The 53014-nt window shown below is 47.9% G+C and carries 45 protein-coding genes, 7 tRNA genes and 1 pseudogene; 35 read left to right on the top strand and 18 right to left on the bottom strand.

Features of this window, described 5'->3' with window-relative positions; genetic code table 11:
- Positions 1 to 281: 281 nt before the first annotated feature.
- From SOW26_RS07970 to SOW26_RS07945, 6 genes are all read left to right on the top strand, one after another.
- Entirely contained in the window at positions 282 to 911 is a 630-nt protein-coding gene (locus tag SOW26_RS07970; RefSeq protein ID WP_418896398.1) for an ATP-binding cassette domain-containing protein, read from the top strand.
- Positions 908 to 1678: an ABC transporter permease subunit gene (locus SOW26_RS07965; RefSeq protein ID WP_276958602.1), complete on the top strand. Its 771-nt coding sequence runs from the start codon at positions 908 to 910 to the stop codon at positions 1676 to 1678. The genes SOW26_RS07970 and SOW26_RS07965 overlap by 4 nt, the downstream gene beginning before the upstream one ends.
- Before the next feature lie 119 nt (positions 1679 to 1797).
- Positions 1798 to 2427 carry an ECF transporter S component gene (locus SOW26_RS07960; RefSeq protein ID WP_276958601.1) on the top strand — a complete coding sequence of 210 codons (630 nt, stop codon included), beginning with the start codon at positions 1798 to 1800 and terminating at the stop codon, positions 2425 to 2427.
- Between the two features lie 212 nt (positions 2428 to 2639).
- Positions 2640 to 2710, top strand: a tRNA-Trp gene (locus SOW26_RS07955).
- A 224-nt stretch (positions 2711 to 2934) separates the two neighbouring features.
- Positions 2935 to 4788: an asparagine synthase (glutamine-hydrolyzing) gene (asnB, locus tag SOW26_RS07950; RefSeq protein WP_320652198.1), complete on the top strand. Its 1854-nt coding sequence runs from the start codon at positions 2935 to 2937 to the stop codon at positions 4786 to 4788.
- Between the two features lie 77 nt (positions 4789 to 4865).
- Positions 4866 to 5015 (top strand): hypothetical protein, encoded by a 150-nt coding sequence (locus SOW26_RS07945; protein WP_320652197.1) that lies wholly within the window; start codon positions 4866 to 4868, stop codon positions 5013 to 5015.
- A 104-nt stretch (positions 5016 to 5119) separates the two neighbouring features.
- On the opposite strand, the gene SOW26_RS07940 is transcribed toward SOW26_RS07945, so the two are convergent.
- Together SOW26_RS07940 and SOW26_RS07935 are read right to left on the bottom strand one after the other, a co-directional pair.
- Positions 5120 to 5476 carry a hypothetical protein gene (locus tag SOW26_RS07940; protein ID WP_320652196.1) on the bottom strand — a complete coding sequence of 119 codons (357 nt, stop codon included), beginning with the start codon at positions 5474 to 5476 and terminating at the stop codon, positions 5120 to 5122.
- 14 nt (positions 5477 to 5490) lie between these two features.
- The gene (locus tag SOW26_RS07935; protein ID WP_320652195.1) at positions 5491 to 6066 is read right to left on the bottom strand and encodes a TetR/AcrR family transcriptional regulator C-terminal domain-containing protein; all 576 of its coding nucleotides are present in this window, start codon (positions 6064 to 6066) and stop codon (positions 5491 to 5493) included.
- A 191-nt stretch (positions 6067 to 6257) separates the two neighbouring features.
- On the opposite strand from SOW26_RS07935, the gene SOW26_RS07930 reads away from it, so the two are divergent.
- From SOW26_RS07930 to SOW26_RS07895, 8 genes are all read left to right on the top strand, one after another.
- Complete coding sequence (locus tag SOW26_RS07930; RefSeq protein ID WP_320652194.1) at positions 6258 to 8318, top strand: efflux RND transporter permease subunit; 2061 nt, start codon at positions 6258 to 6260, stop codon at positions 8316 to 8318.
- A 5-nt stretch (positions 8319 to 8323) separates the two neighbouring features.
- Positions 8324 to 10288 (top strand): hypothetical protein, encoded by a 1965-nt coding sequence (locus tag SOW26_RS07925; protein WP_320652193.1) that lies wholly within the window; start codon positions 8324 to 8326, stop codon positions 10286 to 10288.
- Positions 10289 to 10497: 209 nt separating this feature from the next.
- Positions 10498 to 11409, top strand: a complete 912-nt coding sequence (locus SOW26_RS07920; RefSeq protein WP_320652192.1) for a DMT family transporter — start codon at positions 10498 to 10500, stop codon at positions 11407 to 11409.
- Positions 11399 to 11851 carry a GNAT family N-acetyltransferase gene (locus tag SOW26_RS07915; RefSeq protein WP_154476113.1) on the top strand — a complete coding sequence of 151 codons (453 nt, stop codon included), beginning with the start codon at positions 11399 to 11401 and terminating at the stop codon, positions 11849 to 11851. Before SOW26_RS07920 ends, SOW26_RS07915 begins: the two co-directional genes overlap by 11 nt.
- Positions 11848 to 12300, top strand: coding sequence for a D-aminoacyl-tRNA deacylase (dtd, locus tag SOW26_RS07910; protein WP_276958561.1), 453 nt, complete (start codon positions 11848 to 11850; stop codon positions 12298 to 12300). Before SOW26_RS07915 ends, dtd begins: the two co-directional genes overlap by 4 nt.
- Positions 12301 to 12790: 490 nt before the next feature.
- Positions 12791 to 13321 (top strand): MarR family winged helix-turn-helix transcriptional regulator, encoded by a 531-nt coding sequence (locus SOW26_RS07905; protein WP_276958562.1) that lies wholly within the window; start codon positions 12791 to 12793, stop codon positions 13319 to 13321.
- Between the two features lie 18 nt (positions 13322 to 13339).
- Positions 13340 to 15595, top strand: coding sequence for an ABC transporter ATP-binding protein (locus SOW26_RS07900; protein ID WP_320652191.1), 2256 nt, complete (start codon positions 13340 to 13342; stop codon positions 15593 to 15595).
- Entirely contained in the window at positions 15596 to 17428 is a 1833-nt protein-coding gene (locus tag SOW26_RS07895; protein ID WP_154476107.1) for an ABC transporter ATP-binding protein, read from the top strand.
- Between the two features lie 222 nt (positions 17429 to 17650).
- Here the strand turns inward: SOW26_RS07895 and SOW26_RS07890 are convergent, their stop codons facing one another.
- On the bottom strand, positions 17651 to 18880 hold the full coding sequence (locus tag SOW26_RS07890; protein WP_320652190.1) for an argininosuccinate synthase: 1230 nt from the start codon (positions 18878 to 18880) through the stop codon (positions 17651 to 17653).
- Positions 18881 to 19058: 178 nt separating this feature from the next.
- Between SOW26_RS07890 and SOW26_RS07885 the strand changes: the two genes are divergently transcribed.
- From SOW26_RS07885 to hemW, 8 genes are all read left to right on the top strand, one after another.
- Positions 19059 to 19682 carry a helix-hairpin-helix domain-containing protein gene (locus SOW26_RS07885; protein WP_276960140.1) on the top strand — a complete coding sequence of 208 codons (624 nt, stop codon included), beginning with the start codon at positions 19059 to 19061 and terminating at the stop codon, positions 19680 to 19682.
- An 88-nt stretch (positions 19683 to 19770) separates the two neighbouring features.
- The gene (locus SOW26_RS07880) at positions 19771 to 20454 is read left to right on the top strand and encodes a response regulator transcription factor (protein WP_154476101.1); all 684 of its coding nucleotides are present in this window, start codon (positions 19771 to 19773) and stop codon (positions 20452 to 20454) included.
- Positions 20455 to 20500: 46 nt separating this feature from the next.
- Positions 20501 to 21901 carry a sensor histidine kinase gene (locus SOW26_RS07875; RefSeq protein WP_320652189.1) on the top strand — a complete coding sequence of 467 codons (1401 nt, stop codon included), beginning with the start codon at positions 20501 to 20503 and terminating at the stop codon, positions 21899 to 21901.
- Entirely contained in the window at positions 21898 to 22815 is a 918-nt protein-coding gene (locus SOW26_RS07870; RefSeq protein ID WP_320652188.1) for a GerMN domain-containing protein, read from the top strand. Before SOW26_RS07875 ends, SOW26_RS07870 begins: the two co-directional genes overlap by 4 nt.
- On the top strand, positions 22812 to 25223 hold the full coding sequence (locus tag SOW26_RS07865) for a DNA internalization-related competence protein ComEC/Rec2 (protein ID WP_320652187.1): 2412 nt from the start codon (positions 22812 to 22814) through the stop codon (positions 25221 to 25223). The genes SOW26_RS07870 and SOW26_RS07865 overlap by 4 nt, the downstream gene beginning before the upstream one ends.
- A 63-nt stretch (positions 25224 to 25286) precedes the next feature.
- Positions 25287 to 26267, top strand: coding sequence for a DNA polymerase III subunit delta (gene holA / locus SOW26_RS07860; RefSeq protein WP_276960143.1), 981 nt, complete (start codon positions 25287 to 25289; stop codon positions 26265 to 26267).
- A 53-nt stretch (positions 26268 to 26320) separates the two neighbouring features.
- Positions 26321 to 28135 carry a translation elongation factor 4 gene (gene lepA, locus SOW26_RS07855; RefSeq protein ID WP_320652186.1) on the top strand — a complete coding sequence of 605 codons (1815 nt, stop codon included), beginning with the start codon at positions 26321 to 26323 and terminating at the stop codon, positions 28133 to 28135.
- 29 nt (positions 28136 to 28164) lie between these two features.
- On the top strand, positions 28165 to 29259 hold the full coding sequence (gene hemW, locus SOW26_RS07850) for a radical SAM family heme chaperone HemW (RefSeq protein WP_276960145.1): 1095 nt from the start codon (positions 28165 to 28167) through the stop codon (positions 29257 to 29259).
- Positions 29260 to 29268: 9 nt separating this feature from the next.
- Here hemW and SOW26_RS07845 read toward each other — a convergent pair whose 3' ends face one another.
- The 5 genes from SOW26_RS07845 to SOW26_RS07825 all read right to left on the bottom strand — a co-directional run bounded on the left by SOW26_RS07845 (position 29269) and on the right by SOW26_RS07825 (position 33054).
- The gene (locus SOW26_RS07845) at positions 29269 to 29823 is read right to left on the bottom strand and encodes a chromate transporter (RefSeq protein WP_154476093.1); all 555 of its coding nucleotides are present in this window, start codon (positions 29821 to 29823) and stop codon (positions 29269 to 29271) included.
- Complete coding sequence (locus SOW26_RS07840; RefSeq protein WP_276960146.1) at positions 29820 to 30368, bottom strand: chromate transporter; 549 nt, start codon at positions 30366 to 30368, stop codon at positions 29820 to 29822. Before SOW26_RS07840 ends, SOW26_RS07845 begins: the two co-directional genes overlap by 4 nt.
- A 64-nt stretch (positions 30369 to 30432) precedes the next feature.
- On the bottom strand, positions 30433 to 30978 hold the full coding sequence (locus SOW26_RS07835) for a DUF4364 family protein (protein WP_154476089.1): 546 nt from the start codon (positions 30976 to 30978) through the stop codon (positions 30433 to 30435).
- Complete coding sequence (gene mnmL / locus SOW26_RS07830) at positions 30971 to 31906, bottom strand: tRNA modification radical SAM protein MnmL/YtqA (RefSeq protein ID WP_276960147.1); 936 nt, start codon at positions 31904 to 31906, stop codon at positions 30971 to 30973. Before mnmL ends, SOW26_RS07835 begins: the two co-directional genes overlap by 8 nt.
- Positions 31903 to 33054 (bottom strand): NAD(P)-dependent malic enzyme, encoded by a 1152-nt coding sequence (locus SOW26_RS07825; RefSeq protein ID WP_276960148.1) that lies wholly within the window; start codon positions 33052 to 33054, stop codon positions 31903 to 31905. Before SOW26_RS07825 ends, mnmL begins: the two co-directional genes overlap by 4 nt.
- A 212-nt stretch (positions 33055 to 33266) precedes the next feature.
- On the opposite strand from SOW26_RS07825, the gene rho reads away from it, so the two are divergent.
- The 9 genes from rho to SOW26_RS07780 all read left to right on the top strand — a co-directional run bounded on the left by rho (position 33267) and on the right by SOW26_RS07780 (position 43016).
- Positions 33267 to 34616 carry a transcription termination factor Rho gene (rho, locus tag SOW26_RS07820; protein WP_154476083.1) on the top strand — a complete coding sequence of 450 codons (1350 nt, stop codon included), beginning with the start codon at positions 33267 to 33269 and terminating at the stop codon, positions 34614 to 34616.
- An 89-nt stretch (positions 34617 to 34705) separates the two neighbouring features.
- Positions 34706 to 34909, top strand: coding sequence for a 50S ribosomal protein L31 (gene rpmE / locus SOW26_RS07815; protein ID WP_154476081.1), 204 nt, complete (start codon positions 34706 to 34708; stop codon positions 34907 to 34909).
- Positions 34910 to 34988: 79 nt separating this feature from the next.
- The gene (locus SOW26_RS07810) at positions 34989 to 35912 is read left to right on the top strand and encodes a DUF1385 domain-containing protein (RefSeq protein WP_154476079.1); all 924 of its coding nucleotides are present in this window, start codon (positions 34989 to 34991) and stop codon (positions 35910 to 35912) included.
- Complete coding sequence (prmC, locus tag SOW26_RS07805) at positions 35875 to 36726, top strand: peptide chain release factor N(5)-glutamine methyltransferase (protein WP_320652185.1); 852 nt, start codon at positions 35875 to 35877, stop codon at positions 36724 to 36726. The genes SOW26_RS07810 and prmC overlap by 38 nt, the downstream gene beginning before the upstream one ends.
- Before the next feature lie 19 nt (positions 36727 to 36745).
- The gene (gene prfA, locus SOW26_RS07800; protein WP_154476075.1) at positions 36746 to 37816 is read left to right on the top strand and encodes a peptide chain release factor 1; all 1071 of its coding nucleotides are present in this window, start codon (positions 36746 to 36748) and stop codon (positions 37814 to 37816) included.
- 108 nt (positions 37817 to 37924) lie between these two features.
- Positions 37925 to 39850, top strand: a complete 1926-nt coding sequence (locus SOW26_RS07795; protein ID WP_320652184.1) for a bifunctional metallophosphatase/5'-nucleotidase — start codon at positions 37925 to 37927, stop codon at positions 39848 to 39850.
- A complete protein-coding gene (locus SOW26_RS07790; protein ID WP_320652183.1) occupies positions 39850 to 40791 on the top strand; it encodes a DUF2156 domain-containing protein in 942 nt (313 codons plus the stop codon). The genes SOW26_RS07795 and SOW26_RS07790 overlap by 1 nt, the downstream gene beginning before the upstream one ends.
- Position 40792: 1 nt before the next feature.
- Positions 40793 to 41986 (top strand): pyridoxal phosphate-dependent aminotransferase, encoded by a 1194-nt coding sequence (locus SOW26_RS07785; RefSeq protein ID WP_276960152.1) that lies wholly within the window; start codon positions 40793 to 40795, stop codon positions 41984 to 41986.
- 184 nt (positions 41987 to 42170) lie between these two features.
- Positions 42171 to 43016 (top strand): DUF368 domain-containing protein, encoded by an 846-nt coding sequence (locus SOW26_RS07780; protein WP_276960153.1) that lies wholly within the window; start codon positions 42171 to 42173, stop codon positions 43014 to 43016.
- 110 nt (positions 43017 to 43126) lie between these two features.
- Here the strand turns inward: SOW26_RS07780 and SOW26_RS07775 are convergent, their stop codons facing one another.
- Positions 43127 to 44461 carry a peptide MFS transporter gene (locus SOW26_RS07775; protein WP_154476065.1) on the bottom strand — a complete coding sequence of 445 codons (1335 nt, stop codon included), beginning with the start codon at positions 44459 to 44461 and terminating at the stop codon, positions 43127 to 43129.
- Positions 44462 to 44703: 242 nt separating this feature from the next.
- Here SOW26_RS07775 and SOW26_RS07770 point away from each other — a divergent pair, with 242 nt between their 5' ends.
- The 4 genes and pseudogenes from SOW26_RS07770 to SOW26_RS07755 all read left to right on the top strand — a co-directional run bounded on the left by SOW26_RS07770 (position 44704) and on the right by SOW26_RS07755 (position 49458).
- Positions 44704 to 45789 (top strand): M24 family metallopeptidase, encoded by a 1086-nt coding sequence (locus tag SOW26_RS07770; protein ID WP_154476063.1) that lies wholly within the window; start codon positions 44704 to 44706, stop codon positions 45787 to 45789.
- A 33-nt stretch (positions 45790 to 45822) separates the two neighbouring features.
- Positions 45823 to 46710 (top strand): proline iminopeptidase, encoded by an 888-nt coding sequence (pepI, locus tag SOW26_RS07765; protein ID WP_276960154.1) that lies wholly within the window; start codon positions 45823 to 45825, stop codon positions 46708 to 46710.
- A gap of 369 nt (positions 46711 to 47079) precedes the next feature.
- Positions 47080 to 47166, top strand: a pseudogene (locus SOW26_RS07760) (transposase); the annotation flags it as partial.
- Between the two features lie 186 nt (positions 47167 to 47352).
- Positions 47353 to 49458, top strand: a complete 2106-nt coding sequence (locus SOW26_RS07755) for a transglutaminase domain-containing protein (protein ID WP_320652182.1) — start codon at positions 47353 to 47355, stop codon at positions 49456 to 49458.
- 88 nt (positions 49459 to 49546) lie between these two features.
- Here the strand turns inward: SOW26_RS07755 and SOW26_RS07750 are convergent.
- From SOW26_RS07750 to SOW26_RS07710, 9 genes are all read right to left on the bottom strand, one after another.
- Positions 49547 to 49632: transfer RNA gene (locus SOW26_RS07750), tRNA-Leu, on the bottom strand.
- A 27-nt stretch (positions 49633 to 49659) separates the two neighbouring features.
- A tRNA-Val gene (locus SOW26_RS07745) sits at positions 49660 to 49732 on the bottom strand.
- Positions 49733 to 49777: 45 nt separating this feature from the next.
- A tRNA-Asp gene (locus SOW26_RS07740) sits at positions 49778 to 49851 on the bottom strand.
- A gap of 6 nt (positions 49852 to 49857) precedes the next feature.
- A tRNA-Ile gene (locus SOW26_RS07735) sits at positions 49858 to 49931 on the bottom strand.
- A gap of 33 nt (positions 49932 to 49964) precedes the next feature.
- Positions 49965 to 50037 (bottom strand) — tRNA-Thr (locus SOW26_RS07730).
- Positions 50038 to 50048: 11 nt separating this feature from the next.
- Positions 50049 to 50120: transfer RNA gene (locus SOW26_RS07725), tRNA-Glu, on the bottom strand.
- A gap of 191 nt (positions 50121 to 50311) precedes the next feature.
- On the bottom strand, positions 50312 to 50908 hold the full coding sequence (locus tag SOW26_RS07720) for a TatD family nuclease-associated radical SAM protein (RefSeq protein ID WP_154476057.1): 597 nt from the start codon (positions 50906 to 50908) through the stop codon (positions 50312 to 50314).
- A 42-nt stretch (positions 50909 to 50950) separates the two neighbouring features.
- Positions 50951 to 51481 carry a TIGR04002 family protein gene (locus SOW26_RS07715; RefSeq protein ID WP_154478793.1) on the bottom strand — a complete coding sequence of 177 codons (531 nt, stop codon included), beginning with the start codon at positions 51479 to 51481 and terminating at the stop codon, positions 50951 to 50953.
- Positions 51482 to 51655: 174 nt separating this feature from the next.
- Positions 51656 to 52519, bottom strand: a complete 864-nt coding sequence (locus SOW26_RS07710; protein WP_320652181.1) for a pyridoxamine kinase — start codon at positions 52517 to 52519, stop codon at positions 51656 to 51658.
- Positions 52520 to 53014: the final 495 nt, after the last annotated feature.

Genomic DNA, 53014 nt, shown 5'->3' with positions numbered 1-53014 from the left:
TTGAGAGTTTCCTCGACGCTGCTGCGCACCAAATCTTTGAGATTGTTCTTTATCAGATCTTCATTGAGTTGTATAATATTATCAGACATAGCTATTGCCTCCTTGGTAGATTTTGTGTGGTAACTTAATTTTACCGACGGCAATAGACTATGTCTATTTTTATATGAAATTGAATTTGCGAAACTTATTATACGTTATCTGGAGAAAAGGTTGTTTACGGACAGACAGGAACAAACCGCTATATCGGTTATCTTCCCGATGTACCGGAGTTTTATCCGTTTATGACCGCCCGGGAATACCTTTTGTTCTGCGGTGAAATCACCGGGCTGAAAAAAACAGAGAAGGAGAAACGCTGTAAAGATCTGCTGGAGCTGGTGGGACTTGGCAGTGAAACACACCGCATAAAAGGGTTTTCAAGGGGAATGAAGCAGCGGCTGGGAATTGCACAGGCGTTGTTGAATCATCCGGCGCTGCTGATCTGTGATGAGCCTACTTCCGCCCTTGATCCTGTAGGCAGGAAAGAAATACTGGAGATTCTTCTTGCTGTAAGAAAGCGGACAACGGTTTTGTTTTCTACCCATATTTTATCGGACGTGGAGCGCATATGCACAGATGTAGCCTTTCTTCATAACGGATCCGTAAGTATTCAGGGGAAGCTTGCCGATGTTAAGGCAAAATACCGCAGGGAAGAGTATTCCTTAGAAATAAAAGAAGAAACAGATATAAATCTTTTGCAACAGTCTTTTCCCAATGTACGGAAAATCAGCAGCACCCGGTTATCTTTTTGCGAAAGGGATTACGCCGTGTTTGATATACTGCGCTTTATAGCAGAGAAACGTATCCTCCTTTTGAAATGGGAACGGATGGAACCAACCCTTGAATCTTTGTTTGTGGAGGTGATCGAAAAATGAAAGCGCTTCTGGCCTTTATAAAAAAAGAGTTAAAGGAACAGCTTCGTTCCGGCAGGCTGATCATTCTTGGCATCTTGTTTGTTCTGTTCGGCATTATGAATCCTGCCGTTGCAAAATTAACACCGTGGCTGCTTGAGATGTCGTCGGATTCTCTTGCGGAAATCGGTATGGCTGTTACAACTGTAACCGTAAGTGCTATGGATTCCTGGGGGCAGTTTTTTAGGAATATGCCAATAGCTCTTATTTCCTTTGTTCTTCTGGAAAGCAGTATCTTCACCAGAGAATACCAAACGGGTACGCTGGTGCTGTCTCTGACAAAAGGACTGGAACGCTACAAGGTGGTTGTTTCCAAAACGATCATGCTTGGTGCTCTTTGGACAGTCTGCTATTGGATCTGCTTTGGAATCACGTATGGATACAATGCATATTTCTGGGATAATTCCGTGGTGCGAAACATGATGCTTTCCGTGGTGTGCTGGTGGGAGTTCGGGATGTGGATCATTTCACTGATGATCGTATTTTCTACTGTTCTGGACGCCAACACAGGTGTGCTTGCTGCCACAGGCAGTATCGTCTTCGGATCATATTTGCTGGGGCTGCTACCTGGCGTAAAAAAATATTTGCCGATGCTGCTGATGGACGGAAATTCGTTGATCTATGGTACGACGGAAACAGAAACATACATCATACCGCTGATCATCACCGCGGCAATGAGTGTGATCTGCATTGCTGTCAGCATTCCCTTATTTAACAAAAAGCCGCTGTAATGTTCTTCAATTTTCTTCTTTTTCCATTCAAAATCTTTCTATCCTTTCCGGAAAGTGATATAATAAACCGACATTTGTATTGTATCTCAGAAGATGAGAATGATAACAAGGAGGAAAAAATGAAGAGAGAAAAGAAAGACACACGTTGGATGGCCGGTGTTGCACTTTTGGCGGCGATCATTATCTTGCTGGCGAATACGCCTCTGGGGATGATCCAGCTGCCTGTGATCAAGGCGACAACCGTACACATTCCGGTAATTTTGGGCGGTATTTTATTTGGGCCTCTGGCAGGAGGAATCCTGGGCGGGGTATTTGGGCTTTGCTCCCTGATCAGCAATACCATGGCACCTACTCTGGTATCCTTTGCGTTTTCCCCGTTTCTTAGTACCACGGGGCTGCCGGGAGCATGTAAGGCGATCTGGGTTTCCGTGGGCTGTCGGTGCCTGATCGGGATCGCGGCAGGATGGCTTTGGGTCTTGCTGTCCAGAACGAAGATCAGACAGGAGATCGCACTTCCGGTAATTGGGTTTGCAGGATCTATGGTCAATACCATTCTGGTAATGGGCAGCATTTACCTGCTGTTTGCCAAAGAGTATGCCAGTGTGCGGGAAGTAGGGATGAATGCGGTCTGGGGATTGATCCTGGGGACGATTGTCTCAGCAGGCATTCCGGAAGCGGCAGCGGCAGCGGTGCTGGTGCTGGCCATTGGAAAAGTTTTGCTGAAGGTGCGCAGAAACGTTTCAAAATAAGAGAAAGAATAAAGGATCGGGAAAAAGAGCCGATAGATATCATAAAAAAGAACCGTATTTTAAAAAGAGATCCGTCAGATGACAGTTAGACAGGATCAGGAAGATACAGTATTTGAAAGCAGAAAGCACAGGCCATAACAGACAGGCTTGGAGCAGAAGAATACTTGACAAGAAGTTGGCTGTGTGATATAAGTAATAGGTACGCAAGCCGTAGGGGATTGGTCAAGTGGTATGATAGGGGTCTCCAAAACCTTTGGCGGGGGTTCAATTCCCTCATCCCCTGTTTTGGAAAGATGCTGGAAATGCTGTGATGCATGACCAGTATTTTTTATTTCAGGAGAATCCTGCGAGGCAGGATTTTTTCTTAAACGATATGCTTATTCTGGAACAGAGCGTCCTGTTTCTTCTTTTAGAGGAAACAGAGGCGAAAAGACAGACGGCGAGAGCCGTCGAAAAATCCGTCCTGAGGACCGTCGGCAGGGCTCATAGGAGAATAAAGGAGAGAATATGTGCGGATTTGTTGGTTTTTTTGATGAGAGAGAAAAAAAAGAAGAAATTTTACAGAATATGATGGATCGTATTGTGCACAGAGGACCCGATATGGGAGGCATGTATCACGATGCAAAAGCGGCTTTGGGGTTTCGCAGACTGAGTATTCTGGATCTGTCGGAGGCCGGCTGCCAGCCCCTCTACAGTGAAGACGGGACAAAGGTGCTGGTATTTAACGGAGAAATTTACAATTACCTGGAGCTGCGGGAAGAGCTGAAGCAAAAAGGCTATCATTTTAAAAGCAATACGGACAGCGAAGTGCTGATCCACGGATACGTAGAGTACGGAGAAGAGATCGTACATAAGTTAAGAGGGATGTTTGCTTTTTGTATCTGGGACAAAGAAGAACAAAAGGCTTTTGGCGCCCGGGACATCTTCGGGATCAAGCCATACTATTTGTACGAATATACGGAGGCGCAAAAGCCCTGCCTCATGATCGCATCTGAGATCAAAAGCTTTTTGGAACATCCCGGATTTGAAAAAGAAGTCAATGAAAAGGCGCTGAAACCCTATCTGACATTTCAGTATTCCTCCCAGCCGGAGGAGACTTTTTTCAAAGGGGTAAAGCGGCTTCGTCCGGGACACTTTTTTACCTACAAGGACGGCGTGCTGTCTGTGGGGCAGTACTGGGAGGCTGATTTCAGAGACGAAAACAGAAGCCTGGAAGAAAATGTAAAAAGGATCCAGGAGGTAGTGGAGGATTCTGTCAAAGCGCACAGGCATTCGGATGTTCCGCTGGGATCCTTTCTTTCGGGAGGGATCGACTCCAGCTACATTACGGCGTGTCTCATGCCGGACAAGACGTTTTCCGTAGGGTTTGAGCAGGAAAGCTTTGATGAGACCACCATGGCAGAGGATCTGTCAAATATTCTGGGAATTGAAAACATCAAGCGGACCATCACCGGAGATGACTGTATGGGCAAGCTGGAGGAGATCCAGTATCATATGGATGAGCCCCAGTCCAATCCCTCCACACTGCCGCTGTATTTTCTGGCGAAGCTGGTAAAGGACAATGGCGTGACGGTAGTTCTTTCCGGAGAAGGGGCAGATGAGATCTTCGGTGGATATGAATGGTATGATATGGACCAGGGGCAGAGGCTCCTGAAAAAGTTCCCGGCCTTTTTGGTGCGGGGAGCCGCCAGGATGGCAAAGCACCTTCCTAATTTCAAGGGGAAGACGACTCTCCTTCGCGCAGGACTTCCGGTAGAAGAGACTTTCATCGGAGAAGCGCTGATCTTTGAAGAAAAAGAGGCAGAGCAGATTTTGACGGATGCATACCGGGGAGGGACTCCGGTAAAGGAGATCACCGATAAGGTCTATGCACTGGTGAAAGGAAAAGATGATGTCACCAAAAAACAGTTCCTGGATCTGAAACTGTTTATGGAAGGAGATATTCTGCAAAAGGCGGATAAGATGAGTATGGCGCACTCTCTGGAGCTTCGGGTTCCTTTCCTGGATAAAGAAGTGATGAAGGTGGCAGAGGGAATCGGAAGTGATCAGAAGATCGCTCATGGAACGACGAAGTTTGTGCTGCGGGAGGCTTCCAAGGGGAAGATTCCAAAAGAGTGGTATCAGAGAACCAAGAAGGGATTCCCGGTGCCCATCCGCATCTGGTTCACAGAGGAAAAGCACTACCACTACGCCAGAGAATACTTTGCTTCTGATTTTGCAGGGAAGTTTTTTAAACGGGAAGAAATCCTTCGCATTTTGGATGAACATTACAAAGGAAATGCCAATCATGCCAGAAAGATCTACACCGTGCTGGTGTTCCTGGTGTGGTACAAGCGTTACTTTATAGAAGAGAGCGCATAAGAATAGAAAAGAATACATAAAAGCGCGAAGAAGACAGAGGATAGTTACGGTACCCAAAGAACGGAAAGAAGCAGAAGATGGTACACGGCATCGGCTGGAGAGAGCGGAGAGAAACCGACTGGAAGATGATGCATCGTATACAGGGAATGGCGGACTGTCTGATAGAAAACAAAAGAAAGAAATCTGTAAAGAAAAGGGATCCTATCTGTATGGAGATACAGGTGTGATCCCTTTTCTGTGTGTTGCAGAGGCAGATGGCGCCGGCTGGCGAGATCCGAACCGGGCATAAAACAGGGTCGGGCACAGCAGGCTTTGAGCCTTTCTTTGTAAATTACCGGACGGTTTCCTGGCCATAATCCTCCCAGGCTGTCTGAAATTTTTCAAACTGCCGGGTCAGAAGTTCCAGATCGGAAGGAGACAGGCGCGCCAGGAGCTCCTCCATATCCCTTCGGATCTTGTCCGGATTGTACGGGACTTCCAGGGCAAACTCACACATGGCTCTTAGCTTGAGAAAATAATAGGCGGCCTCCGGATGCTCCTGGCTGTCCAGATTCATGTGGAACATGAAATGGCAGTCGCTGGCTTCCTGATCCGTACAGGGAGAGCAGATCCATTTCCCCAGGTAATAGTAGGACGGTCCGATCTGGTATAAAAATCCCGGATGAGATAAAAGTTTTTCAAGCAACATCTGATATACCCTCCTTATAACAGTGCTTCGGCACGCTTTAAAGCCGCCTGGATAGAGTCCTCATTGGTCAGTACGAGAAACTGGATCAGCCGCCCGGGAGACTCCTTCATACCATTTTCAAACCAGGTAAGGATCGCGCTTACAATGGCATCGGCGTAGTAGCAGGCTAAAAATTCCTTGTATTCTTCCGGGACAGAAAGATCCTGAGAATGCTGTCGGATAAAGGAATAAAAAAGATGGGCCACATCCTTGTGCAGCAGGAGTCTCAGATGGTCGCGCCCCATGCTTTGCAGAAGCCCCCGGCAGATCTGCGCATTATCGGACAGAAACTGCAGGACAAAGGTCAGCGCCCCCTTCGGATCGTCATGCAGCGTATAGTCCTTGATGGTTCGGATGGCTTCTTCTTTGAAGATCCATTCGATCAGATCATAGACATCCCGGAAATGGTAGTAAAAAGTCTTGCGGTTGATTCCGCAGGTATCGGAAATATCACTGATGGTAATGCGCTCCAGAGGCTTTGTACGAAGCAGGCTTTTCAGTGATTCAGCGATCAGCTTTTTCGTCTGCAGGGAAGAAACATTTTGCTTCATAGGCGGAAAATCCTCTCTCAAATGAAATATATCCCTATTTTAAAGGGGAAAAGGGGAAATTACAAGAAAAGCCCTGATTTTTTTGCCACAAAATGACGGGTTTGTCCAAAAATAGGACAAATCCGGGAAATTGTCCATTGAAAAAGCAGGGGAGGACTTCTAGGATAGAGCAGTAATGGAGGGAGGCAGCAATGAAAAGATATACGAATGTAATTATGAAATACAGGAAAACAGTGATCGCCGTTTTTGTGATCTGTACGGCGATTTCCGTTTTCCTATCCGGGAAGGTAGGGGTGAATTATAAATTTGCAGATTACCTTCCGGACGATGCACCGTCTACAAAGTCGCTGGATGTGATGGAGTCAGAGTATACACAGGCAGTTCCCAATATGCGTGTGATGATCAGGGATGTTTCAGTGGCCAAAGCATTGTCCTACAAGGAAAAAATAGAACAGGTAGACGGAGTGGAGGCAGTGGAGTGGCTGGATGATGCAGTGGATATAGAACAACCCATGGAGGTACTGGATCAGGATACGGTTCAGGAATGGTACAAGGATGAAAACGCATTGTTTCAGGTCACGGTGGATGAATCCAAAGGACTCGGTGCAGTACAGGGGATCCGTAAGGTGATCGGGGACAAGAATTACATGGAAGGAGAAGCGGTAACAGATGCACTGGCTCCGGTACAGACCTCGAAGGAGATCGCAAAGATCATGCTTTATGCAGTTCCGCTGATTTTTGTTATTTTGCTGATCACGACGACCTCCTGGTATGAGCCGGTGCTGTTTCTGGTTACGCTGGGAATGGCGATTTTGATCAACCGGGGAACCAATCTGATGTTTGGAACCATTTCTTTCGTGACCAATGCGGCAGGAAGTATCCTGCAGCTGGCAGTGTCCATGGATTATGCCGTATTTCTTCTGCATCGTTTCGGAGAAAACAGGGAGAACGGAGAAGATGTGGAATCGGCCATGAAGCATGCAGTCCGGCAGTCGGCAGGCTCCATTTTATCCAGCGGGCTGACTACGGTGACCGGTTTTGCAGCCCTCATCTTCATGCGGTTTAAGATCGGACCGGACATGGGATGGGTGATGGCAAAGGCGATCGTCATCAGCCTGGCCAGTGTGCTGGTTTTGCTTCCGGCACTGGCAACCAATACATACAAACTGATCGACAAGACACATCACAAGCCACTGATCCCTCCTCTGGATCGGTTTTCCAAAAAGGTGCAGAATCTGGGAAAGGTGGCTGCGATCCTGTTTTTGATCCTGGTTATCCCGTGTTTTCTGATGCAGGGGAGAAACACATTTGTATTCGGCTCCGCAAAAATCTACAGCACCAACAAGACACAGATGGGAAGAGATATCCAGGCCATTGAAAAAGAATATGGGACATCTAACGTAGTGGCAGTTTTGGTGCCGAAAGGAGATGTAAAAAAAGAAAAGGAGCTTAGTCAGACATTTCATCAAATGCCGAAGGTGACCAGTGTCATTTCCTATGTGGATACGGTGGGAGAATCCATTCCGACAGAGTTTGTGCCAAAAGAGCAGGCGGCGAAGCTGTATTCCTCAAAATACAGCAGATTCATCCTTCATCTGGACACAGAAGAGGGGGAGGCAGACTGGGAGCAAACGGTGGGAAGCGTGCGAAAGGCGGCTGAATCCTATTATGGAAAGGATGTGGAGTATGCAGGCAGCCTCGTAAGTACGGAAGATCTAAAAAGCACCATCACACAGGACAATGAAAAGGTAACGGCTATGGCAGTCGTGTTTGTGTTTGTGATCTTGCTGGTAAATTTTAAATCTGCCAGCATCCCGGTGCTTCTGACGCTGGTGATCGAGGCGGCGTTTTGGATCAATATGAGTATCCCTTACTTAACCGGAAGACCTCAGTACTACATTGCGTATCTGATCGTCAGCTCGGTGCAGCTGGGAGCCACCATTGATTATGGGATTCTGTTTACAGACCGTTACTGCGAAAACAGAAAAACTATGAGGCAAACAGAAGCGGCAAGAAAGGTAATCCAGACCGGCACGGTTTCTGTTATGACTTCCGGACTGATCCTGACTTTCGTAGGGCTGATCCTGGGAAACTTTTCTTCCAATCAGGTACTGAGCCAGCTTGGGATCCTGATCGGCCGGGGAGCAGCCATCTCCATGGTACTGGTGATCCTCGTGCTTCCGCAGTTACTGATCACATGCGATAAGTTTATTCAGAAAACATCATTCGACAAACAATTTGTAAAGGAGTAAGAACTATGAAACAGGTATGGAAAAAAACGATGGCCGTTTTCGTATCGGCAGGATTGCTGCTGGGAAATGGAGCGTCCGTTCTGGCGCAGGAGAAACCTGTAGACAAGGAAGAAAATGTGTACGCCAACCTGAAAGCAGACGGGAGTGTATCGGGAGTCTATGTGGTCAACGGCTATCAGTTGGACCAAAAAGAGACCATCACAGATTATGGAGAGTATGAAGCTGTAAAAAACCTGTCTTCTGATACGAAGATAGAACAGAAGGAAGACAGAATAACTGTGGAGGGAGAAAAAGGGAAATTTTATTACCAGGGGAACTTAAAAGAAAAAGAACTTCCCTGGGAGGTAAGCATCCAGTATGTTTTGGAAGGAAAGGAGGTTTCCGCCAAAGAGATCGCAGGAAAGTCGGGAGAGACAGAAATCCATATCCAGACCAAAGCGGTGGAAACATACAGTGATTTTACAGAAAATTATCTGCTTCAGATCACGGCCACATTGTCGGGAAAGCATTTTAGTGATGTGCAGGCAGAAGGAGCCATGCAGGCAAATGTTTCGGGAGAGAAACAGCTGACCTACACAGTGATCCCGGGGCAGGATGCGGATATAGAGATCCGGGGAAAAGCTACGGATTTTGAGATGGACAGTATCGTTTTGAAAGCGGTTCCTCTGTCTTTTGACGTGAAAGAAGAGCAGATGGATACCGGTGTTTTAAAAGAAAAAGAGAATGCATTTTTAAACGGGGTGGAGCAGTTGAATGCCGGAAGCCATCAGCTGGCAGCGGGGATTTCCGGACTGACCGGGGGAGGAACGGCATTGTCCCGGGGACTGGAACAGCTGGGAGACGGAGCAGATATCCTGGACGTAGGAGCGGCTGCGCTGGCAAAGGGAAGCAGTGACCTGAAAGAAGGGGCAAAAAACTGGCAGTCCGGGTTGGCGCAGGTGGCAGGAAATTCACAGCAGATGCAAAAAGCATCGGCGCAGATCGCAGCCGGACTGACAAAACTGGAGCAACAGCTGAATGGTCAGGGAGGAGAAGAACTGCAACTGACAGAAGCAATAGGGGCAGTGGGACAGCTGACGGAACAGTTTGGAACGCTGGTGCAGGCGTCGGCACAACTGGGGCAGGGGATTTCCAATGCATACAACACCGGTCTGGAACTGGAAGGCGCAAGGACAGCACAGGACGGGCTGGCTGGCCAGTCCATCGCGGCAAATGAAGCGGCTGTAGCGCAGCTGGCACAACTGGAGGATTCCCCGGAAAAGACGGCGGCGATCCAGGCCCTGACCAACAGCAGTGCAGTCCTGGGAGGCTATCAGACCCTGGGAGCAGGATACGGGCAACTGGTGGCAGGACTGGGGCAGCTAAGTGCAGGGTATCAGGGAGAAAACGGGATTCAGAAAGGTCTGGAGCAAACACAGCAGGCCCTGCAGACCATGAATCAGAAGATACAGACGTTAGGATCGACGCAGGAGAAGCTTGCAGCGCTTCGCCAGGGCGTGCATCAACTGTACGCAGCCTACTGTGAAGGCAATCAGGAGACGCCGTCTTTCCATCAGGCAGTGATACAGTATACCGACGGAACGGACGCCCTTTACCAGAGCTATTCTCATCAGCTGTATCCGGGGATAGAGTCGGTTGCCGGAGGCATGGAGACGCTGGATCAGGGCGCCGGAAGTCTGAAGGCAGCCACATGGGCTTTGCGGGATGGCAGCCGGACACTTTTAAACGGACTTGGAAGTGCAGAAAGCGGAGCGACCGCTTTGCAGGAGGGAACCGCCGCCCTGCAGGGGGAAAGCAACAGCGCTTTAGCGGAAGCAAAATCAAAACTGGAGGAGATAAAGAACAAACTGACAGGAGAGGGATTTACGCCCCGGTCCTTTGTTTCAGAAAAGAACACCCATGTGAAAGCGGTGCAGTTTGTGGCAAAGACGGAAGCGATCGGAAAGACAAAAGAAAAAGACGGAAAATAAAAAGACGGAAAATAGTCGAAAGGTAAACGGATCAGGGAAAACCAAAGGGCGCAAAAAACAAAAAAAGCAGGAAACTGAAAGATTAGATCCGGATTGACCGGATAAGAAAAGTACAGGAAGAAAAACAAATTTTATAAGAGAGATGATTCTCCCGACGGATTGTGATATAATGCAAATGTTTATGTTACAACAGGTTGGGAGAATTGTTTATGAAAATGAAAAATGCAGTGCTGTTATTGCTGACATCATTTATATGGGGAACGGCTTTTGTGGCTCAGAGTCTTGGCATGGACTATATGGGTCCCTTTGTGTTTAACGGGCTTCGCAACATCATAGCAGGAGTGGCCCTGCTTCCTGTCATCTGGCTGCTTCCCCGGATTCTGAAGGAAGAAAAGAAAAAGGCGTCTGAAAAATCTGGAAAGGATCTGGTGCTGGGAGGACTGCTTTGCGGGCTGTGCCTGTTTGCGGGAAGCAGTCTGCAGCAGGTGGGGATTCAGTATACAACGGTAGGAAAGGCGGGGTTTATTGTAACCTTTTATATTGTACTGGTACCTCTTTTTGGGATTTTTCTTGGGAAAAAGATGGGCTGGAAGATCTGGATGTCTGTGGGGATTGCACTGGCAGGCCTGTATTTCCTGTGCCTGACAGAGACTCTCACCATTGGCTTTGGAGAGTTTCTGACGTTTCTTAGCGCCGTTGTATTTTCTTTCCACATCCTTGTGGTGGATCATTTTGCACCAAAGGTGGACGGCACCAAACTGGCCTGCGTCCAGTTCTTTTTCTGCGGACTGATCTGTGTCATCCCTTCTGTTTTGTTTGAGTCCTTTCAGCTTTCCCTGTTAAAGGAGGGACTGATTCCGCTGCTGTATGCGGCGATCCTGTCCAGCGGAGTGGGCTTTACGCTACAGATCGTAGGACAAAAGGACATGAATCCGGCAATCGCATCTTTGATCCTGAGTCTGGAAGCCACCTTTTCCGTACTGGCAGGCTGGGTGATCCTGGGAGAGCGACTGACAGCCAGGGAGAAGCTGGGGTGCCTGCTGATGTTTGGAGCCATCCTGCTGGTTCAGTTGCCGGAACCCAAAAAAGTATTGAGACAGGAGGAACAATATGATTCGTGAAGTGCAGGAAAAAGATTATGAGATATACATGGAACTGACGAAGGAGTTTTATGAGTCGGACGCAGTCCTGCATCCGATACCGGAAAGCCACCGAAAGGCTGCCTGGGAAGAAGTGATGCGGTCGAAGGATTATGTACAGGCGTATATTCTGGAAGAAAAGGAAGAGCCGGTAGGATATGGTCTGGTAAGCAAGACCTTTTCCCAGGAAGCAGGCGGGATGGTCATCTGGGTAGAAGAACTGTATATCCGCAGCGCCTACAGAGGTCTGGGATTGGGGAAACAGTTTTTTTCTTTCGTGGAAAGAGAATTTTCCTCCATGGTTTCCAGGCTGCGGCTGGAAGTAGAGCCGGAGAATCAGCGGGCGAAGGAACTCTATGAGAAGATCGGGTATGAGATTTTGGACTATGTTCAGATGGTGAAAGAAAGGAATGCAGAAAGATGAAATTTGTGATACAAAGAGTGGCGGAAAGTTCGGTGGCAGTGGACGGCAAGGTGATCGGCCAGATCGGAAAAGGCTATATGGTTCTGGTGGGAGTAAGCAATGAGGATACCAGAGAGATCGCAGACAAGATGATCAAAAAAATGGTGGGACTACGGATTTTTGAAGATGAAGAAGGAAAGACAAATCTTTCTTTGGAACAGGTGGGCGGAGAGCTTTTGCTGATCTCCCAGTTCACACTGTATGCCAATTGCAAAAAAGGGAACCGGCCCAGCTTTATTGAGGCGGGTGCTCCGCAAATGGCGGAAGAAATGTACGAGTATATCATAGAACAGTGCAAAACCATGGTTCCTGTGGTGGAAAGAGGGCAGTTTGGGGCAGACATGAAGGTCAGCCTGGTAAATGACGGTCCCTTTACCATCGTTCTGGAATCCGATACATTGTTCGGATAGCAGGATATTTGAAGAAGCACCGGGGGGTGTAAAGAAGAGTGCGTACCCGGAGACGGGCAGGCAGGAAAACGATGACTTTGAGAAGGGAAAAGACAGTAAAAAATCAGAGCAGAAGCAAAGAAAGATGGATGGGAAGGTCCATCTTTTTTGTTGCATGGAAAAATTCTGTGAAATCAAAGAGGTCCTGCCAGAACCGTACTGCCTTGATATGGAATCTACTTCTGAAGAGATATCCGGAAAAAAACGGCCCGGAACAATCGACCGAAACAAGCGGCATAAATTTCTCTTGACTTTCAGGTAGATTAGGAATATCATATCCGTTAGCTATCTAATTGTTAGACGACTAATTATATGGATGGACGACGGGAATTTTTGGCGTCAACTGCCAACAGAAAACCGGGGCGGCTGATAACAGGCGAAGCCGGACGAAAGAAAAAGATGAAAAGAATAGAGAAAAGATGTAAGGCCAAAATGGAAAGGAGAAAAGGCGGTGCGAGAAGAAAGAGATTCGATATTTATGTTGTTTCATCAGATCCACAACCTGGCAAAATATTACGGAATGCAGGAATTGAAATCTGTCCGGTTAAATCCGGGACAGGCGGGGATCCTGTGTGTATTGCAGAAAGAAGAAGGAATTTCCCAAAAGGATCTTTCCAAAAGGCTGGGAATCACGGCGCCGTCGGTAACAGTAGCCTTGAAGAAGCTGGAAACGGCAGGCTACATCACGAAGGAGGGAGATGGAGAAGACTTAAGGATCACCAGGATCCTCCTCAGTGAAAAAGGGAGAGAGCAGGCGAAGCTTTTGAAAAACGCAAACAAAAAGATAGAAGACGCTATTTGCAAAGGGATCCTGCCGCAGGACAAGGAGCTGCTGCAAAATATGCTGATCCGGATCCGCAGAAATCTGATGGAAACAAAAGAGTTTCAGGGGATGAGTGTGGAATCGGTCATGTATCACGTACAGGGAGACGCCGGCTGCCGGGGGTGTGGACCGGCAGAGGGCAGGAGCCATCAAAAATAGAACACAGGAGATGATAAAGTGAGTAAATTATTAAGATTTTTAAGACCCTATGCGGCGGCGGTGCTGGGGATCCTGGCGGCTTTGACCATACAGGCGATGACAGAGCTGGCGCTTCCTACCTATACATCGGATATTGTTAATGTAGGGATCCAGCAAAGCGGAGTAGAAGAGGAAGTACCGTATTATCTGACAGAGGAGGCCTATCAGAAGTTGCTGCTGTTTACAGAGGCAGACCAGAGGCAGCTGGTGGAAACCTCCTACAAAAAAAGCACCCGTTCTTTTTCTTATGACAAGGAAGTGATGGAGCTAAAGGCTTCTGTCAAAAACAGCGATACTAAAAAACAACAGCTGAAAAAAGCCATGGAGGTACCGATGCTCCTGTCTCTGGCTGCCGAAAGTAAACAGGCACAGAAGGCGGGACTACAGGCAGAGCAGGATCAGGTGACCGAAGGCGGGCAGGTCGGGCAGGCGCAGATGAACGAAGCTGACCAGACCGGGGAAGGAGCGTCGGCGGAAAATCTCCAGATGGCACAAAAGCTGCAGGAGCAGATCCGACAGGCAAAAGAAAAAATAAAGGCAATGCCGGAATCTATCACAAAACAGTCCGTTGCGCAATTTATCAAAAAGAACTACGAAACCATCGGGATCGATGTGGGAGAAAAGAGTACCTCCTATATTCTGAAAACGGGAAGAAAGATGCTACTTTTGGCAGGCGTTGGAATGACAGCCAGCATCCTGGCCGGATTTGCGGCTTCCCGGGTGGCGGCGGGAGTAGGACAGCGCCTAAGGAGCAACGTGTTCCAGAAAGTGGTCAGTTTTTCCGGGGCGGAAATGAACCGGTTTTCTACCGCCTCTTTGATCACCAGGAGTACCAACGACATCAATCAGATCCAGACGCTGCTGGTAATGTTTTTAAGGCTGGTGCTGTATGCGCCGGTTCTGGCGCTGGGAGGCGTATGGAAGGTGATCCACACAGATGTGGGGATGTCCTGGATCATCGGGCTTGGCGTGGGCGCCATTTTGTTGGTGGTGCTTGTTTTGTTTTCCATGGTGATCCCCCGCTTTAAGCTGGTGCAAAAACAGATCGACCGACTGAATCTGGTCAGCAGGGAGATCCTGACGGGACTTCAGGTGATCCGGGTATTTGGAAACGAGTCCTACGAGGAAAAAAGATTTGATGCAGCCAACAAAGATATGACAAAGACCTTTCTGTTTATCAACCGGGCGATGACCTTTATGATGCCTATCATGATGTTGATCATGAATCTGATCACTTTGCTGATCGTGTGGGTGGGTGGCCACGGGATCGAGGACGGAACCATGCAGGTGGGGGATATGATGGCATTTATTCAATATACCATGCAGATCATCATCTCTTTCCTGATGCTGTGTATGGTGTCTGTGATGCTTCCAAGAGCGGCTGTTTCGGCGGAACGTGTGGATGAAGTCTTAAGAAGTGAGAATCAGATCGTGGACAAAAAGGAAGTAAAGCCATTTGCCTCCGACAGGAAAGGAGAAGTACGTTTTGAAAATGTATCCTTCCGTTATCCGGGAGCAGAAGAAGACGTGCTAAGTCAGATCAGCTTCGTGGCAAAAAAAGGAGAAACGACGGCCTTTATCGGAAGCACCGGAAGCGGAAAATCCACTCTGGTCAATCTGATCCCAAGGTTCTATGACGTAACGGAAGGAAGGATCCTGGTGGACGGAGAGGATGTCCGGGACGTATCGCAAAAGGAGTTGCGGGACAGGATCGGCTATGTTCCGCAGAAGGGAGTGCTGTTTTCCGGTACGATAGCTTCCAATATCCTGTACGGACAGACGGAGAAGAAGGAAGAACGGATGAAGGCAGCGGCAAGGACAGCCCAGGCGACAGAGTTTATTGAAGAGCAAGAAAACGGATACGAAAGAGAGATCTCCCAGGGGGGAGGCAATGTATCCGGAGGGCAGAAGCAGAGACTGTCGATCGCCCGGGCGATCGCAAAGCAGCCGGAGATCTATATTTTTGACGACAGCTTCTCCGCATTGGACTATAAAACAGATCAGGCACTGCGCCGTGCCCTGAAAAAGGATACCAAGGACAGCACCGTACTGCTCGTTGCACAAAGGATCAGCACCATTTTGCAGGCGGACCAGATCATTGTGCTGGAAGACGGGCAGATGGTGGGGAAGGGAACCCATGAGGAGCTGCTGAAAAACTGTGAAACCTATTATCAGATCGCAGTATCACAGCTGTCTGAGGAAGAACTTTCCAAAGCAGGAAGGGAGGCGAGGTAGATGTCCAGAAGAAAGACCATGGGCGATGAACCAGTGATGGAAAAAGCGAAAGATTTCAGCGGAGCCATGAAAAAACTGGCCGCCTATTTTGGAGAATTTAAGATACAGATCGTCTTTGTGGTTCTGTTTGCCATCGGGAGCACCGTTTTTGGGATCGTAGGCCCCAAGATACTGGGAAAAGCGACGACGGAATTGTTTCAGGGGCTGGTAAAGAAAATAGCGGGAGAGGGTGGGATCGATTTTGAAAAAATCGCTCAGATCCTGACCGGACTGTTTATCTTGTACGGCGTTAGTGCGGCCATGACGTTTATTCAGGGAATCCTGGTCACGGGAATCGCACAAAAAATGACCTATCGCCTAAGAAGAGAGATGTCGGAAAAGATCCATCGTCTGCCTATGAATTATTTTGACCGGCAGCCGCATGGAGAGGTGCTGTCCAGGATCACAAATGATGTGGATACCTTAAGCCAGAGCCTGAATCAGAGTGCCTCTCAGATCATCAGTGCGGTAGCTACGATCCTGGGAGTGCTGATCATGATGCTGAGTATCAGCCCGCTGATGACGGTGGTCTCTCTTTCCGTTCTGATCTTCTCCATGATCATCGTGTCGCTGGTAGTGGGACGCTCCCAGAAATATTTCGCCCAGCAGCAGACGCATCTGGGAGTGATCAATGGACAGATCGAGGAGATCTACGGCGGGCAGGTGATTGTAAAGGCCTTTAACCAGGAAAAAAGAGTGCTGGAGCAGTTTGAAAAGGAGAATGCCACTTTGTACCGGTCAGCCTGGAAATCCCAGTTTTTTTCGGGGATGATGATGCCGATCATGCAGTTTGTGGGAAATCTTGGCTATGTAGCGGTGGTGATCCTGGGAGGTTACCTGGCGATCAAAAAGACGATCCAGGTGGGAGATATCCAGTCGTTTATCCAGTATGTCCGGCAGTTTACCATGCCGATCCAGCAGGTGGCGCAGGCGGCTACCATGATCCAGTCTACAGCTGCCTCGGCAGAGAGGATATTTGAATTTCTGGAAGAAGAGGAAGAAACAGAAACCGCTTCTTTGACGGTCGGTTCCAAGACGGAACCGGAGAGAGAAGGAGAAGGCGCGGTGACTTTTGAACATGTCAGCTTTGGTTATGTGGAAGGACAGGAGATCATTCATGATTTCAGCGTGAAGATCCGGCCGGGACAGAAGGTGGCCATCGTAGGCCCGACCGGAGCGGGAAAAACCACAATGGTAAAGCTTTTGATGCGTTTCTACGACGTGACAGGCGGACGGATTTTGGTGGACGGAAAGGATATCCGGGAAATGCCGAGACAGGAGCTGCGGCAAAGATTTGGCATGGTGCTGCAGGATACATGGCTGTTCCGGGGGAAGATCGAAGAGAATATCCGTTATGGAAAGCTGAACGCTTCTCACGAGGAAGTGGCAGAGGCGGCAAAAGCGGCACACGTTCACCGCTTTGTAAAGACACTGCCCGGAGGCTATGACATGGAATTGAATGAAGAGGCCAACAATGTATCTCAGGGGCAGAAACAGTTGATGACGATTGCCAGGGCGATCCTGGCAGACCCCAGGATCCTGATCCTGGACGAAGCGACCAGCTCGGTGGATACCAGGACGGAAGTGCAGATTCAAAAGGCAATGGCCAATCTTATGAAAGGAAGGACCAGCTTTGTGATCGCTCACCGGCTTTCCACTATAAGGGATGCGGACCTGATCCTTGTGATGAAGGACGGAGATATTGTGGAACAGGGAGATCATACACAGCTTTTGGAGCAAAATGGCTTCTATGCACAGCTGTATCAGTCGCAGTTCCACGAATCTATCGCATAAGGAACAAGATAGAACAGACAAGATCGCATGAGCGGGAATCCGTCAGGAGATCCCTGCATCTTAAAGAAATAAGAAAGAGAGACCTCCTGTAAGGCGGCAAGGGTTGAAACTGCCGGAGCCTTGCAGGAGGTCTCTCTTTTGTTTCAGAACAGATTACCTGTCAGGAAAGGAAGCGCCGGACTGTGGCAGTCTGTTGTTTATGCATCCGGACACTGTCGGGAATTATCCGATGTCGGAAGCTGCTTGTTCTTCTTTTTTTAGCGCACGCACCTTTAACGGAAGGCCGAAGAGGCGGATGAAGCCATCGGCATCATGATGATCGTACAGCTCTCCGGTAGTGAAGCTTGCCAGAGATTCGCTGTAAAGAGAGTAGGGAGAGGTGGTACCGGCTTTGATGATATTTCCTTTGTAAAGCTTGAAAGTCACTTCTCCGGTTACCTGTTCCTGTGTGCTGGCAACAAAAGCCTGCACGGCTTCCCTTAAAGGGGTAAACCATTTTCCTTCATATACGATCTGGGACAGCTTATTCCCCATTTCTTTTTTTACTTCAGCGGTAGCATGATCCAGCACCAGCTCTTCCAGCTGCTGGTGAGCCTCATATAAGATGGTTCCTCCCGGCGTTTCATACACCCCGCGGGACTTCATACCCACTACCCGGTTTTCTACAATATCACAGATTCCGATACCATGCTTTCCGCCAAGCTGGTTCAGGGTACGGATCACGTCGGATACCTTCATGGGAACCTGATTGACACTGGTGGGAACACCTTTTTCAAATGTCATGGTGACATATTCCCCCTCGTCAGGAGCGTTTTCGGGAGTAACGCCCAGCACGAGAAGGTTGGAATAGTCCGGCTCACAGGCAGGATCCTCCAGCTCCAGTCCTTCATGGCTGATGTGCCAGAGGTTGCGGTCCCGGCTATAGCTTTGTGCGGTGCTAAAAGGAAGATGGATGCCGTGGCTTTCGCAGTAGGCGATTTCTTCCTCGCGAGAATTCATGGTCCAGAGATCTGTCATACGCCAGGGAGCAATGACCTTCAGATGAGGAGCAAGCGCCATGATCCCCAGTTCAAAACGGATCTGGTCATTTCCCTTTCCGGTAGCGCCATGGCAAATGGCAGAGGCGCCCTCTTTTTCTGCGATCTCTACCAGCCTTTTTGCGATCACAGGGCGCGCCATGGCAGTTCCCAGCAGATATTTATTTTCATAAACGGCATTGGCCTGAACACAGGGAACAATATATTCATCGCAGAATTCATCTACGATATCCTCTATATAAAGCTTGGATGCTCCGGACAGCAGCGCTCTTTCTTCCAATCCTTCCAGCTCTTCCCCCTGTCCGCAGTCGATACAGCAGCAGATCACCTCATAATCAAAATGTTCTTTCAGCCAGGGAATGATGGCAGTCGTATCCAATCCTCCGGAATAGGCCAAGATTACTTTTTCTTTCATATCAAATATCCTCCTTGTATGTTTCTGACGTTTACTATACAACAAAATTAATATTTATGCAATAAAAAAGAATAATTATTAGAAAAGTGGTTTCGGTTGCATTTTCAGGATGGGAATAGTAAAATGAAGATGTTCATGTATGCGGGGTTACAGTTTCGACAGACTGTAAGGAGAAAGTATGCAAAGAGGAACAAAAATCATAGGTTTGTTGATCGGAATCATGGTCATATTCTTGTCTTCAGGATGTATAAAAAAGCAGCCTGTCCAGAAGGAATCCCTAAAAGCGGTTGAGATACAGAAGAAAGAAGAGCAAGAGAAAAAGCGGGAGAAAAAGACGGAAAAGAAGTCTGAGAAAAAGATTCTGGTACATGTGTGCGGAGAAGTGATAAATCCGGGTGTCTATGAAGTAGAGGCCGGCGGAAGGATCTGGGAAGCGATCCGGCTGGCGGGAGGATTTACCCAGGAGGCAGATCAGGATTATTTAAATCAGGCGAAGGAGATCAGGGACGGAGAAAAACTATACGTTCCCGGCAGGCAGGAAACTGCCTCTGGATCTGCCGCCTTAAGCAGCGGGGAGGAAGCGAGCAGCCTGTCCGCATCCGGTTCGGAAGGGGTCAATATCAACCGTGCTTCCAAAGAAGACCTGATGAAACTGGACGGGATCGGAGAAGCAAAAGCGGAGGCGATCCTGACGTACCGGAAGGAGCAGGGAGGATTTCAAAGGGTAGAAGAGATCAAGGAGGTCTCCGGGATAGGAGAAGGAGTGTTTCAGAAAATAAAGGGAAGGATCCAAGTCGATTAAAGAAATTCTTCCCTGGAAAGTAACAGAAACAGATCAAAATGGCGGAAAGGGCAGTACAGAAACGACTCAAACAAGAATGGAGAATGGAATGAAAAAGGTATTGGTGGTGGACGACGAAAAATTGATCGTAAAAGGGATACGGTTCAGTCTGGAGCAGGAGGGATTTCAGGTGGATTGTGCCTATGACGGAGAGGAAGCGCTCTGTCTGGCAAAGAAGAACTCCTATGATATGATCCTGCTGGATGTGATGCTTCCCAAGTATGACGGATTTGAAGTATGCCGCAGGATCCGGGAATCATCAGATGTTCCGGTGATCATGCTAACTGCCAAGGGAGAAGATATGGATAAGATTCTGGGACTGGAATATGGAGCCGACGATTATATGACAAAACCTTTTAATATTCTGGAAGTAAAGGCCAGGATCCGAGCTATTTTGCGGAGAACGGAAAAGAAGGAAGCAGAAAACAAGGCTTCCGTTCTGGTGAAGGGAGATCTGACTATCGACTGTGAAAGCAGGCGGGTGGAGATCGCAGGAAGAGAGGTCAATCTGACGGCGAAGGAATTTGATCTTCTGGAACTTTTAGCATCTAACCCCGCCAAAGTCTACAGCCGGGAGAATTTATTGAATATCGTATGGGGTTATGAGTATCCGGGAGACGCCAGGACGGTGGACGTGCACATCCGGAGACTGCGGGAGAAGATCGAAACAAGTCCAAGCGAACCAAAATATGTGCATACGAAATGGGGTGTAGGATATTATTTCAGAAATTAAGGCCTATCTGAAGCGGAATGTGCAAAAAAGCCTGCAGGTTTACATATTGGCAGCGATCCTTCTGTTTGGCATCCTGTCGGCAGTCTTGATGGAAGCGGTGCTGCTGAACAGCTATGAAAAGAAAGCGGCGGAGGTTCGCATGGCGGAAATCCAGAACCAGTGTACCATTTTTCTGGGACAGTGGAAGGATCTGTCGTATCTGGAGGGAGTGCCGTCAGAAATGCTGGAGGCAGAGGTGCAGCAGCTTTCCGGGATTTATAACGGCAGGATCATGCTGATCGACAGCTGCTTTCGAATATGCAGGGACACATACAAGATGGATGAAGGGAAAACCATCGTTTCAAAGGACGTCATGGACTGCATGAAGGGAGAAGGAACCTCCCATTATGATAAGAAGAACAAGTATATAGAAGTGACGACACCTGTTTTAGAGCCGGGAACCGGAGAAGTAAAAGGCGTTATGCTGGTCAGTATGACGACAGACGGAATATCTGATCAGGTGGATTTTCTGAGAGAAAAAGGGCAGAGTACCCTGATCCTGATCGGAGTATTGCTGGCCGGGGCGGGAATTGTGTATGGAACGACCATTGTGAAGCCCATCCGCAGGATCCGGCATCTGGTAGAAGGCGTGACAGAAGGATTTGAAGAAGGGCGTGTGGAAGAATATACGTTTACAGAAACCAAAGAATTGTCGGAAACCTTGAATGTCATGCTGGAAAGAATGAAGGCTTTGGATGAATCAAGAAATGAATTTGTTTCTAACGTATCCCATGAGCTGAAAACGCCTATGACTTCCATGAAGGTGCTGGCAGATTCCCTGCTGGCACAGCCGGACGTACCGGTAGAACTGTATCAGGAATTTATGCAGGATCTTTCCCAGGAGATCCAGAGGGAGGACAAGATCATCAATGACCTTCTTTCTTTGGTAAAAATGGATAAGACGGCGGAGCATCCCAACGTGCAGACGGAACAGATGAACCAGTTGATCGAAAAGATATTGAAAAGACTTCGTCCCATTGCGGAAAAAGCTGATGTGGAGCTGATCCTGGAAAGTGTACGGCCGGTTCAGGCAGAAGTGGACGAGGTGAAGATCTCCCTGGCGATCTCCAATCTGGTGGAAAACGCCATCAAATATAACAAAGAAGGCGGCTGGGTGCGGGTGCGCATAAACGGAGATCACAAATTTTGCTATATTGAGGTTTCGGACTCGGGAATCGGGATGAAAGAAGAAGACCAGGAGCATATTTTTGAACGGTTTTACCGGGCAGACAAGTCTCACTCCAGAGAGATCGGAGGAACCGGTCTGGGGCTTTCTATTGCCAGAAAATCGGTGGTAATGCATAGAGGGACGGTGAAAGTTTACAGTCAGCCGGGACTGGGCAGTACCTTTACCGTTCGGATCCCCCTTACCTATGTAGGAGCAAAGGAGGAGAAAAAGAAACTATGACAGAAAAAAAGAATGTCCGGATGCTTGTGTTCCTTCTCCTTTTGACAGTCCTTCTATCAGGATGCAAAGAGCAGGAGAGGGAGGAAGCACCAAAAGAATTTGTGACGTGTATCCGTGACGGAAGCCTGGAAAAAGTTTCCTACAGGATAAAAGCGAAGGCAGCAGACGCGCAGGTGAAAGAGCTGATAACGGCACTGAAGAAAGACCCGAAGGAGGAAGCGGCAAGCAGTATTTTCCCTGAAAAGGCAGAAATAGAAAGCTGGAAGCTGGAAAAGGGAAGGCTGGTGGTTTCTTTCGGAAAAGAGTATGCGAACATATCCCCTCAGGAAGAGGTGCTGTTTCGGGCGGGATTTGTAGAGACCATGACACAGCTGTCATCCGTGGAAAAGGTTCTGTTTTTGGTGGGAGAGGAACCTTTGAAAGACCGGGAGCAAAGAGAAGTGGGGGAGATGGACCGGGAGGATTTTCTGGAAAATACCGGACTGCTTCTGCAGACCTACCAGAGCGCTTCTTTGAAGCTGTATTATGCTAATAAAAAGGGAGACCGCCTGGAGGAAGAACAGCGTCTGGTACGCTACAGCAGTAGCAGCTCCATTGAAAAAGTCATTCTGGAACAACTTTTGAAGCGGGAGGAAGGAGATCCCATCCTTCCCGAAAACACAAAGGTGCTGGGAGTTTCTGTCAGAAACCAGGTATGCTATGTAAATCTGGATGAGGAATTTTTGAAAAACACCTACGCAGTGGATCCGAAGATCACAATTTATGGAATTGTCAATTCTGTGATCGAAAACGGAAAGGTAGACCGTGTGCAGATTTCTGTTAACGGAGACACCAATATCCAATATCTGGAAAAAGTTGACTTAAGCAAACCATTAAAAGCGGATTGGAAACTGCTGGAAAAGGAGGAAGAATGAGACAACGGCCTGTGCTGATCTTATGCATGGGAGTATTACTGGTCACAGTAGTGATTGCCTGTCAGAGGAGGATGGAGATTCTGGAAAGACACCGGCATCTGGCAGGTAATCAAAAAATATATAAAAATGTTTTTTTGGAGGGGACGGTCTGTGCGATAGAAGAGACAGACCGGGGAACGAAACTTTGTATCAAAGGAAGATGCAAAGGGCGGGCTCTGGAAAAAGAGGACAGAGACCACTTTGCAAAGTTTATAGTTTTTTTCAGACAAAAGAATTGTCCGATTTCCCGAAAGACGACCGGGAAAGGATCAGATCTGCCGGCACAGACATCTCATTTCACAGCAGGCAGGACCATTTCAGAGCAATCTGCTCAAACGCTTCTATTCACATCCTCTATTTTCAAAAAGGGAAACAAGCAGAATAAGAAACCGGAAAGTGTCTATCTGGGAAATCGGGTCAGGGTCAAAGGAGACTTCTGTCATTTTCGTGTTGCCAGAAACAGAGGGAATTTTGACGAATATCTGTATTATAAATCCTGCGGATTTGGGGGAACCTTGCTGGGGAAAGAGCTGACGGTTACCGGTACGGAAAAGTGGGAGCTGCAGGGGAGGCTTTTGCAGTGGAAACAGGCGTGGAAGGACAGGCTGCTTTTTCGTATGGGAAAAAGGTACGGAGGAGTGATGGCAGGAGTCCTTTTGGGAGAGAAGAGAGAGATTCCGGAAGAAATCAAAGAATTGTTCCAGATGGCAGGGATCGGACATATCCTTGTGATATCGGGACTGCATATTTCTTTTTTGGGATGGGCGGTCTATCAGATGGGAAGACGGGTTACCGGAAGCTTTCTGGCAGGAGGTGTGGCAGGCTGGATCTGTCTGGGGATCTATGTGCTGATGACAGGGGTCACCGTATCAAGCCTGCGGGCTGTTCTGTTTTTCGGATTTCGTACCGGAGCAGAGGTCAGTGGGAGAGCCTGGGACAAAGATATCACCTTTTGGGTGTCCGCCGCCATCCTTCTTGGGACCAGACCGGAGGCGCTGTTTGATGTGGGCTTTCTGCTGTCCTTCGGAACGATTTTCAGTTTGTGGAAGGTGGCTCCCCTGCTTTTTCCGAAAAAACGAAGCTACGATATCCCGGGAAGACTCTGGCGGGGGATCTGTTCGGGAGCAGCAATCTGTCTGACTCTTCTCCCCTTGCTATGCTGGCACTTTTTTGAATACTCTTTCTGGTCTATTCTATGGAATCTTTTGGTGGTGCCGCTGGCATCCCTGTTGCTGCTGGCAGGATTTTTGGGAAGTCTTCTGGACATGGCAGGCGGGGGAGGAGGGTGCTTTGCATTGTGTAAAGGGATCCTGTATGTTTATGAAAAGGGAAGCGGATGGCTTGGGAGGCTGCCCTGGGGACATATGGTAATCGGACAGCCGGAGCCATGGAAGGTGGCAGGATATTATGTGCTGGTGGCAGCAGGTCTTTTTCTACTGAAAAAGGCGGCAGGATCCGGGACGTTAAAGGGAAAAAGGAAAGATCCAAGAAGAAAGATTGCCCTGGTCAGTATTCTGGCAGGAATGAGCCTGCTGCTGTGGAAACCGGAAGGGGGAGGGAACCTTCAGATCTTTGTACTGGATATCGGCCAGGGAGACTGCACCTTTATCCGGGGAGAAAAAGGAGGGACCTATCTGATCGACGGAGGAAGCACCGATGTGAAAAAAGTGGGAAAATATCGGATCCGTCCCTTTCTGAAATCTCAGGGGATTACAAAGCTGGACTATGTGCTGATCTCTCATGGGGATATGGATCACAACAATGGCGTGGAGGAACTGCTACAGGATGAAAAAGGAGGGATCTGTGTGGAAAAGCTGGTGCTGCCGCCGGAAAACTACTGGGAAGAAAGGCTCGCCCGGCTGGCACAGACAGCAAAGCTGGCAGGCGTGCCGGTGTATACCATAAATCAGGGGGACGAGATCCGGGAAGGAAAACTAAGGATGACCTGCCTGTTTCCCACGAAAGAAGAAAGAGGGATACAAAAGGGGAATGAAGCCTCTATGGTGCTGGAGATTCGCTATGGGGATTTTGAGATGCTGCTGACAGGAGATCTGGAAAAAGAAGGAGAAAAGATATTTCTGAAGGAGATTGGGCGTCGTTACCAAAAAGAAGGGATAGACGTTCTCAAGGTGGCGCATCACGGTTCCAGGTTCTCCACGTCCCGGGAATTTTTAAACAGCGTTCATCCACGGTACGCTGTGATCTCGGCAGGGGTGTCGGGCAGATACGGACATCCGCACAAAGAAGTGCTGGAGCGACTGAGGCAAAAGGGAAGCAGGATCTTACAGACGCCAAAAACAGGAGAAGTTTTTATACTTGTGGAAGAGGAGACGATGCATATTGGCAGCAGATGGCAGCCCTTGAAGTAGAAAAGGATTTTTAGTATAATCGGAAAAGCAAAGAGCATCAGAAGCGAGATGGCGGGGAAACATATGAAAAAATTACAAGAAGACATAAAGACAGGAAACTGGGAGCGGATGTACCTGTTGTTTGGAGAAGAAGAGTATCTGAAAAAACAGTACCGGAACAGACTGGTGGAAGCGTTGCTCCCGGGGCAGAAGGAAATGAATTATTCCTACTATGAGGGAAAAGACATTTCTGTGGGAGCTGTGATCGATACGGCGGAGACTCTGCCGTTTTTTGCAGACAGCCGCCTGATCGTCATAGAAAATTCGGGATGGTTTAAAAAGGGAGAGAGCAGACTGACAGACTACCTACAGGAACTTCCGGATACCACAAGGATCCTGTTTGTGGAGCGGGAAGTAGACAAGCGGGGAAGGCTGTACAAGGCGGTAACGAAGCTGGGCTACAGTGCGGAGATGAAGCGGCAGGAGGAAGGAACCCTCCTTCGCTGGGTCGAGTCCAGGGTTCGTCAGGATGGAAAAACGATTTCCAAAGATGCGGCGTACAGGCTGCTGGAGCGAAGTGGAAGCAACATGGAGAGCCTGGAAAAAGAAATAGAAAAGTTGATTTGTTACCGGCTGGACGGGGCAGAGATTACAAAGGCGGATGTGGAAGCGATCACCACATGGAATATGGAGGAAAAGGTATTTTCCATGATAGAAGCGGTTGCTTCCAAAAACCGTAGGAAGGCCCTGGATTACTACTATGAGCTTCTGGCACTGAAGGAGCCGCCGATGAAGATCCTAAGCCTGCTGAACAGTCAGTTCCGAAGGCTTCTGGAGACCATAGCCCTGAAACAGAGGGGATTGGATAAGGGGCAGATCGCCAAAGAGCTGGGGGTGCATCCCTATGCCGTTTCCAAATATATCCAGCAGGGGAGCCGGTATAAAAAAGAAGAGATCAGACGGATCCTGGAGGAGGGCGCAGACCTGGAAGAACGGGTCAAGACAGGGAGGATCGCGGACCGGATGAGCGTGGAACTTTTCGTTGTAAAATACAGTTCTCCGTGATATACTTTGCCCATGCGAGCAGGACAAATACGTAAGACTAAGGGGAAAAGAAAGTGGCAGGAATAGAGCAGAGTAAGATTAGAAATTTTTGTATCATCGCCCATATAGATCATGGCAAATCCACGTTGGCAGACCGGATCATTGAGGAGACGGGACTTTTGACCAGCCGGGAAATGCAGTCGCAGGTTCTGGACAATATGGAACTGGAGAGAGAGCGTGGGATCACCATCAAAGCGCAGGCGGTTCGTACCGTCTACCGGGACAAGAAGGGAGAAGAATATATTTTCAACCTGATCGATACTCCCGGTCATGTGGATTTTAACTATGAAGTGTCCAGAAGCCTGGCAGCCTGTGACGGAGCTATCCTGGTAGTGGATGCGGCCCAGGGGGTAGAGGCACAGACACTGGCCAACGTCTACCTGGCCCTGGATCATGACCTGGATGTATTCCCGGTGATCAACAAGGTAGATCTGCCCAGCGCAGATCCGGAGCGGGTGATCGAGGAAATCGAAGATGTGATCGGAATTGAGGCGGAGGATGCTCCCAGGATCTCGGCAAAGACAGGACTGAATATTTCCCAGGTATTGGAACAGATCGTGGAAAAGATCCCGGCGCCCTCGGGCGATCAAAATCATCCCCTGCAGGCGCTGATCTTTGACTCCCTGTACGATGCATACAAGGGAGTGATCGTATTTTGCCGGATCAAGGAGGGGCGGGTAAAAAAAGGAACCCCCATCCTGATGATGGCGACCGGCGCCAAGGCGGAAGTGGTGGAAGTGGGATACTTTGGAGCAGGCCAGTTTATTCCCTGTGAGGAACTGACGGCGGGCATGGTAGGATATATTACTGCCAGCCTGAAAAATGTGAAGGATACGCAGGTGGGAGATACCATCACCGACAGTGCGCATCCCTGTGAGAAGCCGCTGCCGGGATATAAGAAAGTAAACCCCATGGTGTATTGCGGAATGTATCCGTCAGACGGAGCAAGATATCCCGATCTTCGGGACGCCCTGGAAAAGCTTCAGTTAAATGACGCCTCCCTCCAGTTTGAACCGGAGACCTCCATTGCGCTGGGGTTTGGGTTCCGCTGTGGATTTTTGGGATTGCTCCACCTGGAGATCATCCAGGAAAGACTGGAGCGGGAATACAATCTGGATCTGGTCACGACGGCACCGGGAGTTATTTACAAGGTACACAAGACCAATCAGGAAGTGATCGAACTGACCAATCCTTCCAACCTCCCCGATCCCTCTCTGATAGAATTTATGGAAGAGCCTATGGTAAAGGCAGAGATCATGGTAACCTCAGAGTTTATCGGGGCCATTATGGATCTGTGCCAGGAAAGGCGGGGAGTCTATGAAGGGATGGAATATATAGAGGAAACGCGTGCAGTTTTAAAATATCACCTTCCGCTAAATGAGATCATTTATGATTTTTTTGACGCATTGAAATCCAGATCCAGAGGATATGCTTCCTTCGACTATGAAATGGATGGATACGTACAGTCAAAGCTGGTAAAACTGGATATTTTGATCAATAAGGAGGAGGTGGATGCTCTTTCCTTTATCGTTCATGCGGACACCGCTTACGAAAGAGGGCGCAGGATGTGTGAAAAGCTGAAAGAGGAGATCCCAAGACAGCTGTTTGAGATCCCCATCCAGGCGGCGGTAGGAAGCAAGATCATTGCCAGAGAAACAGTAAAGGCTATGAGAAAAGACGTACTGGCAAAATGCTACGGCGGAGATATCAGCAGAAAGAGAAAGCTTCTGGAAAAGCAGAAGGAAGGAAAGAAGAGAATGCGTCAGGTGGGAAATGTGGAAATTCCGCAAAAGGCCTTTATGAGTGTGCTGAAACTGGACGACAAGTAGCAGCAGGAAGAAAGAAGGACGGCAGGATCGTGGCAAAACCATTGGAGATTTATATACACATTCCTTTTTGTGTAGCAAAGTGTGAGTATTGTGATTTTTTTTCGGCCCCTTCCAAAGAGGCGGAAAGAAGAGCGTATGTAAAGAGCCTTTGTCAGGAGATCGTAACCTACAGATCTCTGGCAAAGGCTTATAGCGTATCCAGTATCTTTTTGGGGGGCGGAACGCCGTCCGTGCTGGAAGAAGGACTGGTAACCCGGCTGCTGGAGGCGGTGTTTGATACGTTTTCTGTGGAAGAGCAGGCGGAAATCTCTCTTGAAATGAATCCGGGAACCGTTTCCAGGCAGAAGTTAAGAGAGTACAGGCAGGCCGGGATCAACCGTCTCAGCATGGGACTGCAGTCTGTCCACCAAAAGGAGCTGGAGGCTCTGGGAAGGATCCATACCTGCAGGGAAGGGCGGCAGACTTACGAAATGGCAAGGGAAGAAGGCTTTGGGAATGTGAATATTGATATGATGTCGGGCATTCCTTTTCAGACGCTTTCCTCCTGGGAGGAATCTTTGCACACCGTGGCAGGATGGGGACCGGAGCATCTTTCGGCCTATAGTCTCATCATTGAAGAAGGAACCCCGTTTTTTTATCGATACCAAAAGGAACAGGAAGACCTTCCGGGGGAGGAAGAAGAACGCCGTATGTACGCAGTAACAGAGGAGATCCTGAGAGGATACGGATACCGACGCTATGAGATATCCAACTATGGGAAGCCGGGATTTTATTGCCGGCATAACCTGGGATATTGGGATCGCGTGGAATATCTGGGATTCGGAAAGGGAGCGGCCTCTTTTTTGGGAGAAGAAAGATGGAGCTATCAGGAGGAACGAAAGGCAGTCACCAGACGGGAGCAGATGGAAGAGTATATGTTTCTGGGACTGAGGAAAATGGAGGGGGTTTCCCAAAAGAGATTCCAAAAGCTGTTTGGAATCTCCATGAAACAGGTGTACGGAAAAGAAATAGAAAAGTTTCTGAAGCTATCCCTCTTAGAAGAAAAGGGAGATATGGTGCGGCTGTCCAGGGAAGGGATTTCTGTCAGCAATGAGATCTTCTGCGCCTTCCTTCTGGATGACTGAGAGACGTTCCTACAGTTTTAGAAGGATCCCCAGAAAAGCGCCGGCTATGATCCAGAAGACCGGATGCAGTTTCTTCAAAGATTTTATCTGCAGAAGAAGGAAAACGATCAGGCAGAGAGCCAGACCTGTAAGGTCCAAGGCTTCTCTGCCGTTTTTTGTAACGAGAAGCGTGATCTTTAACAGTTCCCATACCGCATAGCCGATCAAAGCTGCGACGGTAGGACGGATCCCGTAGAAAACAGACTGTACGGTGGCGTTTTCGCTGAAATTTTCCAAAAACCGGGCGATCAGGATGATAATGATCCAGGCAGGAGCCGTCAGAGCCAGGGTGGCTACGATGGCTCCGGGGATCCCGGCGGCGTGATAGCCGGCGAAGGTGGCCATGTTGATCCCTACGGGACCGGGAGTGCTCTCACTGATGGCAACCATATTTGCCAGCTCTTTCGCAGTGTACCAGTCGTATCTGGAAGTCAGGTTCATAAGAAAGGGCAGGGTGGCCATTCCGCCTCCCACGGAAAAAAGACCGATCTTAAAAAATTCATAAGCCAGTGTCAGATAGATCATAGGGAACCTCCTTTTTTCCTGCGTAAAAGAACGCCTGTGATACCGGCCAGGAGAATGATGGCGGCAGTGGGGACGGGCGTAAAGCAGGCCAGGGAAAAGGCGCAGACAAACAGGACGGCGCCGGCTTTATCCGTGATCCCTTTCTTTGCCATAGTCACCACCGTCTGAATCATCATGGCACAGACCACGATACGGATTCCGGAGAGTGCGTGAAGTACGGCAGGGACATGAAGAAAGTTCTGCAAAACAGATGCGATCAGACAGATGATCAGAAGAGAAGGCGTGATCAGCCCCAGAGTACCAAAGATGCTCCCGGCAATCCCTGCCTGCTTGTATCCGATATAGGTGGCTGTATTGACGGCGATGATTCCCGGGGTACATTGGCCGATGGCGTACATATCCAGAATTTCTTCTTCGGTACACCACTGTCTTTCCGTCACCACTTCTCTTTGGAGAAGCGGCAGCATTGCCAGTCCCCCGCCAAACAGCAGACCTCCGATCTTAAAAAAACTGGCGTACAGTCGAAGACATGTTTTGCATTTCATAAATGACATCCTTTCTTTTTACAGACAGATCTTTCCGATCTGAAATCCTTCTAATATTGCATATTTAAGGCGCTTTTGATGCAAACCTTTCCTCAAGGGAAAGAAGATGCTCCATGACAGAGGAATAGATCTCCTGATTTTTCCTGCGGAAGTTGCGGACTGCCTGGCGGGCTTCCTCCTCTGAGGGAACCGTGACTTCCAGATGGATCAGACTTTGCCCTTTTTCGATCACACGGCAACTTACCGTGTAGGAGGAGGGGGTATTTCTGAAATAATCCGCTTGTATGGAAACTTCGTCTTTCAGATCATACCTTTTCTCCAAAAGAAATGAATCAATATCTTCTAAAATAGCAGAAGACAGATCACGGGAAAAGAAAGAGGCAGTTTCCCTTCCCTCTTCGGTCAGGTGATACAGGGTCCTTCCATGCGTGGATTCTTCCACAATGAAATGGGAATCCAGAAGCTCCGAAAAGGTCTGCTGAAGCTTGAAATAGGTGGTATAGCCCTTATCCAGGATAAATTCCGAGATCTGTGAGTTGGTCAGGGGAAAATCCACGCGGCTCAGCATATACAGCACCATTAATTTATATAATTTTAAAGAATTATCCATGATCAACTTCCTTTCCTTGCCAGATATCCTGCTGTTTCAAATAGGAATGTATCTGGTTCAAAACGTGTCTTTTTTTCGTGGACCATCGCGGCGCCAGCAGACTGTCGCTGGGGCCGTCGCCTGTCAGCCTGTGGATCACAATAGAGGGATCCAGATGGGCGATCAGGCTGCCGGTTGTCGAGACATATTCTTCCAGAGAGAGTACGGGAAAGAAGGAGCGCCGGTAAAGCTCTGCCAGATCTGTTCCCTCCAGCACATGCAGCAGCTGCAGCTTGATCCCCTGGATCCCGGCAGAATTCAGGTAATGAATGGTTTCCAGCATCCGGGAAAGAGATTCGCCCGGGAGCCCGGTAATGGTGTGTACGATAATGGGGATCCCGCGTCGCTTCAGGCGGGTCACACAGTCCTCAAATGTGGAAAGAGGATACATACGCCGTATCAGTTTTGCCGTATCCTCATGTATGGTCTGCAATCCCAGCTCTATCCAGACAGGTTTGACCCTGTTGATTTCCTCCAGCAGGTCCAGTACTTCTTCTTCCAGGCAATCCGGACGGGTGGCGATGGAAAGGATCTTTACCCGGGGATGGGAAGCTGCATCCCAAAAGATTTTCCGCAGATAGGAAACCGGTGCGTAAGTATTGGTAAACGCCTGAAAATAAGCGATGCAGGAAGAGGCCTTGAATTTTTCCGCCACCGTTTTCCATCCGGAGTCGATCTGCAGGGAAACGGACAGCTTTGCGCTTTCTGAGAAGTCGCCGGATCCCTTCGCACTGCAGAAAATACAGCCGCGCTCTCCCAGAGTTCCGTCGCGGTTGGGACAGGTCATCCCGGCGTTGAGAGCGACCTTGTACAGCTTTTGCCCATAGGTGGTCTTCAGATAATAATCGAAGGAATAATAGGGCTTTTCTCCCCACAGACGGCGTTTCATGACAGATGTTCCTTTACTGCCCGACTGACGGCCTCCGACACCTGCGGGTCAAAAGCTTCCGGCAAAATATAATCCTCCGACAGCCTGGCTTCCGGTACCAGTGCGGCAATAGCCAGTGCGGCAGCGATCTTCATACGCTCTGTAATATGGGTGGCACGAGCTTCCAGGGCGCCCTTAAAAATTCCGGGGAAGACCAGAACGTTGTTGACCTGATTCGGGAAATCGGACCTTCCTGTTCCGACGATCCTGGCTCCGGCGGCTTTTGCATCCTCCGGCAGGATTTCAGGAACGGGATTCGCCATGGCAAACAAGATGGAATCCTTTGCCATGGATGCGACCATTTCGCCGGAAACGATATGAGGGGCGGAAACGCCGATAAAAATGTCAGCCTGGATCAAAGCCTGAGACAGGTCTCCCTGAAGCTTCCTGGGATTCAGACGCGGGAGCATTTCCTGCTGCATCCAGTTCAGATCGGCGGGCTCACTTCCCAGGATCCCGTGGATGTCGCACATGGTAACGTCGGAAAATCCATAGGACAGCAGGAGATTTGCGATGGCAATCCCGGCAGAGCCGGCACCATTGATAACGACTTTGGCCGAGGCGGCGGATTTCCCCGTCAGCTTCAACGCATTGATGACCCCTGCCAGAACTACGATGGCAGTTCCATGCTGATCGTCGTGGAATACGGGGATATTCAGCCGCTCATTCAGTCGCCGTTCGATTTCAAAACAGCGGGGAGCGGAGATATCTTCCAGGTTGATACCGCCAAAAGAAGGGGCAAGCCGCACCACCGTCTCGATGATCTCCTCCGTGTCCTGGGTATCCAGACAGATGGGGACTGCATTGACGCCTCCAAAGGATTTAAACAGCGCAGCCTTTCCTTCCATAACCGGCATGGCAGCAAGGGGACCGATGTTTCCCAGCCCCAATACGGCGCTTCCGTCGGATACAACAGCAACGGTGTTGGCCTTCATGGTATATTCATAGGCGGCTTCCGGACGGTGAAAAATTTCTTTGCAGGGTTCTGCCACTCCCGGCGTATAGGCAAGAGCCAGATCTTCCCGGGAGGCCAGGGGGGCTTTTGGAATGGTCTCCAGTTTGCCGTTCCATTGTCTGTGCAGTTTGAGCGCTTGTTCTTGAATGGTCATAATCGTCCTTTTCCTTTCTTCATCATTGTAACATCATAGCATTCTGAAAAAATCAAATCAATAAAAGGCTTTAAAAAAAAGAGAAGATGTTGTATAATGTGGCTTATTGACAAGAAAATGTATAAGAAATGTATACGATATTCAAAAAAGGTCTGGTCGGACTGGATTTCCCCGTTACTGTGTAAGATGATGAAATGAAAGGAAACTGTTCTATGAGAAAAAAATACGAAACCTTGCCGTTGGCAACGTTAAAGGATCTGGCGAAAGCGCGAGGGTTGAAAGGGATCTCTGCAATGAAAAAGGCAGAGCTGATCGACCGGATGGTGGAAGAGGACGAAAAAGAGAGAGAAAAAGAAGAGGATCAGGCAAGGGTAAAAACCAGGGAAATGACAGCCAATACAGGGGACAGAGACATTCATGACCTGGATGAGCTGGACAGCGGGATCAAAGTAAAGGGGATCCTGGAGGTCATGGGCGACGGTTATGGATTTATCCGAAGCGATAATTATCTTCCGGGAGAAAATGATATTTATGTGGCGCCCTCCCAGATCCGCAGGTTTAACCTGAAGACGGGAGATATCCTGGAAGGCAACCGCCGCGTAAAAACACAGCAGGAAAAATTCGGGGCGCTGCTTTATCTGACGCACATTAATGGCATAGAAACGCACCGGGTAGGGAAAAGAAGGAATTTTGAAGATATGACGCCTGTTTTTCCCGATAAAAGGCTGAAACTGGAATGCGGCAAGACCAGTACGGCAATGCGCATCGTGGATCTTTTGTCCCCCATCGGGAAAGGGCAAAGGGGGATGATCGTTTCTCCGCCCAAGGCAGGAAAGACGACACTTCTGAAGCAGGTGGCTCTGTCTGTACGGGAAAATAATCCGGAGGTACATTTGCTGATCCTGCTGATCGATGAGCGGCCGGAGGAAGTGACGGACATCAAAGAAGCCATTGAGGGAGAAAATGTAGAGGTGATCTATTCCACCTTTGATGAACTGCCCGAACACCACAAGAGAGTGTCGGAAATGGTGATCGAACGGGCCAAAAGACTGGTGGAAAACAAGAAGGATGTGATGATCCTTCTGGACAGTATTACCAGGCTGGCAAGAGCCTATAATTTGACTGTTCCTCCGTCAGGAAGAACTCTTTCGGGAGGACTGGATCCTGCAGCCCTTCACATGCCGAAGCGATTCTTCGGAGCAGCCAGAAATATGCGGGAGGGCGGCAGCCTGACCATACTGGCAACCGCATTGGTGGATACCGGCAGTAAGATGGACGACGTGGTCTATGAGGAATTTAAAGGAACCGGAAATATGGAGCTGGTGTTGGACAGAAAGCTGTCGGAAAAGAGAGTATTCCCGGCCATAGATATCCCGAAATCAGGAACACGCAGAGAGGACCTTTTGCTGACCGAAGAGGAGAGAAGTACGGTAGAACAGATGCGAAGAGCGCTAAACGGCATGAAGCCGGAAGATGCCGCGGACAATATCATCAACCTGTTTGGAAAGACCCGAAACAACCGGGAGTTTATCCAAATGGCAAAAAAGACAAAATTTATCTAGACAAAATGGGGATAATATGCTACAATGACAGGGCTGTTTAAAAGAACAATTCTGCACATCTGTGACAAAATAAAGAAGAGGTGAAAATCATGAGAGAAGGAATCCATCCAGCATACCATCAGGCAACTGTGACCTGCAACTGTGGGAACACATTTACGACAGGTTCTACCAACGAAGACATCCACGTAGAAATCTGCTCCAAATGTCATCCGTTCTACACAGGACAGCAGAAAGCGGCTCAGGCTCGCGGACGTGTTGACAGGTTCAACAAGAAATACGGAATGGACAAATAGAGCAAGGAAAATCAGGGGCTGAGGTAACGAAAAGTATCTCAGCTCCTTTGTATTATAAAAATCGTAAAAAGGAGCAAGGATGAAGTCATCAAACATTGGCGGACAGGCGGTGCTGGAAGGCATTATGATGAAGCACAAAGACGAATATGCGGTGGCGGTAAGAAGGGCGGACGGCTCCATTGTAACAGAAAAGAAAACCTTTGAGAGTCTTGTAAAAAATCAGCCGGCCCTTACTCGGATCCCCTTTGTCAGAGGAATCTTCCAGTTCTTGGATTCTATGATCCTGGGGATGAGAACACTGACTTTTTCGGCGGAAATATACGGGGAAGAGGAAGAAAAATCGAAGAACCCCAAAGAAAAACGAAAAGAATCGATTCTGATGGGACTGACCGTGGCAGCTTCCCTGTGTATTGCTATCGGGATCTTTATGGTACTGCCCTATTTGTTGACGATGGCGCTGAAACAGTTTGTCCCCTCTTATACGCTGCGCACTCTGATCGAGGGGATCTTCCGGATTGGGATCTTCTTTCTGTATCTTTTGCTGATCTCGCGGATGCAGGATATCCGGCGAACCTTTATGTATCATGGAGCGGAGCACAAATGTATCAATTGCATTGAACACGGTCTGCCTTTGACGGTGGAGAATGTTAAAAAAAGTTCCAGGCAGCACAAACGCTGCGGCACCAGCTTTCTGGTATTTGTATTTCTTATCAGCGTCGTCCTGCTTCTGATGATCCGGGTGGAGGATCCTATTTTCCGGGTGCTTTTAAGAATCCTGCTGATCCCGGTGATCGCGGGGATCTCCTATGAGATTCTGAAACTGGCAGGAAGCAGTGACAGTCGGATCATCCGCATCCTCAGTGCACCGGGGCTGCAGTTTCAGAAACTGACGACGAAGGAGCCGGATGAGGGAATGATAGAAGTTGCGATTTGTGCCGTGGAGGCAGTATTTGATTGGAGAGCCTATGAAGCAGAGCAGTTTCACACTTCAAAGCCTATATAAAGAGGGAAAGCGGCAGCTGAAGGAAGCAGGGGTGGCGGAAGCCGATCTGGATGCCTGGTATCTTTTAGAAGAGATCACGGGAGTCGATAAGGCTGCCTATTATGGGAAGCCGGACAGAAGGATCTCCGGGGAAGAAAAGGACAGGTATCAAACACTTTTAGAACAGCGGAAAAAAAGAGTGCCCCTGCAGTATATCCTGGGAAAACAGGAGTTTTTCGGGAGAACGTTCCGGGTGGGAAAAGGAGTTCTGATCCCCAGGCAGGAAACGGAACTGTTGGTAGAGGAAACACTGAAAAAGCTGCACGGACAGGAAAGGGTACTGGACCTTTGTACAGGGTCAGGCTGTGTGATCATCAGTCTGAAACTGCAGAAGCCCTCCATTTCGGCTGTGGGCAGTGATGTGTCGCAGGCAGCGCTTGCCGTGGCGGAAGAGAATGCAAAACGGCTGGACGCGCAGGTAGAGTTTCGGCAGGGCAGCCTGTTTGAAAAGATAGAAGGAAAGTATGATCTGATCGTATCCAACCCGCCATACATTCCCAGTCGGGTCATAGAGACCCTTCAGGAGGAGGTTCGGATCTATGAGCCCCGACTGGCGCTGGATGGGGAAGAAGACGGACTAAGCTTTTACAGGGTGATGGTAAAAGAAGCGGGAGATCATCTGCATCCGGGGGGATGGCTGCTGTTTGAGATCGGTCACGACCAGGGACAGCAGGTGGCGGATCTTATGCGGGAGAACGGATACATACAAGTGGCGGTGAAAAAGGATTTGGCAGGTCTTGACCGGGTTGTACTGGGTATGTACAATAGATTTTAGGATTGAAGGAGGAAGAAACATGTTTGATAGATTGGAAGATTTGCTCATCCGGTACGAAGAGGTAATGAGCGAACTGCAGGAGCCGGATGTGGCAAACGATCCGTCCCGGTTCCGTAAGCTGATGAAAGAACAGAACGATCTGCAGCCCATCGTGGAGGCTTACAAAGAATACAAAGCCAGTAAACAGACGATTTCCGACAGCCTACAGATGCTGGAGGAAGAGTCGGATGAAGAGCTGAAAGAGCTGGCGAAGGAAGAACTGAGTGAATCCAAGAAGCGGGTGGAGGAGCTGGAACAGGAATTAAAGATCCTTTTGCTGCCAAAGGACCCCAATGATGAGAAAAACGTTATGGTAGAGATCCGGGCAGGAGCCGGCGGAGATGAAGCGGCTCTGTTTGCAGCGGAGATCTACCGGATGTACCTGCACTATGCAGAAAGCCGCAGGTGGAAAGTGGAAATGATCTCTCTCAGTGAAAATGGGATCGGCGGCTTTAAGGAATGTGTATTTATGATCACGGGACAGGGAGCCTATTCCAGACTCAAATATGAAAGCGGGGTACACCGGGTACAGAGAGTGCCGGAGACGGAAAGCGGAGGGAGGATCCATACATCTACCGTTACGGTTGCTATTATGCCGGAGGCAGAGGAGGTAGATGTGGTCATTGAAGAAAAAGACATCCGGATCGACGTGATGCGTGCGTCCGGAAACGGAGGACAGTGTGTCAACACCACAGATTCGGCGGTACGTCTGACGCACTACCCCACGGGGATCGTGATCTACAGTCAGACAGAAAAGTCTCAGCTGCAGAATAAGGAGAAGGCGTTCCGACTGCTTCGCTCCAAGCTGTATGAACTGGAGCTGGAAAAGCAGCAGGCATCCGAAGCGGAGGCCAGAAGGAGCCAGATCGGAACGGGAGACCGTTCTGAAAAGATCAGAACCTACAACTTTCCGCAGGGAAGGGTAACGGATCACAGGATCAAGCTGACGCTTCACAGGCTGGATTCCATCCTGAACGGAGATCTGGACGAAGTAATAGACAGCCTGATCGCGGCGGATCAGTCGGCAAAGCTGGCAAATATGAATGAATAAGTCGCACCGGGGACCTGTATCCACATGGAATGGATCAGGTCTTTCCCTGTATATTGATCGAAAAGAGCCGAAAAAGGATCGGAAGGATCCGACAGAGGGAGGAAAAGGATGCTGAACAGGCGTATAGCGGCAGGAATTGCAATGATCGCCGCTCTTATCGGAGGGTTTCCTATGGGAGCAAGGGCGGAAGCACATACGAAGACAAAGAAAGCGACCATCGTATTTACACACGATCTCCATTCACGGATGGATGACGAAGAGCTGGGCGGATTCTCCCGGCTGAAGACCGGAATCGACGGGATCCGTCAAGAGAAGCAGGGGAAAGAAGGGGTATTTGTCCTGGATGGAGGAGATTTTTCCATGGGGACGTTGTACCAGACCCTGTTCGAAAAAGAAGCGTCGGAGCTTCTGATGCTGGGATATCTGGGATATGATGCCACGACACTGGGAAATCATGAATTTGATTACAGGAGCCGGGGGCTGGCTGCCATGCTTGCCACGGCAAAAGAAAAGGCAACGGAAAATCAGACGGTCCTGCCCCAGCTGGTCATTTCCAACATCAACTGGAAAGAAAACCGATCCGGGGAGGATAAGCAGTTAAAGAAAGCCATGGAAGAGTTTGGTAGTAAATCGTACACCATCATAGAAAAAGAGGGAGTGCGCATTGGCATATTCGGCGTTCTGGGTGAGGACGCAGATGCCTCGGCGCCGGAGAGCGGACTTACCTTTCAATCCATTACAGAATCCTCCAAAAAGATGGTGCAGAAATTGCAGCAGGAAAAAGTGGATATGATCGTGTGTCTGTCGCACAGCGGTACCAATCCGGATCCGAAAAAATCAGAAGATGAGATCCTGGCCAAAGAAGTGCCGCAGATTGATGTGATTATCAGCGGACATACCCACACCAGACTGGAGAAGCCCATTCGGATACAGGATACCTACATTGTGTCGGCAGGAGAATATGGTCAGAGTCTGGGAGAGCTGGCGCTGGTGCAGACAAAAGAGGGGCGCTGGGAAGCGGCAGACTATCAGTTGCATGCCATGGACGACACCGTACCTTCTGACGAGGGCGTCAAGGAGAAGCTGAAAGCCTATGAAGAAGCGGTGAACCGGGAGTATCTGGCGCAGTTTGGCTATAGATTTGATGAAGTGGTGGCACAAAACCAGGTGGATTTCACACCTTTCTACCGATTTGGAGAGAAGGTGGAGGAAGATACGCTGGGCAGTCTGATCGCGGATTCCTATATTTATACGGTGAAAGACGTGGAGAAGGAAGCCTATGAGCCGGTAGCGGTGTCCCTGATCCCGGCAGGAGTCGTAAGAGGAAGTGTTCCCACAGGAGATGTGACGACGGCAGACATTTTCAATATCAGCTCTCTGGGGATCGGAGCAGACCGGGTGCCGGGATATCCGCTGGTAAGCGTGTATCTGACAGGAAAAGAGCTGAAGACGGTAGCGGAGATCGACGTTTCTGTCTCTCCCCTGATGCCGTCTGCCCAGCTTTACGGAAGCGGACTGCACTGGACGTATAACAATAACAGGATGCCTCTTAATAGAGTGACAGAAGTCACGCTGGCAGACGATGTATTTGGAGGAAAGGCAGACGTTCTGGAGGAAGAAAAGCTGTATCGGGTAGTGGCAGGACTTTATTCGGCGCAGATGCTGGGAGCAGTGGAAGATGTATCCAAAGGCATTTTGAAGGTGCAGCCAAAAGATAAAAACGGGAAGCCGATCAAGGACTTTGAAAAATACATCCTCCATACGCCGGAGGGTCAGGAAGTGAAGGAATGGTGGGCCCTGGCAAACTACATGAAATCCTTTGAGAAAAATGAAAGGGGGCTTCCCTCTGTTTCCGAGAAGTATAGTCGATTGGAAGGAAGGAAAATACAGGAGGCAGGAAAAAATCCGGTGGATATCCTGAAACATCCCAACAGGATCGCCTTGACGGTTTATGGAATCGGGATTCTGATTCTGGGGATCCTTTTGATGATCCTGAGAAAAATCATAAAAAGATGGAGAAAGAAGGAAAAATAATGGAAACATTTGAATTTAAGCGGGCAGAGCTGGAGGACAAGGAGATCATTGGCCCCTATTTTAAAAAATATCCCAGCAGGAGTTGTGAAAGAACCTTTGCAAACGTGTATCTCTGGTCCAGGAAATATCCGGTGAAATGGGCGGTCATAAAAGAGGCGCTGGTGTTTAAAAGCGAGGATGAGGCGCATCTGGCCTTTGCCTATCCCATCGGAGAAGAAAAAGCCGTCAGAAATGCTTTGGAATGGGCAAAGGAGTACAGCAGAAGCAGGCAGAGAGACTTTCGGCTATACAATGTGACGGCAGAGCAGTTTGAACAACTGGAACAGTTGTATCCGGGGGAATTTGAAATCACCTACAACAGAGATCTGGCAGATTATGTATACGAGTCGGAGAAACTGATCTCTCTTGCCGGGAAGAAGCTGCATGGAAAACGGAACCATATCAACAAGTTCAAAGCCCTCTATGAGGGGAGATGGGCTTACGAACCGCTGTCTAAGGACACGCTGGAGGAGTGCTTTCAGATGGCGCTTGTCTGGCGCAACGAAAACAGTTGTGAGGATGATCCGGAAAAGCGGGGAGAGATCTGTGTGACCTTAAATTCCCTGCGACTGTTTGAAGAACTGGAACTGACGGGAGGACTTCTGCGGCTGGATGGGAAAGTGGTAGCGTTTACCATAGGAGAAGAGGTGGCACCGGATACCTTTGTGGTGCACATTGAGAAAGCGTATGCAGAGATACAGGGAGCGTACCCTATGATCAACCAGCAATTTGTAGAACATGCCTGTCACAGCTATCCATACATCAACCGGGAAGAGGATACAGGATCAGAAGGACTCAGGAAGGCAAAGCTTTCTTATCGTCCGGTATTTCTGGTAGAGAAGGGAGTCGTTTCAGAAAAAGGAAAGGGATCTCAGAAGGCGGAAGACAGCAGGGAGGACTAATATGATTGCAGAAAATATGAAACAGATGGTGGCAAACAGTTCGGCGATCCGGGCAATGTTTGAAGAAGGTAACAGACTGGCAGGGATCTACGGAAAAGAAAATGTATATGATTTCAGCCTGGGCAATCCGAATGTACCGGCGCCGGAGGCGGTGAAAGCCGCAGCGTTCTCCGTATTGGAGGAGGAAGAGCCGACGGTTCTTCACGGCTATACCACAAACAGCGGATACCCGGAGGTAAGAGAAAAGATCGCCTGTCATCTGAACGCGCAGTTTGGCACAGCTTTTACGAAAGAAAACATCATCATGACGGTGGGCGCGGCAGGCGGACTGAATGTGATCCTGAAAAGTCTTCTGAATCCGGGAGAGGAAGTTCTCACCTTCGCTCCGTATTTTGCAGAATACAGAGCTTACGTCAATAATTACGGAGGGATCCTGACGGAGGTATCTCCCGACACGGAAACCTTTCAGCCAAAGCTGGAAGAGTTTGAAGCAAAGCTGTCACCCCGGACAAAGGCGGTCCTCATCAATACGCCCAATAATCCTACGGGGGTGGTTTATTCGGAGTCTGTGATCAAACGTCTGGCAGAGATCCTGGAGAGGAAACAGAAAGAATTTTCCACGACGATCTATCTGATCTCGGACGAACCGTACAGGGAGCTGGTATACGGAGGAACGCAGGTACCGTATCTGACCAAGTATTACCCCAATACCATCGTAGGATATTCCTACAGCAAATCTCTGTCGCTTCCGGGAGAACGGATCGGATATCTGGTGATTCCTGATGAAGTAAAGGACAGCCGGGAGCTGATCATGGCAGCGGCAGTGGCAACCCGGATTCTGGGATTTGTCAATGCGCCTACTCTGCAGCAGAAGATCGTTGCAAGGTGTGTGGAGGAAAGGACAGATATATCCTACTACGAAAGGAACCGAAACACTTTATACGACGGATTGACAAAACTGGGATTTTCCTGTGTGAAGCCGGAGGGAGCCTTTTATCTTTTTGTAAAATCTCCCGTGCCGGATGAGAAGGTGTTTTGTGAAACGGCAAAGCAGTACCGTATTTTGATGGTACCGGGAAGTGCCTTTGGATGCGGAGGGTATGTGCGGCTGGCCTACTGTGTTTCGTATGAAACGATCTGCAACGCACTTCCTCAATTTGAAAAACTGGCAAAAGAATATCTGATGGCTTTTTAACTGGAAAAAATGAGCACGTCGAAAGCTTCCCACCGTGAAAAGGAAAGGATTGGAACTGTTTCAGAAGGCAGACCATGAAACCATCAACGGCAAGCACGATCTGCATATCCAAATCGGCAGGAAATGATGATTGAAAAGAAAGGAAAATCCGGAACGCATAGCGAAAAACGGATAATGGACAACTATGATAAAAAGATTATTGCAAGGCGGCGTAATAGGACTGGCAAACATTATTCCGGGAGTCAGCGGGGGAACCATGATGGTGGTCATGGGAATTTACGACAAACTGATCCACTGTATTACTCACTTGAAAAGTGAATTTAAAAAGAGCGTACAATTTCTTCTCCCGATCTTTATCGGAACAGGAATTTCTCTGGTGATATTTGCAAAGGTCATCGAATACTGTTTTGCAAATTTCCCGATTCAGACGAATCTGTTGTTTTGTGGACTGATCGCAGGCAGCCTGCCCATCATGTTCCGGCAGGTAAAGGGGAAGAAGATCAGCGTGGGGATGCTGGTATCCTTTCTGGCTTTTTTTGCCCTTGTGTGTATCATGGCGTGGATGGGAGAAAAAGAAGGACAGGCGGCGGATGTCAGCCTGAATCTCGTCAACAGCCTGAAACTGTTTGGAGTAGGCGTGGTGGCGGCGGCCACTATGGTGATTCCGGGAGTCAGCGGATCTATGATGCTGATGATCATGGGGTATTATACGGTGATCATCAACACGATCAATGATTTTGTTCAGGCATTGATCCAGGTAGATATTTCGGGCGCCTTTCATTACGGAATGATTCTGGCCCCCTTTGGGATCGGTGTGGTGGTAGGGATTTTTCTGATTGCCAAGATGATCGAGATCATCTTCCAAAAAGCCAGAACCCATGCTTACTGGGCGATTATCGGCCTGATCGCAGCCTCGCCTTTAGCCATCCTTAGTAAGACCGACTGGCAGGGATTATCCCTGATTACGGGGGTCACAGGAGCAGTACTGTTTGTAGCAGGATGGTTTGTGGCAAGCAAATTAAGTGATTAGGATGCGCCATCCGATAAGTTTCTATAAGCCCCTAATAAGCTACAAAAAACCCTGCCGCTATCCCGGCAGGGTTTTTGTGATTGTCCTATATTGTTTCGGTCAATGAATTGTTAGTCTTCTTCTTTTTGAACCAGTTTATTCAGCTTTCCATCCATCACCCAAAGAGCGACACCAGCTACGATCATGATGATAGCTACGCCAAAGTAGGTAGCGGCAAATGGAAGCTTTTCAGTCAAAGCGTATACATATCCGTATGATTTTCCGGCGATGAAGATGGAGAATGTCCAAACAGCCATCATAGCGGACAAAAGCTTTGCAGGTGCAAACTTGGAAATGAAGGAGTTACCAAGTGGAGAGAATGTCATCTCACCAAGTGACAACAGGATTCCAAAAGCGATCAGCCAGATAATGGAAGCCGGTTTTCCGGCACGAACTACGTCTGTCAAGGCAAAGATAACGAAAGAAACACCAAGCAGCAGCATACCGATGGAGGTGTGCTTGAACATGCTGAGACCTCCGTTTTTACGTTTTGCATCTTTGGTCCACAGGATACCAAGCAGCGGTCCCATGGAGATACAGCAAAGTGCGTTCAGAGAATCGAACCATGCGCTGGGGATCTTGAAGCTTCCGATCATCCAGTTCATGTGTTCCGGATTATCCCAGTGGAAGTATACCGGAAGGTAAGCCAGATACCAGAACAGCCAGAAAATGGTGGAGAAAGCGGAGATCAGAATGATCGCCCAAACTCTCTTCTTCTCAATACCGGTAAGCGGTTTGTTTTCATATTTTTCTTTTGCGGCATCCTTCTTTTCCGCATCATCAAATTTGAAAGGTCTCTTTCCAGCATCGCCCAGGAATCTCCATCCGAAGATGAACCAGAGAGCGTTTACAAACATAATGATGGCACAAACCAGGAAGCAGAAACGATAGCCCTGCTCGTTTGCGATAACGCCGATGATAGTCGTTCCAATAAAGGAACCAACGTTTACCATGGAATACTGGGTGGAAAATGCAGCGTCCAGCTTGCTCTTATCTGCAAACAGACGACCTGTGATGGCGTTTGTCTGCGGTTTGAACAGTCCGGTTCCGATGGATACCAGGACGATCATAAGATTGATAGAAACCATGCCGGTAGCTTTCCAGCCTACCAGATATCCGCAGCCCATCAGGATCATACCGATGGGAACCAGATACTTAGCGCCCACCAGACGGTCAGAGATAACGGAACCGAACAGCGGAGCCAGGTAGGTAAATGCAACTAAGTTTGCGGAAGCAAACGCACCGTCTTTCGCGTCTAATCCTAATCCGCCTTTTGCAACAGCAACGGCAATGAACACCGTCATTACCCATTTTGCGGAATAGAAGGAAAAACGTTCTAAACTGAAAGCGAAGTTACAAACCCAAAAGCCGAACCCGCCTCCTTTTTTTGCAACAGTGTTGTCCATAATAATAGAACCTCCTCTTTCTCTCTGAAACATTTAGACATATCAGTGACATTATAATACAGAAACGAAAAAATATCAAAGAAAATCTTAACAGTGTTCATGAAAAAATCAGAAGAAATTAAGAAAGGAAAGAGAAAGGACGGCAGGGGAAACTTATTTGACAGAGAAGAGAAAAAGAAGTAGAATCAGACTCATAAGGGAGGCATGAAGAGTGCCGAATAAAATCTACAGGAGGCAAGGACATGAATAACAACAAATTGCAGAGAGTTTTAGACAAAATGGGAGAAAGTGGAATTCCCCAGATGATCATCTCGGATCCGGTGGCGATCTTTTATCTGACAGGACGCTGGATCTTCCCCGGAGAGCGTCTGCTGGCACTGTACCTGAATGTAAATGGCAATCATCAGTTGGTGATCAATAAGCTGTTCCCTCAGGAGGGAGAAGTAGGAGTGCCGTTGACCTATTATGATGACATTGAAGACGGAGTGGAGATTCTGAGCCGTTTTGTGGAGAAGGATAAGGTAATGGGAGTAGACAAGATCTGGCCGGCCAGATTTTTGTTGAGACTGCAGGAGTTGGGCGGCGGAAGCAAGTTTGTCAATGGATCCGTTATCGTAGACAAGATCCGCCAGATCAAGGATGCAGAAGAGATCGCTCTGATGAGAGAGTCCTCAAGAATCAATGATGAGGTCATGAAAGAACTGGTTCCCTGGGTAGCAAAAGGGCTGACAGAGATTGAACTGGGAGAAAAGACAAAGGAGATCTACAAGAAACACGGAATCGAATCTGTTTCTTTTGAGCCTATCACAGCTTATGCAAAAGGAGCGGCCGATCCTCATCATGTGACAGATCAGTCCAAAGGAAAGAGAGGAGACTGTGTGATTCTGGACATTGGAGGATTCTACAAGAATTATGCTTCCGACATGACAAGAACTGTGTTTATCGGAGAAGTCAGCGAAAGGCAAAAAGAGATCTACGACATTGTAGTGGAAGCAAATCTGCGGGGAATCGCTGCTGCAAAGCCGGGAGCGAAGATGAAAGACGTGGATCTGGCAGCAAGAAACTATATCGAAGAAAAAGGATACGGACAGTATTTTACACACCGTACCGGACATTCCTGCGGTCTGGAGGATCATGAAGTGGGAGATGTGTCCTCTGTCAATGAAGAAATCATTGAGGTGGGACAGTGCTTTTCTGTAGAGCCGGGGATTTATCTGCCGGACGAAGGACTGGGCGTCAGGATCGAAGATCTGGTGATCATCACAGAAGACGGATGCGAAGTGCTGAACCATTACACCAAGGATCTGATCGTAGTTCCGGAAGAATAAAGAAACAGTTTAATAAGATTGGGGGAAAATACAGTGGCAAAAATCACAGAAGGGTATATGCCGTATCTGGGGCATAAGACCTATTACCGGATTGTTGGAGAGAGGAAAGAAGGAAAAGCGCCTTTGGTGCTGCTGCATGGCGGACCGGGCTCCACACACAATTACTTTGAGGTGCTGGACAGAGTGGCGGACGAGGATGACAGGCAGATCATTATGTATGATCAGATTGGCTGCGGAAATTCTTATTTGGACGGGTGTCCCGAACTGTGGACGAAGGAAACCTGGATCAATGAGCTGGATGCCCTTAGAAAACACCTGGGATTGGATAAGATCCATCTGTTAGGGCAGTCCTGGGGCGGAATGATGTGCGTGATCTACGCCTGCGATTACAAGCCGGAAGGTGTAAAGAGCTACATCCTCTCCAGTACGCTTCCAAGTAGCGCCATTTGGGAAAAAGAACAGAAGAGAAGAGTGGGATATTTGCCACAGGAAATGCAGGATGCGATCGCAGAGGCGGAGCGTACCGGTAAATATGAAGGAGAGGCTTATTTAAAAGCAGTGGATGAGTTTATGAACAGACATTGCTATGCTACCCTGACAGAGGATTCTCCCGAGTGTCTGACACGTCCGAAAAAGGCGGGCGGAGAAGCCTATGTGGCAGGCTGGGGACCGAATGAATTTACCCCTATTGGCTCTTTGAAGGACTATGACTATACGAAAGAGCTGAAGGAGGTACAGACGCCCTGTCTGATCATAAGCGGTTTGGTGGATCTTTGTTCTCCGCTGATTGCAAAGACCATGTATGATATCATTCCGAATTCGGAATGGGAACTGTTTGAGTATTCCAAGCATATGTGCTTTGTGGATGAAACAGACAAGTATGTGGATGTGCTGAAAAAGTGGATGAATCAGAACGATTAAGAAAAAGTACGAACGATATAATGCAAAAAGACAGCAGCTTTGCCATGCGGGGAGCTGCTGTTATTTTTTGTCTGCGACACAAATAAATGCACCAAAAATAATATAATATTTGGTGCAAAACACAGAGCGATAGAGTAAAAACTTTCACTCTTTTTGTGGATCGGATAGCACTCAGTTGAGTGCGTAAGCTTATTTCTCAACAGAGAAATAAGCGTGCACGAAATATAAATCACTTGCTATGCGGGTGCGCGACGGTTGTTGTATAAAAAAATTACCTTTCCATATACAATAAAGTTGTTCAGGCTATATTACAGAAAGGGGAGGTGATTTATGGCGAAGAAAGGATACTCACTGGCACATACAGAATGAGTGTGCAAATATCATATTGTCTTCACTCCAAAGTATAGACGGAAAATTATTTATAATCAATATAAGTCGGACATCGGGGATATTATTGAAATTTTCAAGGCATAACTAAGAAGTTGATAAAAATGATTTTTATACTGGTTTATGGTACAATCAAAATAAATCGAAGGATATAGGAACCAGTGGGTTTATCTCAACATGGATTGGGCAAAAAGATTGAAATACCAAGAATAAGTATAAACAAAATAGAGACAGGAAAGGGAGAGGTGAAATTTTATGAGGAAATATAATTCGAAATTCTTAGTTACAATCTTAATTTTGTGTATCGTTTTGATCGGCTGTACCGGACAATCTCAAAAATCAGGAATGACCGTTGAAGACTTAAGGAAAAAATACAGTGATTCAATCGGATATGATTTATCAGAAAAGATTTATACGGTAGACCAAACGGAAAGCATCAATATCAAAGTAAATAACAATGTAATATTCGAAGAATATTTTGAATCAGCACACACGCCAACCCCTTTTATAGTATATACGGACGATAAATTAGAGAGCCCGTTGTTCGTTCCTTTTTTTGAAAGCGGTGGGGGCGGTACCATTGATATTGATCCCAAAGAGATCATTGGCGAAAGCTTTCTCTTTCAGAACAAGGAATATGCATTGTCGGGAAGCGGAACCTGGGGAATGTATGAAACACTGTATCTTGCGCGTTATAATGACCTGAAAACCGGAAAGAAATTAGACAGGCCGGTCGTTTATATCATAGATGTCAAGCATGGGAAGGAGAAGTTAGAGGCGCCGGTAGTCACAAAGCGAGTGACAGATGATGGAAATCTCAGACTGGATTGGAAACCTGTAAAAGGGGCAACCGGGTACTGGGTCATCAAACGGGAAAAGCGCTTGGCGGACTCCGCTAACGGCGAATTTAATTTAGCAAGCCGCTACCATTACTCTTTCATAGGTACGGGCACGGAAACAAATTTCATATCAGACAAACAAAGCAGGGAGTTTTTGAACCAGAAAAACTATTCGGCAGATGATCTTCTGGATCCCCAAAAAGCTTCCGATGTATTTGTTGTGGAACAAATCAATAAGGCCCCTGTGGACTATGATATTTTTGTGATAGCACAAAACGACAGGGACAAATTGTCACCTCCGTCAAACATGATCCATGCCAGCGAATTTACGGGAGCTATGCCCTATCGTATTGCCTTCAATACATTTATGAAGAATACGGATAATCGTGGATTTGTTCTGAGAGATCTTAAAGATATACCGACTACGGTTCCGGTGATAATGATGGATGGCTCCATCAGAAATTTTGCAATTCAATATGATTTGGAAAACGACAAATTTTTCTTTAGCGAAAACAGGAATCAAAATATTTATGATCTTCCGATAGCAATAAAAAACACTCCTTTTACCGACACAATTAAGGTATATGGCGCTTCCGAGGACTATGAAGGCATTGTGGAAGCAAAAAGTAAAGAAGTTGAAGGGTTGAGCAAAACCGGCGTAAGCACTTTGGTTGTAGATGCTGAATATAAAGCGAAATTAAAACTTGATAAATCATCCGTTGTGAACACAGTTGCCGCTGTAGATTACGATTATGTCGCCTATTCGCCTCTGGAGGAATATATCGTTACCAATATGCTTGCAGGAAACTTTAACCTGGATATGGCTGCATTTCCTGAAGTAAAAAATAAAGTTGTGTTATCGGAAGCATTTAGAAATGTTTTGGAAAATAACCCTATCATTGCAACCATACCCGGATATTATTATTCGGATTCTGAAAAGCTTTTGCAAATCTCAGTTTCGAAGACGGAATTTAAGAAACAAAAGGACCTGGCAGAAAAAGTCGATCAGATTATAAAGTCTGTCATAAAAGAGGGTATGAGTGATGAAGAAAAATCAAAAGCGATAAACGATTATCTGACGGAGCATACAGAATATGATTACGATGCGTTGACAGCTCTGAAAAATCATGAAGCGGTAGAGCAAAACCCGGCTTCAACCGGTGCGCAGATCAGTCAGGCTGAAAATGATTTCATGAAGTATGATGAGTCTTTCAAAGCGATGGGAGTGCTGATGAAGGGAAAAGGCGTATGCGCAGGATATGCGGATGCATATAGAATTCTGACCGGTTATGCCGGGCTTGAAGTGCTAACTGTTAGAGGTGATGTGCCGGGTGGACGGCATGCATGGAATCTCGTTTATTTAGATGGGAAATGGCTTGTTGTAGACGTCACCTGGAATGATTCTGATCATAATCCGAACAAGTATTTACATATTTCACAGGAGGATCCTACATATGTAGGGGATCATTTTATCAGTGCCGATTCTATAAGCGCGCGTGACAATTATGTGTTCAAAAAATGATAAAAGCTCGATAGCCCATTTTTGATGTGTCATAGAAAAAAGTGAGAGAAATGCTGCAAAGTCAACATTTCTCTCACTTTTTTTTCACTGCCGCAGACCGGAATCGAACCGGTACGGGTATTACTACCCACGGGATTTTAAGTCCCGGGCGTCTGCCTGTTCCGCCACTGCGGCAAATCAACCGGAAATACGGTTGAAAAATGGGACCAATAGGGCTCGAACCTATGACCCTCTGCTTGTAAGGCAGATGCTCTCCCAGCTGAGCTATGATCCCATATGAAATAAATTATCGATTCCATCCCGAAAGAGGAAATGGAAACGACCCAGAAGAGACTCGAACTCTCGACCTCCGCCGTGACAGGGCGGCGCTCTAACCAACTGAGCCACTGGGCCAAATAATGGACCTTCGGGGACTCGAACCCAGGACCGATCGGTTATGAGCCGATTGCTCTAACCAACTGAGCTAAAGGTCCAAAATCACTAAATGAATCCTTCGTAGGATCCAAAGCCGATAATCGGACTCGAACCGATAACCTGCTGATTACAAATCAGCTGCTCTGCCAATTGAGCCATATCGGCAAATAAACAAATGACTCCGACGGGAATCGAACCCGTGTTACCGCCGTGAAAGGGCGATGTCTTAACCTCTTGACCACGGAGCCACAGTATAATTTGCATACCGCTGTTGTAGCGACGCATTTAATACTAGCATAAAACAGGCTGTTTGACAAGTGTTTTTTCAAGGGAAGAAAGATCCCCCTTTAAGAGGAAACACATTCCCTTTGGGGAAGAAAAAATTCTTTTTAGAGGATCTTCGCGGAAAAGGGAATGCATGAAAAACAGGGATCGCAGATCAGGAGTATTTTCTGATCCGCAAGGGAAGAGAAAGAGAGGAGGCCACCTCTTTACAGGCTTCCTGTTGCTCTTTTGGTAACACATCCACAATGGACAGTGTGATATCGGGGATCCAAAGCTTGGATTCCTTAATAAATTCCAGAACCGAATCAAAGGCTCCGTCGTAAACAGGGAGACTGACTGCCTCGTAGGTAGCAGCATCCGGTGCATTCAAGCTGATAGATAGAGAATCTACCACTTCTGCCAGTTGAGGTAGAATGTTGAACTTGTTGTAGACGTTGCCCAACCCATTGGTATTGACACGAATAGAAATGTTATGATTGCTTTTTATGTATTTAGCAGAATCCAGCAGTACGTCCAAAGCGCAGGTGGGTTCGCCGTATCCGCAATAGACAAGTGTGTTCTGCCTTGAGAAATCAAAGCGTGCCATTTCCTCGATCACCTCTTTGGAAGAAGGAGCAAAAGAATGCCAGAGAGAAGCGGCCTCGCCGATTCCGGCGTGCTGTCTTCGGATACAAAAAACACAGTTACAGTTGCATGTGTTGGTAATGTTGGCGTACACTTGTCCGTCATAAAGGTAAAGAATATCTGCCATAAGATCCTCCTGTCATACAATCGTTGGGCTTTGTGGTTACGGTTAGAGAGTTTTGGTGTTTTCAAAAAAGAAGCGGCGTTTCAGACCCGCCTTGTCAAAAACGGTAGCCAGAAGGAAAAAGACGCCGGCACTTCCACCGCCTTGTATTGCACTTCCGATCAGAGAAGCAAGAGGAGAGAGGAAGGAGCCGAACAGAATGCCTTCTGCCAGATAGTAGCCGGAAGCAGAAATCATCAGAGCAATAAAAGGAGCGAATAGATTTCTGGAAGAAAGTATTTTATTGCTGTTTGATGTAAATGGAAGGGTGATCAGCATTTTGATGATCACAGTTGCAACGGCCCAGGCGGGGGCGGTCAGCAGATCGGCGAGTCCGCCTCCGATGGCAGCGGCCGCCAAAGCATAAGGGCGTGGAAGCAGGACGGCAGCTAAAAAGATGAAAGCGTCTCCCACGTGGATATATCCGCCGTTACTGCCATAAGGAATATGAAAAAAATAAGCGGTGGTCAATGTGATAACGGCAGCAAATAGGCCGCTTAAAGCAAGATAAGAAACAGATTTTGACGTTGTTTTCATAGGGAACCTCCTTTTTATCATGGAATGTTTAGGTGAAAGGCCAGAGATCAGAGATCTTCCTTTCTGGATGGAATAGGTATGCTTGACTGACACAAAATGCTTTGGAGCCGGTAAAATGCAGAGGAATTGTCCTGGGAAAAATGCTTTGGTACTGACAAACTATCGATAAATGTTCTATATAAAGTGCTTCGGAGACAACATGGGTAAAAAGGCTTCATAATTTACGCCATCGTTTCGCGGTACCTGATGAAGCAGGGAGTCTTCCAAGGAAGCCACCAAAAACTTTCCGATTTGTGGAATCAGTTTTTCTACAGAGATGCCCTGGGATACACCTGCCGCTATGGCAGAGGCAAACAGGTCGCCCGTACCGGAATAGCTGCAGCCTTTTTGCGGAAAGTTATAAAAATGACTTTGATTTCCGGAAATGTGCAGATTTCCCATGAAAGAATGACCGTATGCATCCATACTGCGGATTCCTGTAATGATCAAATGCTGCAAGTTGTTTTGACAAAACTGGATCCCGATGGGAATCAGAAGCTCCAACTGCTGTTGAAGCGTGGCAGATCCGGCAATCGTTTGGTAGTCCAGATCTGTCAGCAAACAGAATTCTGTCAGGTTTGGCGTCAGTATCTGTGCTCGGGCAGAGAGCTGCTTCATCTGTCTTAAAAGCTGAGGCGTAAAAATGGAATAGGCCTCTCCGTCATCTCCCATAACAGGATCTACCAATAGGAAGGTAGAAGAAGAATGAAAGGTGTCCAAAAATGAAAATACTTCATTAAATTGTGATTCTCCCGTCATGAAGCCGGTGTAGATACCGTCAAAGTGTTGTCCCATTTTCAGCCAGTGGCATCGGAAATGTTTCATTCTTGTAGTGTAATCTTCGCAGAAGTAATCAGGATAACCTGTCTGTGCCGACAATATGGCGGTGGGCAAGGGACAGGCCTGTACTCCCATTGCGGAGAGGACGGAAATAGAGGCTACCAGAGAACAGCGGCCAAAGCTGGATAGATCGTTAATAACTGCGACTTTTTTTGCCATAGGATTACTCTCTTTCGTAAAAGTATGTGGAGCAATCATAGCACCAAAATGGAATGGTTAAAAAGTCCAGATTAAAACAAGTAAACCATACCAGTTTATAAAAAGTAAAAAATCACTAAAAAATCTAAAAAACAAACAAATATATTGACATATTTGACAAAGGCATAGTATTATAAAGGTCCATCTTAGCTTTCGGTTCTACTGTAGGAAGTCCATCTTGGTCTTTCTGCCTGTGTGGCCACAGAAGTGATGAGGATCGAATCAGAAGAAGCAGAACCGCGCAGAAGATGCGCAGAAGATTTAGGATGGGACAAGCAGCAGAAACATATAAAATAAAAAAGTGAAGAAATCATATTGACACTCCAAAACAAATATGATATCTTGATGTAGTTGTCGCTTGAGACAAGCGAGAGCGGCAAAGCACCTTGATAACTGAACAATAGACAACAACCCTGAAAATTTCTTAAGAGAAAAATTCAGAACGGACAGGACCAT

Origin of the sequence: Suipraeoptans intestinalis (assembly GCF_034091795.1) — a bacterium.
Classification (GTDB): Bacteria; Bacillota; Clostridia; order Lachnospirales; family Lachnospiraceae; genus Suipraeoptans; species Suipraeoptans intestinalis.
This window is presented reverse-complemented; position numbering and strand designations above follow the sequence as displayed.

Excerpts from the sequence above, each read along its gene's own strand:
- SOW26_RS07865 (WP_320652187.1), top strand. The coding sequence starts at position 22,812 with ATGAGACAACGGCCTGTGCTGATCTTATGCATGGGAGTATTACTGGTC.
- SOW26_RS07920 (WP_320652192.1), top strand. The coding sequence starts at position 10,498 with ATGAAAATGAAAAATGCAGTGCTGTTATTGCTGACATCATTTATATGG.
- asnB (WP_320652198.1), top strand. The coding sequence starts at position 2,935 with ATGTGCGGATTTGTTGGTTTTTTTGATGAGAGAGAAAAAAAAGAAGAA.
- SOW26_RS07775 (WP_154476065.1), bottom strand. The coding sequence starts at position 44,461 with ATGGACAACACTGTTGCAAAAAAAGGAGGCGGGTTCGGCTTTTGGGTT.
- SOW26_RS07915 (WP_154476113.1), top strand. The coding sequence starts at position 11,399 with ATGATTCGTGAAGTGCAGGAAAAAGATTATGAGATATACATGGAACTG.
- holA (WP_276960143.1), top strand. The coding sequence starts at position 25,287 with ATGAAAAAATTACAAGAAGACATAAAGACAGGAAACTGGGAGCGGATG.
- SOW26_RS07960 (WP_276958601.1), top strand. The coding sequence starts at position 1,798 with ATGAAGAGAGAAAAGAAAGACACACGTTGGATGGCCGGTGTTGCACTT.
- SOW26_RS07870 (WP_320652188.1), top strand. The coding sequence starts at position 21,898 with ATGACAGAAAAAAAGAATGTCCGGATGCTTGTGTTCCTTCTCCTTTTG.
- SOW26_RS07945 (WP_320652197.1), top strand. The coding sequence starts at position 4,866 with ATGGTACACGGCATCGGCTGGAGAGAGCGGAGAGAAACCGACTGGAAG.
- SOW26_RS07840 (WP_276960146.1), bottom strand. The coding sequence starts at position 30,368 with ATGAAATGCAAAACATGTCTTCGACTGTACGCCAGTTTTTTTAAGATC.
- SOW26_RS07710 (WP_320652181.1), bottom strand. The coding sequence starts at position 52,519 with ATGGCAAAAAAAGTCGCAGTTATTAACGATCTATCCAGCTTTGGCCGC.
- mnmL (WP_276960147.1), bottom strand. The coding sequence starts at position 31,906 with ATGAAACGCCGTCTGTGGGGAGAAAAGCCCTATTATTCCTTCGATTAT.
- rpmE (WP_154476081.1), top strand. The coding sequence starts at position 34,706 with ATGAGAGAAGGAATCCATCCAGCATACCATCAGGCAACTGTGACCTGC.
- prmC (WP_320652185.1), top strand. The coding sequence starts at position 35,875 with ATGAAGCAGAGCAGTTTCACACTTCAAAGCCTATATAAAGAGGGAAAG.
- SOW26_RS07770 (WP_154476063.1), top strand. The coding sequence starts at position 44,704 with ATGAATAACAACAAATTGCAGAGAGTTTTAGACAAAATGGGAGAAAGT.
- SOW26_RS07940 (WP_320652196.1), bottom strand. The coding sequence starts at position 5,476 with ATGTTGCTTGAAAAACTTTTATCTCATCCGGGATTTTTATACCAGATC.
- SOW26_RS07965 (WP_276958602.1), top strand. The coding sequence starts at position 908 with ATGAAAGCGCTTCTGGCCTTTATAAAAAAAGAGTTAAAGGAACAGCTT.
- SOW26_RS07970 (WP_418896398.1), top strand. The coding sequence starts at position 282 with ATGACCGCCCGGGAATACCTTTTGTTCTGCGGTGAAATCACCGGGCTG.
- SOW26_RS07890 (WP_320652190.1), bottom strand. The coding sequence starts at position 18,880 with ATGAAAGAAAAAGTAATCTTGGCCTATTCCGGAGGATTGGATACGACT.
- SOW26_RS07880 (WP_154476101.1), top strand. The coding sequence starts at position 19,771 with ATGAAAAAGGTATTGGTGGTGGACGACGAAAAATTGATCGTAAAAGGG.
- dtd (WP_276958561.1), top strand. The coding sequence starts at position 11,848 with ATGAAATTTGTGATACAAAGAGTGGCGGAAAGTTCGGTGGCAGTGGAC.
- SOW26_RS07825 (WP_276960148.1), bottom strand. The coding sequence starts at position 33,054 with ATGACCATTCAAGAACAAGCGCTCAAACTGCACAGACAATGGAACGGC.
- SOW26_RS07715 (WP_154478793.1), bottom strand. The coding sequence starts at position 51,481 with ATGAAAACAACGTCAAAATCTGTTTCTTATCTTGCTTTAAGCGGCCTA.
- SOW26_RS07755 (WP_320652182.1), top strand. The coding sequence starts at position 47,353 with ATGAGGAAATATAATTCGAAATTCTTAGTTACAATCTTAATTTTGTGT.
- SOW26_RS07930 (WP_320652194.1), top strand. The coding sequence starts at position 6,258 with ATGAAAAGATATACGAATGTAATTATGAAATACAGGAAAACAGTGATC.
- SOW26_RS07795 (WP_320652184.1), top strand. The coding sequence starts at position 37,925 with ATGCTGAACAGGCGTATAGCGGCAGGAATTGCAATGATCGCCGCTCTT.
- SOW26_RS07935 (WP_320652195.1), bottom strand. The coding sequence starts at position 6,066 with ATGAAGCAAAATGTTTCTTCCCTGCAGACGAAAAAGCTGATCGCTGAA.
- SOW26_RS07925 (WP_320652193.1), top strand. The coding sequence starts at position 8,324 with ATGAAACAGGTATGGAAAAAAACGATGGCCGTTTTCGTATCGGCAGGA.
- SOW26_RS07720 (WP_154476057.1), bottom strand. The coding sequence starts at position 50,908 with ATGGCAGATATTCTTTACCTTTATGACGGACAAGTGTACGCCAACATT.
- SOW26_RS07845 (WP_154476093.1), bottom strand. The coding sequence starts at position 29,823 with ATGATCTATCTGACACTGGCTTATGAATTTTTTAAGATCGGTCTTTTT.
- SOW26_RS07895 (WP_154476107.1), top strand. The coding sequence starts at position 15,596 with ATGTCCAGAAGAAAGACCATGGGCGATGAACCAGTGATGGAAAAAGCG.
- SOW26_RS07785 (WP_276960152.1), top strand. The coding sequence starts at position 40,793 with ATGATTGCAGAAAATATGAAACAGATGGTGGCAAACAGTTCGGCGATC.
- SOW26_RS07885 (WP_276960140.1), top strand. The coding sequence starts at position 19,059 with ATGCAAAGAGGAACAAAAATCATAGGTTTGTTGATCGGAATCATGGTC.
- rho (WP_154476083.1), top strand. The coding sequence starts at position 33,267 with ATGAGAAAAAAATACGAAACCTTGCCGTTGGCAACGTTAAAGGATCTG.
- SOW26_RS07835 (WP_154476089.1), bottom strand. The coding sequence starts at position 30,978 with ATGGATAATTCTTTAAAATTATATAAATTAATGGTGCTGTATATGCTG.
- SOW26_RS07810 (WP_154476079.1), top strand. The coding sequence starts at position 34,989 with ATGAAGTCATCAAACATTGGCGGACAGGCGGTGCTGGAAGGCATTATG.
- SOW26_RS07790 (WP_320652183.1), top strand. The coding sequence starts at position 39,850 with ATGGAAACATTTGAATTTAAGCGGGCAGAGCTGGAGGACAAGGAGATC.
- SOW26_RS07780 (WP_276960153.1), top strand. The coding sequence starts at position 42,171 with ATGATAAAAAGATTATTGCAAGGCGGCGTAATAGGACTGGCAAACATT.
- prfA (WP_154476075.1), top strand. The coding sequence starts at position 36,746 with ATGTTTGATAGATTGGAAGATTTGCTCATCCGGTACGAAGAGGTAATG.